Annotated in this window: 55 protein-coding genes (1 of these 55 cut by a window edge); 28 read left to right on the forward strand and 27 right to left on the reverse strand. The window is 63.4% G+C overall.

Features of this window, described 5'->3' with window-relative positions:
* The first annotated feature begins 6 nt into the window (after positions 1-6).
* From AC0KW6_RS18820 to AC0KW6_RS18845, 6 genes are all read left to right on the forward strand, one after another.
* A complete protein-coding gene (locus AC0KW6_RS18820; RefSeq protein ID WP_323776287.1) occupies positions 7-1,740 on the forward strand; it encodes a type I secretion system permease/ATPase in 1,734 nt (577 codons plus the stop codon).
* Positions 1,737-3,041, forward strand: coding sequence for an HlyD family type I secretion periplasmic adaptor subunit (locus tag AC0KW6_RS18825; RefSeq protein WP_323776285.1), 1,305 nt, complete (start codon positions 1,737-1,739; stop codon positions 3,039-3,041). Before AC0KW6_RS18820 ends, AC0KW6_RS18825 begins: the two co-directional genes overlap by 4 nt.
* Before the next feature lie 208 nt (positions 3,042-3,249).
* The gene (locus AC0KW6_RS18830; RefSeq protein ID WP_474035683.1) at positions 3,250-3,708 is read left to right on the forward strand and encodes a RidA family protein; all 459 of its coding nucleotides are present in this window, start codon (positions 3,250-3,252) and stop codon (positions 3,706-3,708) included.
* Positions 3,705-4,478, forward strand: coding sequence for a glycerophosphodiester phosphodiesterase family protein (locus tag AC0KW6_RS18835; RefSeq protein ID WP_474035684.1), 774 nt, complete (start codon positions 3,705-3,707; stop codon positions 4,476-4,478). Before AC0KW6_RS18830 ends, AC0KW6_RS18835 begins: the two co-directional genes overlap by 4 nt.
* Before the next feature lie 48 nt (positions 4,479-4,526).
* A complete protein-coding gene (locus tag AC0KW6_RS18840) occupies positions 4,527-5,714 on the forward strand; it encodes a GNAT family N-acetyltransferase (RefSeq protein WP_474035685.1) in 1,188 nt (395 codons plus the stop codon).
* On the forward strand, positions 5,711-6,019 hold the full coding sequence (locus AC0KW6_RS18845) for a 4a-hydroxytetrahydrobiopterin dehydratase (protein WP_024091219.1): 309 nt from the start codon (positions 5,711-5,713) through the stop codon (positions 6,017-6,019). The genes AC0KW6_RS18840 and AC0KW6_RS18845 overlap by 4 nt, the downstream gene beginning before the upstream one ends.
* 144 nt (positions 6,020-6,163) lie before the next feature.
* On the opposite strand, the gene AC0KW6_RS18850 is transcribed toward AC0KW6_RS18845, so the two are convergent.
* Positions 6,164-6,652, reverse strand: coding sequence for a peroxiredoxin (locus AC0KW6_RS18850; RefSeq protein WP_323778635.1), 489 nt, complete (start codon positions 6,650-6,652; stop codon positions 6,164-6,166).
* A gap of 95 nt (positions 6,653-6,747) precedes the next feature.
* Here AC0KW6_RS18850 and AC0KW6_RS18855 point away from each other — a divergent pair, with 95 nt between their 5' ends.
* The 3 genes from AC0KW6_RS18855 (at position 6,748) to AC0KW6_RS18865 (ending at position 9,649) form a co-directional block, all read left to right on the forward strand.
* Complete coding sequence (locus tag AC0KW6_RS18855; protein WP_323778637.1) at positions 6,748-7,959, forward strand: NAD(P)/FAD-dependent oxidoreductase; 1,212 nt, start codon at positions 6,748-6,750, stop codon at positions 7,957-7,959.
* On the forward strand, positions 7,956-8,510 hold the full coding sequence (rsmD, locus tag AC0KW6_RS18860) for a 16S rRNA (guanine(966)-N(2))-methyltransferase RsmD (protein ID WP_323778638.1): 555 nt from the start codon (positions 7,956-7,958) through the stop codon (positions 8,508-8,510). The genes AC0KW6_RS18855 and rsmD overlap by 4 nt, the downstream gene beginning before the upstream one ends.
* A gap of 227 nt (positions 8,511-8,737) precedes the next feature.
* Positions 8,738-9,649, forward strand: coding sequence for a LysR family transcriptional regulator (locus AC0KW6_RS18865; protein WP_323778640.1), 912 nt, complete (start codon positions 8,738-8,740; stop codon positions 9,647-9,649).
* Positions 9,650-10,062: 413 nt separating this feature from the next.
* Here the strand turns inward: AC0KW6_RS18865 and AC0KW6_RS18870 are convergent, their stop codons facing one another.
* The 4 genes from AC0KW6_RS18870 to AC0KW6_RS18885 are packed head-to-tail and all read right to left on the reverse strand — an operon-like array spanning position 10,063 to position 12,997.
* The gene (locus AC0KW6_RS18870) at positions 10,063-10,950 is read right to left on the reverse strand and encodes an OmpA family protein (RefSeq protein ID WP_323778642.1); all 888 of its coding nucleotides are present in this window, start codon (positions 10,948-10,950) and stop codon (positions 10,063-10,065) included.
* 26 nt (positions 10,951-10,976) lie between these two features.
* The gene (locus tag AC0KW6_RS18875; protein ID WP_323778644.1) at positions 10,977-11,549 is read right to left on the reverse strand and encodes a peroxidase-related enzyme; all 573 of its coding nucleotides are present in this window, start codon (positions 11,547-11,549) and stop codon (positions 10,977-10,979) included.
* 3 nt (positions 11,550-11,552) lie between these two features.
* Positions 11,553-12,278 (reverse strand): GNAT family N-acetyltransferase, encoded by a 726-nt coding sequence (locus AC0KW6_RS18880; protein WP_323778646.1) that lies wholly within the window; start codon positions 12,276-12,278, stop codon positions 11,553-11,555.
* Complete coding sequence (locus AC0KW6_RS18885; RefSeq protein WP_323778648.1) at positions 12,275-12,997, reverse strand: competence/damage-inducible protein A; 723 nt, start codon at positions 12,995-12,997, stop codon at positions 12,275-12,277. Before AC0KW6_RS18885 ends, AC0KW6_RS18880 begins: the two co-directional genes overlap by 4 nt.
* A gap of 48 nt (positions 12,998-13,045) precedes the next feature.
* Between AC0KW6_RS18885 and sfsA the strand changes: the two genes are divergently transcribed.
* Entirely contained in the window at positions 13,046-13,750 is a 705-nt protein-coding gene (sfsA, locus tag AC0KW6_RS18890) for a DNA/RNA nuclease SfsA (RefSeq protein ID WP_323778650.1), read from the forward strand.
* Positions 13,751-13,767: 17 nt separating this feature from the next.
* Here the strand turns inward: sfsA and AC0KW6_RS18895 are convergent, their stop codons facing one another.
* On the reverse strand, positions 13,768-14,655 hold the full coding sequence (locus AC0KW6_RS18895) for a mechanosensitive ion channel family protein (protein ID WP_323778652.1): 888 nt from the start codon (positions 14,653-14,655) through the stop codon (positions 13,768-13,770).
* Positions 14,656-14,810: 155 nt separating this feature from the next.
* Here AC0KW6_RS18895 and map point away from each other — a divergent pair, with 155 nt between their 5' ends.
* Positions 14,811-15,620 (forward strand): type I methionyl aminopeptidase, encoded by an 810-nt coding sequence (map, locus tag AC0KW6_RS18900; RefSeq protein ID WP_024091207.1) that lies wholly within the window; start codon positions 14,811-14,813, stop codon positions 15,618-15,620.
* Positions 15,621-15,702: 82 nt separating this feature from the next.
* Here the strand turns inward: map and AC0KW6_RS18905 are convergent, their stop codons facing one another.
* The gene (locus AC0KW6_RS18905) at positions 15,703-15,885 is read right to left on the reverse strand and encodes a hypothetical protein (protein WP_323778654.1); all 183 of its coding nucleotides are present in this window, start codon (positions 15,883-15,885) and stop codon (positions 15,703-15,705) included.
* Positions 15,886-15,909: 24 nt separating this feature from the next.
* Positions 15,910-16,572: an HAD family hydrolase gene (locus AC0KW6_RS18910; RefSeq protein WP_323778656.1), complete on the reverse strand. Its 663-nt coding sequence runs from the start codon at positions 16,570-16,572 to the stop codon at positions 15,910-15,912.
* A gap of 322 nt (positions 16,573-16,894) precedes the next feature.
* On the opposite strand from AC0KW6_RS18910, the gene AC0KW6_RS18915 reads away from it, so the two are divergent.
* From AC0KW6_RS18915 to AC0KW6_RS18925, 3 genes are all read left to right on the forward strand, one after another.
* Complete coding sequence (locus tag AC0KW6_RS18915; RefSeq protein ID WP_474035687.1) at positions 16,895-17,347, forward strand: DUF4399 domain-containing protein; 453 nt, start codon at positions 16,895-16,897, stop codon at positions 17,345-17,347.
* Positions 17,348-17,423: 76 nt separating this feature from the next.
* Entirely contained in the window at positions 17,424-17,744 is a 321-nt protein-coding gene (locus AC0KW6_RS18920) for an NIPSNAP family protein (protein ID WP_323778659.1), read from the forward strand.
* Between the two features lie 10 nt (positions 17,745-17,754).
* Positions 17,755-18,099: an antibiotic biosynthesis monooxygenase family protein gene (locus AC0KW6_RS18925; protein WP_323778661.1), complete on the forward strand. Its 345-nt coding sequence runs from the start codon at positions 17,755-17,757 to the stop codon at positions 18,097-18,099.
* Between the two features lie 24 nt (positions 18,100-18,123).
* Here AC0KW6_RS18925 and AC0KW6_RS18930 read toward each other — a convergent pair whose 3' ends face one another.
* Positions 18,124-19,065 (reverse strand): CorA family divalent cation transporter, encoded by a 942-nt coding sequence (locus tag AC0KW6_RS18930; RefSeq protein WP_323778663.1) that lies wholly within the window; start codon positions 19,063-19,065, stop codon positions 18,124-18,126.
* A 106-nt stretch (positions 19,066-19,171) separates the two neighbouring features.
* Positions 19,172-21,199: a 2,4-dienoyl-CoA reductase FMN-binding domain-containing protein gene (locus AC0KW6_RS18935; protein ID WP_474035688.1), complete on the reverse strand. Its 2,028-nt coding sequence runs from the start codon at positions 21,197-21,199 to the stop codon at positions 19,172-19,174.
* Between the two features lie 137 nt (positions 21,200-21,336).
* On the opposite strand from AC0KW6_RS18935, the gene AC0KW6_RS18940 reads away from it, so the two are divergent.
* The gene (locus tag AC0KW6_RS18940) at positions 21,337-21,819 is read left to right on the forward strand and encodes an RNA pyrophosphohydrolase (RefSeq protein WP_323778667.1); all 483 of its coding nucleotides are present in this window, start codon (positions 21,337-21,339) and stop codon (positions 21,817-21,819) included.
* 127 nt (positions 21,820-21,946) lie between these two features.
* On the forward strand, positions 21,947-22,408 hold the full coding sequence (locus AC0KW6_RS18945) for a hypothetical protein (RefSeq protein WP_323778669.1): 462 nt from the start codon (positions 21,947-21,949) through the stop codon (positions 22,406-22,408).
* A 6-nt stretch (positions 22,409-22,414) separates the two neighbouring features.
* Here the strand turns inward: AC0KW6_RS18945 and AC0KW6_RS18950 are convergent, their stop codons facing one another.
* Entirely contained in the window at positions 22,415-23,290 is an 876-nt protein-coding gene (locus AC0KW6_RS18950) for an EamA family transporter (RefSeq protein ID WP_474035689.1), read from the reverse strand.
* A 75-nt stretch (positions 23,291-23,365) separates the two neighbouring features.
* Here AC0KW6_RS18950 and AC0KW6_RS18955 point away from each other — a divergent pair, with 75 nt between their 5' ends.
* On the forward strand, positions 23,366-23,851 hold the full coding sequence (locus AC0KW6_RS18955) for a MarR family winged helix-turn-helix transcriptional regulator (RefSeq protein ID WP_323778672.1): 486 nt from the start codon (positions 23,366-23,368) through the stop codon (positions 23,849-23,851).
* A gap of 286 nt (positions 23,852-24,137) precedes the next feature.
* On the opposite strand, the gene AC0KW6_RS18960 is transcribed toward AC0KW6_RS18955, so the two are convergent.
* Positions 24,138-25,130 (reverse strand): adenosine kinase, encoded by a 993-nt coding sequence (locus AC0KW6_RS18960; protein ID WP_323778628.1) that lies wholly within the window; start codon positions 25,128-25,130, stop codon positions 24,138-24,140.
* Between the two features lie 145 nt (positions 25,131-25,275).
* The gene (gene nth, locus AC0KW6_RS18965) at positions 25,276-25,920 is read right to left on the reverse strand and encodes an endonuclease III (RefSeq protein WP_474035691.1); all 645 of its coding nucleotides are present in this window, start codon (positions 25,918-25,920) and stop codon (positions 25,276-25,278) included.
* Between the two features lie 159 nt (positions 25,921-26,079).
* On the opposite strand from nth, the gene AC0KW6_RS18970 reads away from it, so the two are divergent.
* The 4 genes from AC0KW6_RS18970 to AC0KW6_RS18985 all read left to right on the forward strand — a co-directional run bounded on the left by AC0KW6_RS18970 (position 26,080) and on the right by AC0KW6_RS18985 (position 29,424).
* Positions 26,080-26,949 (forward strand): bifunctional helix-turn-helix domain-containing protein/methylated-DNA--[protein]-cysteine S-methyltransferase, encoded by an 870-nt coding sequence (locus AC0KW6_RS18970; RefSeq protein ID WP_323778625.1) that lies wholly within the window; start codon positions 26,080-26,082, stop codon positions 26,947-26,949.
* 272 nt (positions 26,950-27,221) lie between these two features.
* Positions 27,222-27,911: a helix-turn-helix transcriptional regulator gene (locus tag AC0KW6_RS18975; protein WP_474035692.1), complete on the forward strand. Its 690-nt coding sequence runs from the start codon at positions 27,222-27,224 to the stop codon at positions 27,909-27,911.
* A gap of 136 nt (positions 27,912-28,047) precedes the next feature.
* Positions 28,048-28,707, forward strand: coding sequence for a YiaD family glycine zipper/OmpA-like lipoprotein (locus tag AC0KW6_RS18980; RefSeq protein ID WP_024091193.1), 660 nt, complete (start codon positions 28,048-28,050; stop codon positions 28,705-28,707).
* 174 nt (positions 28,708-28,881) lie between these two features.
* Positions 28,882-29,424: an NADPH-dependent FMN reductase gene (locus AC0KW6_RS18985; RefSeq protein WP_474035693.1), complete on the forward strand. Its 543-nt coding sequence runs from the start codon at positions 28,882-28,884 to the stop codon at positions 29,422-29,424.
* A 110-nt stretch (positions 29,425-29,534) separates the two neighbouring features.
* Here AC0KW6_RS18985 and AC0KW6_RS18990 read toward each other — a convergent pair whose 3' ends face one another.
* Complete coding sequence (locus AC0KW6_RS18990) at positions 29,535-30,575, reverse strand: NAD(P)/FAD-dependent oxidoreductase (RefSeq protein ID WP_323778622.1); 1,041 nt, start codon at positions 30,573-30,575, stop codon at positions 29,535-29,537.
* A 58-nt stretch (positions 30,576-30,633) separates the two neighbouring features.
* On the opposite strand from AC0KW6_RS18990, the gene mnmC2 reads away from it, so the two are divergent.
* On the forward strand, positions 30,634-31,302 hold the full coding sequence (gene mnmC2 / locus AC0KW6_RS18995; RefSeq protein WP_323778620.1) for a tRNA (5-methylaminomethyl-2-thiouridine)(34)-methyltransferase MnmC2: 669 nt from the start codon (positions 30,634-30,636) through the stop codon (positions 31,300-31,302).
* Positions 31,299-32,189: a DMT family transporter gene (locus AC0KW6_RS19000; RefSeq protein WP_323778618.1), complete on the forward strand. Its 891-nt coding sequence runs from the start codon at positions 31,299-31,301 to the stop codon at positions 32,187-32,189. The genes mnmC2 and AC0KW6_RS19000 overlap by 4 nt, the downstream gene beginning before the upstream one ends.
* Here the strand turns inward: AC0KW6_RS19000 and AC0KW6_RS19005 are convergent.
* Positions 32,163-34,121, reverse strand: coding sequence for a lytic transglycosylase domain-containing protein (locus AC0KW6_RS19005; RefSeq protein WP_323778616.1), 1,959 nt, complete (start codon positions 34,119-34,121; stop codon positions 32,163-32,165). The two genes, AC0KW6_RS19000 and AC0KW6_RS19005, sit on opposite strands and share 27 nt — an antisense overlap.
* Positions 34,122-34,260: 139 nt before the next feature.
* Between AC0KW6_RS19005 and dapA the strand changes: the two genes are divergently transcribed.
* On the forward strand, positions 34,261-35,133 hold the full coding sequence (gene dapA, locus AC0KW6_RS19010) for a 4-hydroxy-tetrahydrodipicolinate synthase (protein ID WP_323778615.1): 873 nt from the start codon (positions 34,261-34,263) through the stop codon (positions 35,131-35,133).
* Between the two features lie 72 nt (positions 35,134-35,205).
* On the opposite strand, the gene sigJ is transcribed toward dapA, so the two are convergent.
* The 9 genes from sigJ to pdxR all read right to left on the reverse strand — a co-directional run bounded on the left by sigJ (position 35,206) and on the right by pdxR (position 46,764).
* Positions 35,206-36,147: an RNA polymerase sigma factor SigJ gene (gene sigJ, locus AC0KW6_RS19015; protein WP_323778613.1), complete on the reverse strand. Its 942-nt coding sequence runs from the start codon at positions 36,145-36,147 to the stop codon at positions 35,206-35,208.
* On the reverse strand, positions 36,144-36,605 hold the full coding sequence (locus AC0KW6_RS19020; RefSeq protein ID WP_323778612.1) for a carboxymuconolactone decarboxylase family protein: 462 nt from the start codon (positions 36,603-36,605) through the stop codon (positions 36,144-36,146). Before AC0KW6_RS19020 ends, sigJ begins: the two co-directional genes overlap by 4 nt.
* Before the next feature lie 120 nt (positions 36,606-36,725).
* Positions 36,726-37,613 carry a dimethyl sulfoxide reductase anchor subunit family protein gene (locus tag AC0KW6_RS19025; protein WP_474035695.1) on the reverse strand — a complete coding sequence of 296 codons (888 nt, stop codon included), beginning with the start codon at positions 37,611-37,613 and terminating at the stop codon, positions 36,726-36,728.
* Positions 37,613-38,431, reverse strand: coding sequence for a 4Fe-4S dicluster domain-containing protein (locus tag AC0KW6_RS19030; protein ID WP_323778608.1), 819 nt, complete (start codon positions 38,429-38,431; stop codon positions 37,613-37,615). Before AC0KW6_RS19030 ends, AC0KW6_RS19025 begins: the two co-directional genes overlap by 1 nt.
* Before the next feature lie 79 nt (positions 38,432-38,510).
* On the reverse strand, positions 38,511-41,333 hold the full coding sequence (locus tag AC0KW6_RS19035; RefSeq protein ID WP_474035696.1) for a molybdopterin oxidoreductase family protein: 2,823 nt from the start codon (positions 41,331-41,333) through the stop codon (positions 38,511-38,513).
* 84 nt (positions 41,334-41,417) lie between these two features.
* Positions 41,418-42,506, reverse strand: a complete 1,089-nt coding sequence (locus tag AC0KW6_RS19040) for an acetate/propionate family kinase (RefSeq protein WP_474035697.1) — start codon at positions 42,504-42,506, stop codon at positions 41,418-41,420.
* 12 nt (positions 42,507-42,518) lie between these two features.
* A complete protein-coding gene (locus AC0KW6_RS19045) occupies positions 42,519-43,265 on the reverse strand; it encodes a TSUP family transporter (RefSeq protein ID WP_474035698.1) in 747 nt (248 codons plus the stop codon).
* A 5-nt stretch (positions 43,266-43,270) separates the two neighbouring features.
* Positions 43,271-45,043, reverse strand: coding sequence for a sulfoacetaldehyde acetyltransferase (gene xsc / locus AC0KW6_RS19050; RefSeq protein ID WP_474035699.1), 1,773 nt, complete (start codon positions 45,041-45,043; stop codon positions 43,271-43,273).
* Positions 45,044-45,303: 260 nt separating this feature from the next.
* Positions 45,304-46,764: a MocR-like pyridoxine biosynthesis transcription factor PdxR gene (pdxR, locus tag AC0KW6_RS19055; protein WP_323778417.1), complete on the reverse strand. Its 1,461-nt coding sequence runs from the start codon at positions 46,762-46,764 to the stop codon at positions 45,304-45,306.
* Positions 46,765-46,981: 217 nt separating this feature from the next.
* On the opposite strand from pdxR, the gene AC0KW6_RS19060 reads away from it, so the two are divergent.
* Positions 46,982-47,737, forward strand: coding sequence for an SDR family oxidoreductase (locus AC0KW6_RS19060; RefSeq protein ID WP_474035701.1), 756 nt, complete (start codon positions 46,982-46,984; stop codon positions 47,735-47,737).
* 86 nt (positions 47,738-47,823) lie between these two features.
* On the opposite strand, the gene AC0KW6_RS19065 is transcribed toward AC0KW6_RS19060, so the two are convergent.
* A complete protein-coding gene (locus AC0KW6_RS19065; RefSeq protein WP_474035702.1) occupies positions 47,824-49,221 on the reverse strand; it encodes an aminotransferase family protein in 1,398 nt (465 codons plus the stop codon).
* A gap of 294 nt (positions 49,222-49,515) precedes the next feature.
* Between AC0KW6_RS19065 and AC0KW6_RS19070 the strand changes: the two genes are divergently transcribed.
* The 3 genes from AC0KW6_RS19070 to AC0KW6_RS19080 all read left to right on the forward strand — a co-directional run bounded on the left by AC0KW6_RS19070 (position 49,516) and on the right by AC0KW6_RS19080 (position 52,588).
* Positions 49,516-50,292, forward strand: a complete 777-nt coding sequence (locus AC0KW6_RS19070; protein WP_323778412.1) for a beta-keto acid cleavage family enzyme — start codon at positions 49,516-49,518, stop codon at positions 50,290-50,292.
* 2 nt (positions 50,293-50,294) lie between these two features.
* Complete coding sequence (locus AC0KW6_RS19075; protein ID WP_323778411.1) at positions 50,295-51,623, forward strand: aspartate aminotransferase family protein; 1,329 nt, start codon at positions 50,295-50,297, stop codon at positions 51,621-51,623.
* Positions 51,624-52,246: 623 nt separating this feature from the next.
* The gene (locus AC0KW6_RS19080; RefSeq protein WP_323778409.1) at positions 52,247-52,588 is read left to right on the forward strand and encodes a PALP domain-containing protein; all 342 of its coding nucleotides are present in this window, start codon (positions 52,247-52,249) and stop codon (positions 52,586-52,588) included.
* Between the two features lie 141 nt (positions 52,589-52,729).
* Here the strand turns inward: AC0KW6_RS19080 and eda are convergent, their stop codons facing one another.
* Positions 52,730-53,380 (reverse strand): bifunctional 4-hydroxy-2-oxoglutarate aldolase/2-dehydro-3-deoxy-phosphogluconate aldolase, encoded by a 651-nt coding sequence (gene eda, locus AC0KW6_RS19085; RefSeq protein WP_323778420.1) that lies wholly within the window; start codon positions 53,378-53,380, stop codon positions 52,730-52,732.
* A 4-nt stretch (positions 53,381-53,384) separates the two neighbouring features.
* On the reverse strand, positions 53,385-54,583 hold the 3' portion of the coding sequence (edd, locus tag AC0KW6_RS19090) for a phosphogluconate dehydratase (RefSeq protein ID WP_323778407.1). 610 nt of this gene lie beyond the right edge of the window; 1,199 of the gene's 1,809 nt are visible here — the last part of the coding sequence; the start codon falls outside the window, past its right edge; the stop codon is at positions 53,385-53,387.

Here is a 54,583-nt window from a genome sequence, read left to right on the forward strand (position 1 = left end):
CTGACCATGAATAAAAGCATTTATAAGAGCGGCTACGATGAGCTTCGTTCTGTGCGGCGGCAGAGCCGGGGGCTGTACTGGTTCACCGGGGTCTTCAGCTTTTTTGTGAACCTGCTGATGCTGACCGGGCCTCTGTATATGATGCAGGTCTATGACCGGGTGCTGGGCAGCCGGTCGGAGGCGACGCTGCTGGCGCTGTCCTTGCTGGTGGTGTTCCTCTACGGCATGATGGGGCTGCTGGACTACGCCCGCGGCCGGATCATGGCACGGGTCGGGGCGCGGCTGCAGGCGGCGCTGGACCACCGGGTGTTCGATGCGATGATCCGCCGCTCGGCGGTGGCGCCGGATCCGGCGGCGCAGACCGGGCTGCAGGATCTGGAAGCGGTGCAGCGGCTGATCTCCTCGCCGGTGCTGACCGCCGCCTTCGACCTGCCCTGGACCCCGGTGTTTCTGGCCGGCATCGCCCTGTTCCACCCCTGGCTGGGCCTGCTGGCGCTGGCGGGCGGCGCGGTGCTGGTGGGGATTGCCATCCTCAACCAGCTGTTCACCAGGGCGCCGCAGCAAAAGGCCGGCATGACCGGCCACAAGGCCAATCTGATGTCCGAGGAGATCCGCAACGAGGCTGAGATGATCCAGTCGATGGGCATGCGCGGCGCCTCGTTCCAGCGCTGGAAGCTGGCCCGCGATGCCGCCCTCGCGGACAGTGTGACGGCCAATGACACCGGCGGCGGCTTCACCACGCTGACGAAGACGCTGCGGCTGTTCCTGCAGTCGGCGATGCTGGGCCTGGGCGCCTATCTGGTGCTGCAGGGCGAGGTGACGCCGGGGGCGATGATTGCCGGGTCGATCCTGATGGGCCGGGCGCTGGCGCCGATCGAGCTGGGCCTGGGCCAATGGGCGATGGTGCAGCGGGCGCTGAAGGGCTGGCACAGCCTGGCCGAGCTGCTGAGCAAGGTGCCGGAGGAGGACGCGCGCACGGCGCTGCCGAAACCCAAGGCGCTGCTGGAGGTGCAGGGGATGGCGGTGGTGCCGCCGGGCAGCAAGACGCCGCTCCTGCGCAACGTCAGCTTCCGGGTGCAGCCGGGCCAGGCGATCGGGGTGATCGGGCCGTCGGGCTCGGGCAAATCGACCCTGGCGCGGGCGCTGACCGGGGTCTGGACGCCGGCGGCCGGCTCGGTGCGGCTGGACGGGGCGGCGCTGGATCAATACGCGCCGGATGTGCTGGGCGGCCACATCGGCTATCTGCCGCAGCGGGTGCAGGTGTTTGACGGCACCATTGCCCAGAACATCGCCCGGCTGCAGCAGCAGCCGGATGCCGAAAAAGTGGTGGAAGCGGCGCGCAAGGCCGCCGCCCATGAGATGATCCTGAAGCTGCCCGACGGCTATGACACCAAGGTCACCGCCACCGGCGGGCGGCTGTCGGGCGGCCAGTTGCAGCGGGTCGGGCTGGCCCGCGCGCTCTATGCCGATCCGGTGATCGTGATCCTCGACGAGCCGAACTCCAACCTCGACAACGAGGGCTCGATTGCCTTGAACCGGGCGATCAAGCAGATCAAGGCCGAGGGCCGCTCGGTGCTGATCATGGCGCACCGCCCGGCGGCGATCCAGGAATGCGACATGCTGCTGGTGATCGACAAGGGCACCCAGACCGCCTTCGGCCCCAAGGACAAGGTGCTGCAGGAAATGGTCGCCAACCATCAGACCATCCGCCAGGCCACTGGCACAGGAGGCGTGCGATGAACGGGCACAGCAACTGGCCGGCCCGGCGGCCGCTGATCATCGGCCTCCTGGCGCTGCTGGTGCTGGTCGGCGGCTTCGGCTCCTGGTCGGTGCTGTCGTCGATTTCCGGCGCAGTGGTGGCGACGGGCCGGATCGAGGTCGACCGCAACCGCCAGATCGTGCAGCATCTGGATGGCGGCATCGTTGCCGAGATCCTGGTCGAGGAGGGCGATACGGTGGCCGAAGGCGACACGCTGATCCGGCTGGATGCCAATGAGCTGACCTCGCAGCTGGTGATCACCGAGGGCCAGCTGTTCGAGCTGATGGCGCGCCGCGGCCGGCTGGAAGCCGAGCGCGACACCGCTGCCGCGATCCGCTTTGAGCCGGAACTGCTGGCGGCGGCGGAGCGTCTGCCGGATGTCAGCGATCTGGTGCAGGGCCAGCGCCGCCTGTTCGAGGCCCGCAACGACACCACCGCGCGCGAGATCGAGCAGCTGGAGAAGCGCCGCACCCAGATCCAGGAGCAGATCCGCGGCGTCAAGGCGCAGCAGACCTCGATGAATGTGCAGCTGGAGCTGATCGGCGAGGAGCTGGAGAACCAGCAGTCGCTCTTGGACCGCGGCCTGGCGCAGGCGGCGACGGTGCTGAACCTGCGCCGGACGCAGGCCGATCTGCAGGGGCGGCTGGGCGAGCTGGTGGCCTCGGAAGCGCAGTCCGAGGGGCGTATCACCGAGATCGACATCGAGATCCTGAAGCTGGCCACCAGCCGCCGCGAAGAGGCGATCAGCCGGTTGCGCGACCTGCGCTACCAGGAACTGGAGCTGGCCGAAAACCGCCGCTCGCTGCAAGGGCGGCTGGCGCGGCTGGAGATCACCGCGCCGGTCTCCGGCATTGTCTACGGGCTGCAGGTGCAGACGCCGCGCTCGGTGATCCGGCCGGCCGATCCGGTTTTGTACCTGGTGCCGCAGGACCGGCCGCTGGTGATTGCGGCGCAGGTGGCGCCGACCGATATCGACCAGCTCTACACCGGCCAGCAGGTGACCCTGCGGTTCTCGGCGCTGGACCAGCGCTCGACGCCGGAGCTGTTCGGCCATGTCACCCAGGTCTCGGCGGATGCCTTCGAGGATCAGGGCAGCGGGGTTTCCTATTACCGGGCAAGGATCGAGCTCAATCCCGGCGAGCGCGGCCGCCTGCCTGCGGGCACGGTGCTGATTCCGGGGATGCCGGTGGAAAGCTACATCCGCACCGCCGACCGCTCGCCGCTGGCCTATCTGGTCAAGCCGCTGGCCGATTATTTCAACAAGGCCTTCCGCGAAAGCTGAGCGAAGCCGGGAACCGGCCCGGTTTTCGGATCTGAGCATGCGATTTTTCCTGACCGTTTCCCTTACTGGGAAACGGTCTCTCCCGGCGGTGCCGCTGGGGTTGTGCCGGGGTGGCGTAAAGCCGCGCCAGCGCTGCGCATTTTCTCTTTCCGAATTCCGCCGCTCCGGGTAGCGTCCCGGCCAGCAAAGACTTGGAAGGAAACCGGCCATGAGCATTGAAGCAAAACTGAAAGAACTGGGCGTGACCCTGCCCGACGCACCGGCCCCGGTGGCCAACTATGTGCCTTATGTCGTCGCAGGCGACATGGTCTATATCTCGGGCCAGGTTTCCGCCGATGAAAACGGTGTGATCGCTGGCAAGCTGGGCCTTGATATGGACGTTGAGGCGGGCCAGGCCGCAGCAAGACGTTCGGCGATTGCGCTGTTGGCCCAGCTCAAAGCGGCCTGCGGCGGCGATCTGGACCGGCTTGTTCGCGTGGTCAAACTGGGCGCCTTTGTGAATTCGGCACCTGATTTCACCGGTCAGCCGTTTGTGGTGAACGGAGCTTCCGACTTTATGGTCGAAGTTCTTGGGGATGCGGGCCGCCATGCCCGGGCGGCTGTTGGGTCGGTATCCCTGCCGCTTGGCGCTGCAGTTGAAATCGACGGGGTCTTCCAGATCAAATGAAGCCTGCCCTGCCTGCCGCCCTCCTGACTGTGCCGCTGGCCCATCGAGCGTTGCATGACGCGGCCGGCGGGCGTCCGGAGAACAGCCGCGCGGCCATCCGTGCGGCGATAGCGGCGGGCTATGGGATTGAGATCGACCTGCAGCTGTCCAGCGACGGCTGTGCGATGGTCTTTCATGACAATGATCTGGACCGGCTGGCGGATGCCTCCGGTCCGGTCCGCGCACGCACCCGCGGCGGCCTGCAGGCAATCCCGCTGAAAGACGGTGATGGCGAAGGTATTCCGGATCTGCCCGAAGTGCTGGATCTGGTTGCAGGAAAGGTGCCGCTGCTGATTGAATTGAAGGACCAGCACGGGCATATGGGCCGCACCGATGGCGCGCTGGAGCGGGCCACGGCCGCGGCGCTGAAGGGCTACGGCGGTCCGGTGGCAGTGATGTCTTTCAACCCCAATTCAGTCGCGGAGCTGGCCCAGCTGGCGCCGGATATTGCCCGCGGCATCACCACCAGCGCCTATGATCCGTCGGAATGGCCGGAGCTGCCGAAAGCGGTTTGCGACGATCTGCGCGGCATCCCGGATTTCGCGCGTACAGGTGCAAGCTTTATCAGCCACGAAGCCGCCGATCTGCCCCGGCCGCGGGTGCAGGCGCTGCGCAACGACGGGGTGCCTGTGCTGTGCTGGACTGTGACCTCTGCGGCAGAGGAAACCGCGGCGCGCGTCTTTGCCGACAATGTGACGTTTGAACAGTACCTCTCGCCGCTAACACCTTGATCAGGCAAGCGCAGACCCCACATCTTTGATGCGGTGCGGAGGAATTGCATGACGCAGGCTAAAATCGAAATCCGGGTGCTGGCCTCACTGTCGCAGATCGCGGCTGAGGACTGGGATGCCTGTGCCTGCCCCGAGGCGGCAGACGGCACCCGTCCGCTGGACCCTTTCACCACCCACCGGTTCCTGAGCGCGCTGGAGGCGAGCGGCTCGGTCGGGCCGGGCACAGGCTGGCAACCGCAGTATCTGACGGCGTTTCAGGATGGGCGGCTGATCGCCTGCGCGCCGCTTTATGCCAAGGGGCACAGCCAGGGCGAGTATATCTTTGACCACAATTGGGCGCAGGCCTATGAGCAGGCAGGCGGGCATTATTATCCCAAGCTGCAGATCGCGGTGCCCTTTACGCCGGCCACCGGGCGGCGGTTTCTGGTGCGCCCCGGCTTTGACGGTATCGGCCATTCGGCACTGGTGCAGGGCGCGGTGCAGCTGGCGGCCGACAATAACCTGTCCTCGCTGCATGTGACCTTCTGCACCCAGGACGAGGCGCGGATGGGCGAAGAGATGGGGCTGATGCGCCGCTTCACCCAGCAGTTTCACTGGCGCAACCACGGCTACGGCGATTTCGAAGCCTTCATGCGGGCGCTGTCCTCGCGCAAGCGCAAGAACATCCGCAAGGAGCGGATGCAGGCGCAATGTTTCGGCGGCGATATCCGGGTTTACCAGGGCGACAGCCTGCGGCCTGAGCATTGGGATGCCTTCTGGGAGTTTTATCAGGACACCGGCGCGCGCAAATGGGGCGCACCTTACCTGACGCGGCAATTCTTTGATATCGCCCATGACACAATGGCGCAGGACATCGCGCTGATTCTCGCGGAGCGCAACGGGCGCTATGTTGCGGGTGCCTTGAATTTCATTGGCCGTGAAACGCTTTACGGGCGCTATTGGGGCTGTGTCGAGCATCACCCCTGCCTGCATTTTGAGCTGTGCTATTATCAGGCCATAGAGCTGGCCATTGCCCTGGGGCTTGACCGGGCCGAGGCCGGCGCGCAGGGTGAACACAAGCTGGCACGCGGCTATCTGCCGTGCGAGACGCACAGCTTGCACTGGATCGGCGATCCCGGGTTTGCCGGGGCCGTTGGACGCTACCTCGAGGCTGAACGGGCCGCCACCGAGGAAGAAATCGAAATCCTGACCGATTACGGCCCGTTCCGCAAAGCACATGTGGAGGAGCAAGAATGACGGAAAAACTGTCCGATGCCACCCGCGGCCCGCTGCTGGAGCCGCTGTTTGCCACCGGCTGGGAAATGGTCGAGGGCCGGGATGCCATCACCAAGACCTTCAAGTTCAGCAATTTCGCCGATGCTTTCGGCTGGATGACCCGCGCCGCGATCTGGGCCGAGAAATGGAACCATCACCCCGAGTGGAGCAATGTCTACAACCGGGTGACAGTGGTGCTGACCACCCATGATGTGGACGGGATCAGCGCATTGGATGCCAAGCTGGCGCGCAAGATGGACGGGCTGTTTGGCGAACCGCAGACTTGATCCGGCTCCCTTACAGAAAGGTCAGCAATTCTGTCCAAATGTTTCGCGCGCGAAACATTCCGGCAGCTATGCTGACCTTATTTTTTACCGTTTATTAAGGGGGGCTGCGGCCACCGGGTCAGGCAGCCGCAGCCGGGCCTGGGTTCAGCCCATTGACTCCAGCAAGCCCTCGCCGGCGGAAAGCTCGCACTGGCCGGGGTTTTCTTCCTTGTTGAGAACTTTCACTTCACCGTCCTCCACCAGCATCGCATAGCGCAGCGAACGGCCGATCAGACCGGCCGAAGGCACGTCCAGGCGCATGCCGATAGCCTCGGTCAGGGTGCATTCGGCATCCGACAGCATGGTGATCCCGGCCTCGGCCGCACCGGTGTTTTCGCCCCAGATTTTCATCACAAACGGATCATTTCCTGCCAGGCAGATGATTTCCTCGACACCCTTGGCAGCGAACTGATCCTTGGTGCGGATGAAACTGGGCACATGGGCCGAATGGCAGGTGCTGGTAAAGGCTCCGGGCACCGCGAACAGCACGACTTTCCGCCCCTTCAGCTTGTCTGACAGCTGCACCTGCTCGGGGCCGTTGTCTCCGATGAGCGTCAGTGTCGCGTCCGGCAGTTGGTCTCCAACAGAAATCATCGCACGTTCCTCTTTCTCATGATTGCGTTTTGGGGCCCCGGGTATATAGGGTCCGGTGAAAGCGTGACGGGAACTATTGCGGGAGGCAAGCAGAGATGTCCCACATCGTCGTGATTGGAGCTGGGCAGGCGGGATCTTCGCTGGTTGCAAAGCTGCGCAAGGACGGGTTTGACGGTGAAATTACCCTGATCGGAGCCGAGGAGTCGCTGCCGTATCAGCGCCCGCCATTGTCCAAGGCCTATCTGCTGGGCGAGATGGAGCTTGAACGGCTGTTCCTGCGCCCGGAAAGCTTTTACGCGGAAAACAACATCACTCTGAAGCTGGGGCGGCGGGTGACGGCAATCGATCCGGCGGCCAGGACGGTGAGCTTGGGCGATGAGGTGATCCGCTACGACCAGCTGGCGCTGACCACCGGATCCGACCCGCGCCGCCTGCCGGCCGCGATCGGCGGTGATCTGGACGGCGTTTATGTGGTGCGCGGATTGACCGACGTGGACGCGATGGCACCGCATGTGACCGAGGGCAAGCGCGCGCTGATCGTGGGCGGCGGCTACATCGGGCTGGAGGCGGCTGCGGTCTGCGCCAAGCGGGGCGTGCAAGTGACGCTGGTCGAGATGGCCGACCGCATCCTGCAGCGTGTTGCGGCGCCTGAGACCTCTGATTTCTTCCGCCGCCTGCATGCCTCCCACGGCGTGGACATCCGCGAAGGCGTTGGCCTGGAGCGGCTGGAAGGCGAGGGCGGCAAGGTGACCCGCGCAGTGCTGAGCGGCGGCGAAACCGTTGAGGTGGACTTTGTGGTGGTCGGCGTCGGCATCACTCCGTCGTCGCAGCTGGCGGAAATGGCCGGGCTGGAGCTGGAGAACGGCATCAAGGCAGACGCCAAGGGCCGCACTTCGGACGCCGCGATCTGGTCGGCGGGCGATTGCGCCTCTTTCCCGTTTCAGGGCAAGCGCATCCGCCTGGAAAGTGTGCCGAACGCCATCGACCAGGCCGAAGTGGTGGCGCAGAACATGCTGGGTGCGGACAAAGAGTATATTGCCACCCCCTGGTTCTGGTCCGATCAGTATGACGTCAAACTGCAGATTGCGGGCCTGAACACCGGCTATGACAATGTGGTCACCCGCCAGGGCGAGGGGGGGCAGGTTTCGTTCTGGTACTACAAAAGCGATCAGCTGGTGGCGGTCGACGCGATGAACGACCCGCGCGCCTATATGGTGGGCAAACGCCTGATCGACATGGGCAAAACAGCGGACAAAGCGGTGGCCGCTGACCCGGCTGCCGATCTGAAACCGCTGCTGAAAGCGTGAGGATCATCGCAGGAGACTTCCGCGGCCGCGCCTTGGCCGCGGTGGGCAAGGGCGATGCAGGCGCCCATCTGCGCCCCACCACCGACCGGGTGCGGGAAAGCCTGTTCAACGTGCTGATGCACACCGGCGCCGTCTCCGGCGCCCGGGTCCTGGACCTGTTTGCGGGCACCGGCGCATTGGGGCTGGAGGCGCTGTCACGCGGTGCGGCCGAGGCCGTGTTCGTGGATGACGGGCGCGTGTCCAGCGGTTTGATCCGCAAGAACATCACCATCTGCCGCGCCGAAGACCGCTGCAGCCTGATCCGCCGCGACGTGCTGAAGCTGGGGGCGAACCCGGCCGCGCCGTTTGATCTGATCTTTCTTGATCCGCCCTATGGCAAGGGGCTGGGGGAAAAAGCTATGGCGGCCGCTGTCGCCGGCGGATGGGTGGCGGAAGACGCGCTGGTGGTCTGGGAAGAAAGCGCGCCGGTCGCCGCGCCGGAAGGGTTCGTTCTGCAGGACAGCCGCAAATACGGCGACACCCATATTTCGCTGATGTGGAAAGCCGCCTGAGGCATTTTGATCCAAAGCCTTAAAAGATACTTGAAAATAATGGTTCTTTCACGCGGTCCTTAGGCGCATCACAGCCGCAGGCCGCCGGCGAGTTTGCCAGACCTCCAGCCGTTTCCACAGCGCATACGATCCCCGCAAAACCTCGCAATTATCCCACCCTTGCCCCGATCTTGCCCGATTTCACCCGCAACACTAGGGGTGACACGGATACACGAGGATGGGTGAACATGGACCGACTGACCGAGATGGAGGCCTTTGCCAATGTGGTGGACCAGGGCGGCTTCACCGACGCGGCACGCAAGATGGGGATCTCGAAGTCCGCAGTCTCCAAACATGTTTCAAGTCTGGAAACCCGGCTTGGCGCGCGGCTTTTGAACCGCACCACCCGCCGGGTGTCCCCGACCGAGATCGGCCTTGCCTATTACGACCGCGCCCGCCGGGTGCTGAATGATGCAGGGGAAGCGGATGCGCTGGTCACCTCGATGCAATCCGCCCCCTCAGGTCTGCTCAGGATTTCGGTCGCCACTGATTTTGGCGTCAATCACCTGTCACCGGTGCTGTCGGAGTTTCTGCAGGACTTCCCGGACATCACCGTCAACATGGTGCTGAACAACCGCTATGTGGAGCTGATCTCCGAAGGGTTCGACATGGCGGTGCGGATCGGCGAGCTGGAAGACAGCTCTCTGCGCGCCCGCAAGCTGACCGAGACGTCCAAACGGATGATCGCCTCGCCCGCCTATCTGGAGAAATTCGGCCGCCCGCAGAAGATTGATGAATTGAACACCCACAAGCTGCTGCACTACTCCAGCCAGTCCAGCGGCAATGTCTGGAAGATCACCGCGCCGTCGGGGGAGAAACGCCAAGTGCGCACCTCGGGCTGGCTGTCGGTGAATGACGGGCAATCGCTGCTGAACGCGGCGATCTCGGGTCTCGGTATCGCCTACTTGCCCAGCTACCTCTACTCCGAGGCATTGGAAGAAGGGCTGGTCGAAGACGTCATGCCCAGCCTGCCAGTGGAAACCCAGGGCATCTATGCCGTCTACCCGCCCGGGAAATTCACTCAGCCGAAAGTCCGGGCATTCATCGATTTCCTGGTCCAGGCATTTGCCGACCGCGACCCGTCAGAATGGAAAGCCTGAACCGGCGCTACGGAAAACCGGACCAAGACATCCCTCGAAGACCTGCCCCCGCACCGGATGCGGGGGCTCTTTTTGGGGGTGTGAAAACCGGCCGGGCGCGCAGATACCCATGCCAAGCATCGCGAGGGTTTGGTCAGAGTGAAAAGCCGAGCGGGACGATTGAGCCGCCCCCGACGCACGCACAGGTCAATTCACACCTGCCGATGACATGCCAATCCCCCAAGTCTTGTGCGTCTGTGTTCCGGGGCCGGCCGGCACCTGATCCCGGAGGATGCACAGCCGTTGATCCAGACTAACGCGTTCCATCCCGTCTGGATTGTAACGTGCATGCCGGCCCCAAGGTTCCCAGCCGCGGGGAATGCGGGCGGTTTGTGGCGGATTGGGCCGGGCAGGGGTCATACGCTGGTCCGGCGTCAATCGCCCAGCAACACTGCCTCAACCCTCCGGTTGGCCTCGCGCCCTTCGGGTATCAGATTGCTGGCAAGCGGGGCTAGAAAGCCGGCGCCGGCGACCGCGATCTGTGCCGCATCCGCGCCCAGTTCCCCGACCAGACGGTCCTTCACCGACTGCGCCCGGCGTTCGGAGATGCCGGTGTTCTGCTCCAGCGAGCCCACAGTGTCGGTATGGCCCACCAGCAGCAGCCGGTTTTGCGGATTGGCGGCCAGATATTCCGCAAGTTCGCGCAGGCTGGCATAGGTGCCGTCCTGCAGCCGGGTGGAGCCGCTTTGAAACACCAGATCCGTCAGAACGGCGTGGCCGCGCACCTCCAGCAGCTTGGCCAGTTCCACCGGCCGCACTATGCTAGGCGTCCCGGCGGCAGGCTTTACCACTGCTGTTGCCGTTGCTGCCGACCCCGGCGGATGCACTGTGATCATCTGCACAAAGGCCGCGCCGCCTGCGCGCGACACCAGCAGCGAGACCGCTTCGTCTGCTTTGGCGGCGGACAGGAAGTGATAGCTGGAGATATCTACCATCATGTCCGGCGACGGCACCACTTCGATCCCGAAGCGGAATCCGAATCCGCCGCAATCGCGTGCGGCACAGTCCAGCAGCACCTCAAAACCGGCGGCCTGCAACTGGTCCCGCAACGGCGCCAGGATCTGCAGCACGGTGCTGTTTTCCTCGACCCGCCAGGTGCGGCGCAAAATCCGTCCCTCGAACCGGCGCGAGGGCACTTTGTCCGCCTCTTCGGGCCCGATCGGCAGTTGGTAGACACCAAGCGCCGTGATCCGTTCAGAAACAGCAGACGCGCCGGCTGGCAGGGTGATTTCAGCCGCAACAGGTAGAGCCGGAAGCAGCATCACCGCGGCTGCGGAAATCAAACGTCTTAGCGGCACTGGCTGTGGTATTCCGGGTTGGGAACCATGGCAGTGGCGCTGGCCACCCGGTTGGACATGTTGAAAAAGCCCGCGACATTGGCAATGTCCCAAATGTCCCGGTCGCTGAAGCCTGCATCCCGCAAGCCCTGACGGTCCGTCTCGGCGATCTCTGCGCTGGCAGTGGTCATTTTGGCTGCAAAATCCAGCATCGCGCGCTGGCGCGCCTCCAAAGGGGCGACCCGGTAGTTCATCACCAGCATTTCACCCAGAGCCGGATCGCCCGACAATTGCCGCACTGCTGCGCCATGCGCCACCAGGCAGTAGAAACACCGATTGATCGCCGAGACCACAACCGCGATCATCTCCCGCTCCAGCTTGCTGAGGCCGCTGTCCGCCAGCATCAGGTCATTGTACATGGCGGTAAAGGCATTCAGCTTTTCGATATCAAAGGCATTGGCCTTGAGCACGTTGGGCACAAATCCCAGCTTCTCGGCACAGATATCGAAATACTTCTGCGTCTCGGGCGGCAGCGGGTCCGCCATCGGCAGATCCAGGGCTGTGGGCAGGGTCTGATCCGTCATTGTTCAATGACCTTCCTGTAAAATCCGGTAGTGGTACTGTCCGGTGCATTCCATGCCAAGGGAAGCATAAAGCCCGTTGGCGCCCTCGTTGCGTTTGGTGCAAAGAACTGCCAGCTCAGCTGCACCGTTTTCAATAGCCCAAAACGCTGCCTGGCGCATCATCCAGGCGCCCATGCCACAGCGGCGCTGCTGCGGCAGGATTTCAAGTGCGTGGATCATCGCTGCACCGTCGTGAATGGCAACAAACCCGGCACCGGCAGGTTTGTCCTTGTGACGCGCCAAAAGCCCTGTTTTCGGCCCTCGCACCCTTTGCATCACCGCCAAACGCGCCGGCCCTATGCCGCCCTGCTGCCAGATCTCGCGCTGGATCGCCAGCGGCTCCCAGACGCAAAAGGCGGTGACCCGCGGCACCGGGATGTCTGTCAAATGCTTGGCCGGGCAGGTCCACAGGTTGACCGGATCCTTGACCGCATAGCCGCGCGCCTCCAGCTGTGCGTCCAGATCCGCCTCGCCGTCGCGGATCATGAACAGGCAGTCCTGGCCCATCGCACGCATTGTATCTTCGGCTGCGGCAATCTCCGCCTCCGAGACAGTGCCATGCACCGTCGCCGCCGACACCCGGCTACCGCCGCCCTGGCCGTCGCGCAGGGTCACGGGGCCCAGGCTGCGGGTGGAGGCAGGCGGCCATGTCGCCTCGGTCAGGGCATAGTAACGGGGATCGGTGGTCACTGCTCCAGCTCCTTTGCCAGTTCTGTCATCGCGGCATCAATTTGCGCACCATCGGTGCCGCGGATCACGATATTGGCGCCAAAGGCACCGTCTTTTTGAAACGGGTAACAGCCCACCGACAAATCCGCATAGGCTTCTGCCAGCAAACGCAGCGGCCCGGCAATCTCGCCCTCGCCGCGGAACACCCGCAGGGTTTGCGACAGCACCGGCTGGCCGCCGGTCAGCGTTGGCATAACGCTGGCCACCATCGCCTGAAAGATCAGCGGCACCCCGGCCATCACATGCACATTGCCAAGGGTGAAGCCCGGTGCGGCCGAGACCGGATTTTCGATCAGTGCGGCGCCCTCCGGGATGCGTGCCATCCGCAGGCGGGCCTCGTTCATTTCCAGCCCTTGGGTGTCGTAATGCGCCTGCAGGATCGCGCGGGCGTCATCGCGGACCCCCAGATGCGCGTCAAACGCCTTGGCGATGCAGTCTGCAGTGATGTCGTCATGCGTCGGCCCGATACCGCCGCTGGTGAAAACATGGTCGTATGCGGCCGATAGCAGCTGCACCGAGCCGATGATTGCGGCCTCGTCATCGCTGACGATGCGGACTTCGCGCAGGTCGATGCCGTGTTTGGCAAGCTCACCCGCCAGATAGTACATATTGGCATCGCGGGTCCGGCCCGACAGGATTTCATCCCCGATAACCAGCATGGCAGCCGTTGGATTCGCCATGATCTTCCTCCCTTGATACCTCACTCAGGCAGATATAGGCCTAAGCCCATGCGCTTTGAAACCCCTCTGATCCCCGCCGTGCTGATCCGCCGCTACAAACGGTTCCTTGCCGATTGCAAACTGGAGGACGGGCGGGAGGTCACCGCCCATTGCGCCAACCCCGGCAGTATGATGGGCCTGGCGGAGCCGGGTATGAGGATATGGCTGGAGCCGAACGACGACCCGAAGAAAAAGCTGAAGTACGGCTGGCGGCTGGTTGAGCACGCAGACGGGCATTTCACCGGCGTTGATACCTCGGTCCCCAACCGCGCCCTGCGGGCCGCGCTGGAGGCGGGTGAGGTTGCCGGTCTCGCAGCCTACACAACCGTGCGGCCGGAGGTGAAATACGGCGTAAAAAGCCGCGTCGACTTTCTGTTGCAGCAAGACGGCCTGCCGGATTGCTATGTTGAAGTGAAAAGCGTGACACTGTCGCGGGAACCGGGCCTGGCGGAATTCCCCGACAGCGTCACAGCCCGCGGCACCAAGCATCTTGGGGAGCTGGCAAATATGGTGGCCCAGGGCCACCGGGCGGTGATGCTCTACCTGGTGCAGCGCACGGACTGCGACCGGTTTCGTCTGGCCGGAGATATCGACCCGGCCTATGCAGCTGCCTTTGCCAGTGCATCGGCCGCGGGGGTGGAGCGGCTGGTGCTGGGCACCAGAATCACGCCGCAGGGGGTCGTGGCCGGCGCTGCCATTGCCGAAGTGGAATAGCGGCGCCGGTAAGGATGTCAGGCGGCCTTGCCGACCTCGTCTTCCTGGCTGGCAGGATCGGTGTGAACCAGCGTGCGGGTCGGGAAGGGAATATCGACACCTGCCGCATCCAGCGCCTCTTTGACCTTGCGCTTGATGTCGGCCTGATACTGAAAATATTCCGCCGCATCGACCCAGACGCGCACCAGAAAATCCACCGAACTGCTGTTGAGCGCATTGACCTGCACAAAGGGTTCCGGGTCGCTGTGCGAACGGCTGTCGGCCATGATGGTGTCGCGGATCACCCTTTCGGCAGTGGCCAGATTGGCGCCATAGCCGACCCCGAAGGTCCATTCCGCCCGGCGGCTGTCGAAGGCTGAGTAATTGGTGATGGTGTTGCCCCAAACCTCGGAATTGGGAACGATCACCTTCAGATTGCTGAGGCTGGCAATCACCGTGTTGTTCAGATTGATGTCCTTGACTGTGCCCATCTCGCCGTTCACCTTGATGAAATCGCCCAGTTTGAACGGGCGGAACAGGATGAGCATCACCCCCGCCGCAACATTCGAAAGCGCGCCTTGCATGGCCAGGCCGATCGCCAGGCCGGCAGCACCGATGGCCGCCACGATTGACGTGGTCTTGACCCCGAAGGTATTCAGCACAAACAGCACCGCAAAGGCGAGAATGACATAGCGCGCAAAGTTGCCGAGGAAATGAAACAGGGTCGGGTCAAGCTTGGCATGGCTATCGCCCAGTGTTACGATCCGGCGCTTGACCCAGCGCGCAACTATGAAACCTGCCAGCAGAATGACTGTCGCGGCCAGAACGCTTCCCAAAGCTTGCGCCAGAAATTCCAGCGTCACCAAATCGGCCAATGACTTTCCACCGTAAATCTCAGCCTTCATTAAATCGCTGATATTATCCATTTTGCTGCGTCCCTCCTGGCTTGTGCTGTTGCTGCACACCCGACCCAACGCAGCACGGTTGAAAAAGTTCCAACAGGCCTCCGCTGCCGGCTCTGGCCCTTTTGGCCAAGACGTTTTAGATAGCTACGGGACAACACCCGATGGAGCTCCGCCTGATGAGATCGAAAGACGGCCGCACAACCAAGGACGGCATCCGCATTCATGAAGCCGGCGATTTTGCCGGCATGCACAAGGCGGGTGCCTTGGCGGCGCGTATTCTGGATGAGATTGCCGCACATGTGTTTCCGGGCCAGACAACCGGCGAAATCGACCGCCTGATCACCCAAAAGGTCGAGGATGCCGGCGCTAAGTCCGCAACCATCGGCTACAAGGGCTATCAGCACGCCAGCTGCATCTCGGTCAACCATGTGGTTTGCCATGGCATCCCCGGCGACAAGAAGCTGAAGGACGGCGACATCCTGAATATCGACGTGACTGTGATCGTCGATGGCTGGTTCGGCGACACCTCGCGGATGTTTGTGGCAGGAAAGCTGCCGCGCAAGGCCGAGCGGCTGATTCAGGTCACTCATGATTCGCTGATGGTGGGGATTGAGGCGGCGAAGCCCGGCAATACCTTTGGCGACATCGGCCATGCGATTCAGGTTTATGCCGAAAGCCAGCGGATGAGCGTGGTGCGCGATTTCTGCGGCCATGGCCTTGGCCAGGTGTTTCACGCACCGCCGAACGTGCTGCACTACGGCCGGCCCGGAACCGGCCCGGTGCTGGAAGAAGGCATGTTCTTCACCATTGAGCCGATGATCAACCTGGGCCGCCCGGAGACCAAGATTCTGGCCGACGAATGGACTGCCGTCACCCGCGACAAGTCTCTGTCGGCGCAGTTTGAGCATTCGATCGGGGTCACTGCAGACGGGGCCGATATCTTCACCCTGTCGCCGGCCGGGAAATTTCACCCGACCTACGGGTAATCCGTCAGGGCGGCGGCGGGGGCCGGCCCCCGAACCCCCTGGAGTACTTTCAACCGGAAAGAAGCAGCAGCGGGCTTGGGCACTAGCTGCCGCGGTCCGCGATTTCCTGCAGCCGCCACAGGGTTAGCAGCATGGTGCTGCCCGCCCATGGGGTTACCGCGTCCTGAATGAACAGCGGCGCCCGCTGCGGTTCCGGCTTCGGCTTAGTCCCGGCTTCAGCCTCGGCAAAAGGCGCCACAAACGGGGTGTTCAATGTCTGCTCCATGCGGGCGTCAATACCACAACGTGCTTAGATCGACAAAAGGGCCGGCACCTCTGCCATGCCGCTGAACACTTCCGCTCCCAGCGCGGCGAGCCTGCTGCCGCTGCCAAGGGGAGCAAATCCCAGGCAGCGCATGCCCGCGCGCACTGCGGCGGTGACGCCGCTGCCGCTGTCCTCGATCACCAGGCAATCGCGCGCCTGCATACCGAAATGGCTGGCGGCGGCCAGAAACAATCCCGGTTCCGGCTTGGCCACGCCCAGGGATTGGGCTGAGAACATTGCATGAGGGTGGAACCGTTCCCACAGCCCGTTCTGGCCCAAAGTGATGCGCATCTTTTGCTCGCTGCCGTTGGAGGCCACGCAAACAGGGACGCCATGTGCGTCAAGCCGTGCCAGCAGATCAGGGATGCCCGCTGTGAGCGGCACGCCCCGTTCAAGCCGTGTATAGGTCTCGGCATGGATTTCCGCGATCCAGTTTTCCGGCAGGTCTGCACCCAGGCAGCGGGCCTTGGCCATCACACTCGCCATGGTGCCGCCGACGAAATGCGCCATCGACTGCTCCACCGTCAGCACCAGCCCGTGGCGTGCGAGGTTGTCTGCCAACGCCTGGTTGGCGGCCGGCTCACTGTCCACCAGCACGCCGTCGCAGTCGAAAATCACCAGTTTCGGTGTGGGGCAGGTCTTCGGCATACTTCCATCGCATTCGAAGATTGAACATCTAAATCAGATGATAACCCGGCACGGGCGGCCGCACCAAGTGCCCCTGTTGCCGCGCCCGTGTCTGCTGGCCGTTGGCACATATTTCCGGAGGAGGAGCCAGTGACTGCCGGGCCGCCACCGCAAAGCTGTCAGTCAAGACTATCTCCCTTGCCCCGCGCTGCAAACAAGCGGGCGGCGGCCATAGACGGTGCTGAGAGGTTTTTGCGCGGTTGTTCCCGGCAACGGGATTGCCGCAGGGCGGCGCGCCGCTAGCTATAGTTTGTTGGCCAAGTGTTCTGTTGGAGGACCGAAAATGAAACTGCTGATTGCGGCTGCGCTGTCTTTCTTTCTGGCGGCCCTGGCTTGGGGTCCGGTCAGGGCCGGAGGTGGGACGCCTTCGAAGCCGGAGGCCAAAGTCTATTTTGCGAATATCCAAGATGGGGATTCAGTGTCGTCTCCGCTCACGCTGGTTTTTGGCCTCTCGGGCATGGGGGTGGCCCCGTCCGGAGTTGAGAAGGAGTTCACCGGGCACCATCATCTGCTGATCGACCGGCCGCCGCTGGGTGAAGGCGAAGATGGCGCTGATGAGCTGAACTTCGGCCTGCCGTCGGACGACAACCATCTGCATTTCGGCGGCGGCCAGACCGAGGTGACGCTGGAGCTGTCGCCGGGCCGTCATACGCTGCAACTGGTGCTTGGGGATGCAGGCCATGTACCGCATGTTGCTCCGGTTGTTTCAGAATTGATCACTATCACCGTGGAGTAACGTTTCGATCTGCATCGAAGCATCCAGGTGATGGAGCGGGCTAGGCAGGAGGTCCTGAACAAACTGAGGACTTCCCATGCTGACCTGCATTATCCGTTACCGCATCGACCCTGCCAAGAAGGCGCAGTTCGAACACTACGCCCGCAACTGGGGCCAGGCGATCCCGCGCTGCGGAGCCGGCCTGGTCGGCTACTATGCGCCGCATGAAGGGTCGTCGACACTGGCGTATGGTATTTACAATGTGGAAAGCCTTGCTGAGTATGAGGCTTATCGTGCCCGGCTGGCGGCGGATCCCTTGGGGCGGGAGAATTATGAGTTTGCGCAAAAGGAACGGTTCTTGCTGGGCGAGGACCGGACCTGGCTGAAGCTGGCTTCGGCGCCGCATGGGGCGGTTTAAGGGGGTGGGTATGATAGCCGTGATATTCGAAGTGCAGATTGCCCCGGGGCAGAAGGAAGCCTATCTGGACACCGCGGCCGCGCTGAGGGAGCTGCTGGAACAGGTGGACGGGTTCATATCGGTTGAGCGGTTCCAAAGCCTGAGCGCGCCGGAGAAGCTGTTGTCACTGTCCTTCTGGCGGGATGAGGCCGCGGTGCAGCGCTGGCGCGAGGTTGCAGAGCACCGCTCGGCGCAGGGCAGGGGCCGGAGCGGGATCTTTGCGGACTACCGGCTGCGGGTGGCGGGGGTGATCCGCGACTACGGCATGGAGGACCGCGGGCAGGCACCGGCTGGCAGCCGCAAACTGCACGGATAGGCAGCGGGGGCGGGCATGCAGCGGTCAGAGCAGCCTGAGCCAGCGCATCACCAGCAGCATGCCAGCACCGAGCCCCAGCAGGCTGAGGCAGAGAATGGGAAAGGCCAGCGGCGACTCTGCGCCGGGGATGCCGGCAAGATTCACGCCGAACAGGCCGGTCAGGAATCCCAGCGGCAGGAACAGCGCCGCCACCACCGACAGCGCATAGCTGTTGCGGCCCATTTGCCGGGCCAGCTCGGCGTCGGTGTGGTCGCGCAGCACCGCCAGCCGCCCGGTCAGCGATTCCAGCGTTTCCGCCGCCAAGGTGAACAGGTTCACCGCCTCGCGCAGGTGCAGCTGCTCGCCCTCCGAAAACAGCGCACCCCCGGATTCCTGCAAGTTCAGCAGCGCTTCGCGCTGCGGTTCCAGGTAGCGGTGCAGCTTCAGCACGTTGCGGCGCGGTGCCTTGAGTGCTTCGGCAGCGGGCAGGGTGCCGTCCTCGGTCATCTCCTCCAGCGCCTCGGTCGCGGCGCTTAGCTCAAGCACCACGTCGCGGGTGTGCAGGGCCAGCCCGTTGATCAGGCGGTAAAGGAAATGACCTGGCGAATTGGGACCGCGGCCGGTGCTGCATTCGGCACGGAACGCATCAAGCGCGAAGGTCTTGCGCAGCCGTACGGTGACAATGGTTCGGCTGGTGACCCAGATCCTGAGCGACAGCATCTCCGCGGCTTCGGCGCCGGGATTGCGGTTCACCGTGCGCAGGTTCAGGATCAGACCGTCCTCGAACACATCGCAGCGGGGCCGGGTTTCGCTTTGCAGCAGCGCCTGGCCCGGGATGCCGGGGAGCTGAGTCTTGCACCATTCGGCCAGCTCCGGGTCAGCCAGGTCGAAGTGCAGCCAGCGGTAGCGGCCCGGCCCGGTCGCGGCCAGATCAGCGGCGGGGCGGGCGGTGCCATCGGCCCAGAGGTCGTAAGCAGAAATCGGCATGGGGCGGCCTCATTTGCAACCGTTTCCCCATGGTTAGCGCGGTTGCGGCCATGCCGCCAGATTCATTGGAGAAATCTGCGCCAGACCGGAGCTGGCCATGGCGCGGTTATAGCGCCGCGGCCAGCCGGGTGCCCTGGTTGATGGCGCGTTTGGCGTCCAGTTCCGCGGCCACATCGGCACCGCCGATCACATGCGCAGTGATGCCGTGTTCTGCCAGATCATCCGCCAATCGGCGTTCGGAGATTTGTCCGGAGCATAGAACGATGGTGTCCGCGGCAACCAAGGTGGGGTTCTCCCGCGCCTCGCCAAAGGAGACGTGCAGGCCGTCCGCATCGATGCGTTCGTAGTTCACGCCGCCCAGAAACTCGACATCCTTCATCTTGAGCGTGGCGCGGTGAATCCAGCCGGTGGTCTTGCCCAGCCGTTTGCCGTGACGCTCGGCCTTGCGCTGCAGGAGTGTCACGCGGCGCGCAGGGGCGGCAGGCTGCGGGCCTTCGGGAGCAAGGCCCGCGCGGTGTTCTGCCGGGTCGCTGACGCCCCATTCCTTCATCCAGGCGGGCAGATCGGTGGCGGGGCTGTGGCCCTCTTCCAACAGGAATTCGGAGACATCAAAGCCGATGCCGCCAGCGCCGATCACCGCGACCCGCTGTCCAACAGGCTTTTTGTGGCGCAGTACGTCGATGTAGCTGAGAACATTGTCGCCGTCCTGGCCCGGAATGGCGGGATCGCGCGGGATGACGCCGGTAGCGACAACGATCTCGTCAAACCCGGTCAGATCCTGCACCGCCACCCGGTGCCCCAGTGCGAGGGTGACGCCGGCATCGGCGATCATGGTCCGGTACCAGTCCACCAACCCCCAGAATTCTTCCTTGCCCGGAACCTGCTTCGCCATGTTGAGCTGGCCGCCGATCTCATCGGCCTGGTCGAACAGGGTCACCTTGTGGCCGCGCTGCGCTGCCGTCAGCGCGGTGGCCAGCCCGGCAGGGCCGGCGCCCACAATCGCCACGGTTTTGGCCGCGGCGGCGGGTTCGATCACCAGTTCCGTTTCATGACAGGCGCGCGGGTTGACCAGGCAGGAAGTGAGTTTGCCGCTGAAGGTGTGGTCGAGACAGGCCTGATTGCAGGCGATGCAGGGGGCGATATGGCTGGCCTGGCCGGCTTCGGCCTTGGCGACGAAATCCGCATCCGCCAGCATCGGCCGCGCCATCGACACCATGTCGGCGCAGCCCTCCGCTAGAACCTGTTCGGCCACCTCAGGCGAGTTAATGCGGTTGGAGGTGATGATTGGAATCGAGACCTTGCCCATCAGCTTTTGCGTGACCCAGGCAAAGGCCGCCCGCGGCACCGAGGTGGCGATGGTCGGGATGCGCGCCTCGTGCCAGCCGATGCCGGTGTTGAAGATGGTCGCGCCGGCCTTCTCGATTTCCTGCGCCAGCTGCACGACCTCGTCGTGGGTGGAGCCTTCAGGCACCAGGTCGATCATTGACAGGCGGTAGATGATGATGAATTTGCGGCCCACAGCCTCGCGGGTGCGGCGCACGACCTCGATCGGCAGCCGCATCCGGTTTTCGTAAGAGCCGCCCCAGCGGTCGGTGCGCTTGTTGGTGCGGGTGACCAGGAACTGGTTGAGGAAATAGCCCTCGGACCCCATGATCTCGACCCCGTCGTAGCCTGCTTCCTGCGCGAGGCAAGCGGCGTTCACGATGTCGGCGATCTGCTTTTCGATGCCGTCCTCGTCCAGCTCATGTGGCGGGAAGGGCGAGATCGGCGATTTCACCGGACTGGGGCCGACGCATTTCGGCCCATAGGCATAGCGGCCCGCGTGCAGGATCTGCATGGCGATCCTGCCGCCCGCTTCATGCACCCGGTCCGTGATCACCCGGTGGTTCTCGACGTCCTTGGCGGAGGTCATCATCGAGGCGCCGGGCAGAACTGAACCTTCCAGGTTCGGGCCGATGCCGCCGGTCACCATCAGCGCCACACCGCCGCGGGCACGGGCGGCATAGAATTCCGCCACCCGGTTCCAATCACCGGTTTCCTCCAGCCCGGTGTGCATCGAGCCCATCAGCACCCGGTTCTTCAGCGTGGTAAAGCCCAGGTCCAGCGGGGCAAGCATGTTGGGGTACGCAGTCATCTGAAACTCTCCCTGGCAGTTGCCCCTAGGATCAGGGGCGAAGGGGGGCTTGTCACGTGCAAACGCCGCGTCACCCCCTTGCATGCCCCTGCGGCAAGCGGTCTAAGGTTTAAGCAAAGCATTTCGAGGAGAGCCGGATGACGCCGGAAGAGATTGCCAAGCTGCCCTACCGTCCGAATGTCGGAGTAATGCTGATCAATGGTGAGGGCGCGGTTTTTGTCGGCCAGCGCAAGGACCGCTACAAGGACGCCTGGCAGATGCCGCAGGGCGGAATCGATGCGGGCGAGGACCCGCGTGCAGCTGCCCTGCGCGAGCTGGAGGAAGAAACCGGCGTGGCGGCGGAGCTAGTGGAGATCATTGCGGAATCCGACGGCTGGCTGCCCTATGACCTGCCGTATGACGTGGTGCCGAAGTTCTGGGGCGGCAAGTACCGGGGGCAGGAGCAGAAATGGTATCTGATGCGCTTTCTGGGGACGGATGAACAGGTCAATATCGAGACGGATCATCCGGAATTCTCGGCCTGGTGCTGGCAGCCTGTTGCGCAGCTGGTGGAAAAGATCGTGCCGTTCAAGCGCGAGGTTTATGCGCGGGTGGTGGGTGAGTTCCGGGAGTATTTGTGAGATGGGATTGCCACGGTTTCTATCCGAATGTTTCGGCCCGCCGACAGGCCGGGCAGCGCCTGACCTTCCCCCTGGGAAGGCGCATTGCACCTCCCCAAGGTCAGGCGCCGCCCTTCTCGCTTGTTTCTTGTCCGTTTCCGCAAGCCCCGCCGCCGCTCTCAGCTGCCTGCCCTGGGGACCTGCAGACGCCTATCTGCAGGCCGCGAAATCGGACAGCGTTTACAACATCATCGCGGGCGAGCTGCGGTTTGACGAAAGCCTGTTGCCGCGGTCCCATGCAGACAATCCCAATGACATGCCGCCGCTGACCCGCATTCCGGCGCAGCTTTCGGGCAAGGTGCTGGACGGAGAATATTTTTCCAGCCGTGTCAACGTGCAGGCAGTGCTTGAGGTGGAGTGCCTCGGCCCCTGGTGCGGCGGCATGGCCCCGGGCGCGGACCAGGTGTTCTTTGCTGAACAGCGCGGGCAGGAGCTGGTGATCCGGGCCGGGGCTTGCGGCGGGTTTGTGTTTGCCGACACATCTGAAGTGCGGCGGCAGGTGCTGGAATGCCACCGCGGCGGGGCCTGTGAGCCTGCAATGCCGCGGTGACCCGGGTTACTCCGCCGAAGTTGCGTGCCGTTTGGTGCGCAGGCGCAGCCGGGACTGGCCGAGCCACAGGCTGAATAGGGCCAGCACCGCGCCCAGCATTTGGTTCGGTGTCAGGGTTTCACCCAGCAGGAGCCAACCGAGGATCACCGCTGACAAGGGGCTGAGGACACCCAGCAGCGACACTTGCGAGGGCTCGATCCGGGCCAGTCCGCGGAACCACAGAATATAGGTCAGCGCGCCGCCGATCAGGCTCATATAGGCGAGGCCCGCGATATTGGCGGCGGTGAAAACGGGCAGCTCAGGCACCATCCAGAGTGTAACGGGCAGCAGCAGCAGCCCGCCCGCTGTCAGCTGCCAGGCGGTGAAGGTCAGCGGCGGAACCGGCGGCTGCCACTTGCGGGTCAGCACCACACCTGCGGCCATCGACAGCGCGCCACCAAGCCCGGCCAGCACGCCAATCGTGTCGAGCTTGGCCGCGGGGGTCAGCACCAAAAGGGCCACGCCTGCGATGCTTAGCAGAGCGGCGGCAATAGCGGCGGTTCGGATCTGTGTCTTCAGCACCAGGGATGCCAGGAACACCACGATCAGCGGCTGCACCGCGCCGAGCGTGGCGGCGACGCCGCCGGGCAAGCGGTAGGCGGAGGCAAACAGCAGCACCCAGAACAGCGAGAAATTCAGCGCGCCCAGCACCGCCAGGCGCGGCAGCCAGTCGAGCGGCGGCAGCCGGCGCACCAGCAGCAGCAGCAAGAGCCCTGCAGGCAGCGCCCGCAGCAAGGCCACCACCAGCGGTGAATGGCCGGGCAGCAGAGAGGTCGTCACGATATAGCTGCTGCCCCAGATGGCAGGCGCCAGCGCCGTCAGCAGAAGGGTCCGGATGGGCATGTGTCTCTCCTTGTCTTGATGCCGAGATAATGAATTTTATCTTGACGTCAAGGTATAATCTATTAAACCGGGGATATGGATCATGTGGATTTTATCACCCAGCAATGGGCACGGGAGCGGCCGGACCTTGATGTCACGGCCATGGGCGTAATTGGCCGGGTGGCGCGGCTGTACCTGATGTATCAGCGCGGGATGCAGGCAACTTTTGCAGAGTTTGGGCTGAACGCGGCCAAGTTTGATGTGCTGGCCACGCTGCGCCGCTCAGGCAATCCTTACACCTTGTCGCCGGGCGATTTGCTGAAGGCAACGATGGTGGCCTCGGGCACGATGACCAACAGGATCGACCGGCTGGAAGCGGACGGGCTGGTCAAGCGCGAAGTGAACCCCGAGGATAGCCGCAGCTTTCTGGTGGGTCTGACCAAGGAAGGCCTTGCCCTGATTGACCGCGCGGTAACCGCGCATGTGCAGACGCAGGCGCGGCTGCTGGAGGGGATGGAGGCGCAGGAGGTTGAAACCTTCAAGGCGCTTTTGAGCAAAGCCCAGGCGGCGGCTGACAGCTGACGCCAAGAGGCTGACTAACCTAAGAAAAAGGTGCTGAAGCTGGCGTGTTGCGCAGGCTGGCGCCCTTGCGTCCTGCTGACGGCGGGGCGGGGTGGCGCGGGGCGGCTTTGCCGATCCGCGCCAAAAAAGGGGTGCGGGGTGTGGTTTGTGGCGGGGGTTGTCTCTTTTGTTTTTGGGGGGGGGGGGGGGGGGGGGGGGGGGGTCGTTTTCCCCCCCCCCCCCCACCCCCAACGGGAGACATTGCACCGTCAGGTGCTGCTGCACGGGCGGGAATGCCCGGCCAGAATTATGCCAGCCCGGCTTCCTTGAGCAGGTGCAGAACATTGGTTTCCGGGCGCGGGCCGATATGGCGGATCACTTCGCCTGCACAGATGCAGCCCATCCGCGCGCAGGTTTCCATGCTGCGCCCGGTCGCCATGCCGAACAGGAAGCCGGCGGCGAACTGGTCGCCCGCGCCGGTGGCATCGACGGGTACGATGGCTTCGACCGGGACATCGATGCGCACACCGTCGTTCAGCACGGTGACCCCGTCGCCGGAACGTGTGCAGACCACCAGCGGGCAGATCGCTGCGGTCTTGGCCATTGCTTCTTCCAGGTCGCCGGTTTTGAACAGGGCGCGGATTTCATCCTGGTTGCCGATCACGAAATCCAGCTCTTCGCCGATCAGGTTCAGGAAATCAGCCCGGTGCCGCTCGACGCAGAATGGGTCGGAGATAGAAATGCCAACTTTGCCGCCGCCTTCACGGCAGTCGCGGGCAGCTTCCAGAAAGGCAGTCTTGCCCTTGTCCTTGTCGAACAGGTAGCCCTCCAGAAACATGATCTGCGCATTGCCGGCGACGTCCTGCGGCACGTCGTCCGACGCCAGCTCAGACGAGACGCCCAGATAGGTGTTCATCGACCGCTCGCCGTCGGGAGAGACAAAAATCATCGAGCGCGAGGTTGGCAGTTCGTCATCCGCAACCGGCGGGTTCACAAAGTCAACGCTTTCGTTGTTCATCGCGTCGGCATAGAATTTCCCCAGAGCATCGTCACGGACCCGGCCGATGAAGGCGGCCTGGAGCCCCAGCGCGCCGGCGCCGGCGATGGTATTGGCGACCGAGCCGCCCGGAGTCAGCACCCGGTTGCCCATCGCAGCATAGAGATCCTCGCAGCGGTCGCGCTCGATCAGCTGCATGATGCCTTTTTCGATGCCTTGGTCAGCCAGGAAGCTGTCTTCGCACTGCGCGATCACATCAACAACGGCATTGCCGATGCCGACAAGCTGATAGGTTTTGGTCATATACTGTCCTCCTCGGGGGAAGTTGCGCCGGGCCAGTGTCCGGCGGGCTTGTCTGAATGAAGGGCCCGGCCTGCCATCCCTAAGGGGAAGACCGGATGGGTAGCGCCAGCCGCTGCAATATCGCCGGACGGAATGCCGCTGCCGGTCACAGGTTCTTGTCCTCGAACATACACAGATCGCGAATCAGGCAGCTGCCGCACATCGGCTTGCGCGCCTTGCAGTGATAGCGGCCGTGCAGGATCAGCCAGTGATGGGCGTGCTGCTGGAAATCCGCCGGAATATTGTCTTCGACCGCGCGTTCCACGGCGTCCACATCCTTGCCCGGGGCAATGCCGGAGCGGTTGCCGACCCGGAAAATATGGGTGTCCACCGCCTGCGCTGGCTGTTTCCACCACATGTTGAGGACCACATTGGCGGTTTTGCGGCCCACACCCGGCAGCGATTGCAGGGCTGCGCGGGAATTCGGGACCTCGCCGCCGTAGTTCTCCACCAGGATCTTCGACAGTTTGATCACGTTCTTGGCTTTGTTGCGGTAAAGGCCGATCGTCTTGATATGCTCGATCAGTTGTTCCTCGCCCAGATCCAGCATTTTCTGCGGAGTGTCGGCGATCTTGAACAGCGCGCGGGTGGCCTTGTTCACACCGGCATCAGTTGCCTGCGCCGACAGCGCCACCGCCACCACCAGCGTGTAGGCGTTGACATGCTCCAGTTCGCCCTTGGGTTCGGGCTCAGCTGCCTGGAACCGCGTAAAGATCTCGCGGAGCGTATGATAGTCGAGTTGCTTTGCCATGGCAGCGCTTATGTACAGGTCAGACCTTAAAGAGCAATTGAAATTGCACCTGCTATCTTGCCGGCCCCTGACCCGCTCAGGAATGAAACCCGCAAGTTTCGGGTCGCTTACCAGAGGCGCGCGCCTTACTTTGGTACTAAGTCAGAACGGGTTGGGCCGATGAATATCGAAACGCGGGAAAATACCTATCATTACGGCGTCATGCGCCGGGCGATTGAGTTGATCGACGATGGCGGCGAGGATCTGACGCTGGAGCAGCTGGCCGCCCGCATGGATATGAGCCCGGCACATTTCCAGCGGCTGTTTTCCGCGTGGGTCGGTGTCTCGCCGAAGCGCTACCAGCAGTATCTGCGGCTGGGCCATGCCAAGGCGTTGCTGCGCGAACGGTTCACCACGCTGGAAGCCTCGCATGCGGTGGGGCTCTCGGGCTCCGGCCGGCTGCATGACCTGTTCCTGCGCTGGGAGGCAATGAGCCCCGGCGAATATGCCCGCAAGGGGGATGGCCTGCGGATCTTCTGGGGCTGGTTTGACAGCCCGTTTGGCCTGGCGCTGGTGATGGGCACGGAAAAAGGCATTTGCGGGCTGGGGTTCGCCGCCGAAACCGGGGCGGAACCGGCTATGGCAGATATGCGCGCGCGGTGGCCGCAGGCGGAATTCGTGGAGGATCCTTCAGCCCTGCGCCCGCTGGCTGAGGCGGTTTTTGCGCAAAAAGGCGAGGCCGCGCTGCACATGATCGGCGCGCCCTTGCAGATCAAGGTCTGGGAGGCACTGCTGCGCATCCCGTCCGGCCATGTCACAACCTATTCCGAGCTGGCGCAGGCGATTGGCTCGCCTAAAGCGGTGCGTGCTGTCGGAACGGCAGTGGGGCGCAACCCGGTGAGCTGGCTGATCCCCTGCCACCGTGCCTTGCGCAAGTCCGGGGCCTTGGGCGGATACCATTGGGGGCTGCCGGTCAAACGCGCGATGCTTGCTTATGAGGCGGCACGGGACGAGGAGGCTGCGGCAGATGATATGCGCACTGCCGGCTGAACAGGCGCTGCAGCAGACCGGGGGGGCCTGACGGCTTGGCCGCGTCCCGGTCTGCGTGCCGCTGGCGGGCGGTTTCGCGTTCCGCCTCATAAGGTTTTGGCTGGTCCTGTTGCGTATTCCAGCGGTCCTTGCCCAGGGTGATCATGGAAATCCATTCATAGGTCAGCATGGTGTGTCTCCTTTTCGGAGACCCAGAAAAACAGACCACTGCTGACAGCCTGTTGTCAGCGGATTGTGCTAGGGTGTCAGCAGACTGTCACTGGAGCCTGACCATGCCGCGCACCGGCCGCTTGTTTGAAATCATCCAGATCCTGCGATCCTCCGCAGCCCCGGTACGGGCCGAGGACCTGGCAGAGAAGCTGGAGGTTTCCAAACGCACAATCTACCGCGATATCTCTGCCTTGCAGGCGATGCGCACCCCGGTCGAGGGAGAGGCCGGGATCGGTTATATGCTGCGAAAGGGCTATGACCTGCCGCCGCTGAATTTCGACGAAGAGGAGCTGGAGGCACTGCATGTCGGCCTGGCGATGCTGATCCGCACGGGGGACGGTTCTTTGCAAAAGGCCGCGGAAAGGGTCAGCCACAAGATCAAGGACGTGCATGCTACCGCCGACTGGTTGCAGGTGGCGCCTTGGGGCGCGCCGCTGGATGATCCGGAGCTGGGCTGTGTGTCCAAAGCGCTGCTGCGCAAGGCGGTTCGCGACAGCCGCAAGCTGCGGATCACCTATGTCAGCCCGGAACGCGGCGAGACCAGCCGCATCCTGCGTCCGCTGGCGCTGATCTATCACATTGAATGCACGATGCTGGCCGCCTGGTGCGAGCTGCGCGGCGGTTTCCGCCATTTCCGCACCGACCGGATGTTCGCGGCAGAGATGCTGGACGGCGGGTTCGCCCCGCAAGCCGGCACCCTTCGCAAACTGTGGATGGAGCAGGAAGGCTGGGACTTTGCTTTTGCACCTTGAAGGGGGAGTTCAGGCGGTTTTTGCGCGGTATTTCGCGCATTCAGGGTGATCCTGCCTTGAGATGGCGGCGCGGCATCCCGATATTCGTGCAGAATGCCGGGCGTTGCCCGGGGCTGAGAAAACAGAAGGCAATTTGATGATGCAGATGAAACTCACCACGGCAGGTATTGTTGCCGCAGCACTGGGTCTTGGCGCCTGCACCGATCCGGCTACCATCGGTACGCCGGGCAGCAAAACCCAGAAAGGCGCGGTCCTTGGCGGCATTATCGGCGCTGGCGTCGGCGCCATCGCCAATGACTCGGACCGTGGCCTGGGGGCGGTGACTGGCGCGCTGGTCGGGGCAACTGCCGGCGGGGTGATCGGCAACCAGCTGGACGCGCAGGAGCGCGAGCTGCGCCAGACCCTGGCTAATGACGGCATTACCATCGTCAATACCGGTGACCGGCTGATCCTGTCCTTTCCGAACGATCTGACCTTTGCCACCGACAGTGCCGCAGTGGCGCCGGCCGTGCAGGGCGACCTGCGCCGTGTCGCCGACAGCCTGGTGCGCTATCCCAACAGCACTATCCAGGTGATCGGCCATACCGACAGCGATGGCGATGCCGGCTATAACCAGGGCCTGTCCGAGCGCCGCGCCAATGCGGTGGCCAGTCAGATCCAGGCCGGCGGTGTGCCCTATCACCGCATGCGCATCATCGGCCGCGGCGAGGCGCAGCCGGTGGCCTCGAACCTGACCCCGGAGGGCAAGGCCCGCAACCGGCGGGTTGAGGTGGTGGTGATCCCGCAGGCCGCCTGATCCGGCACTTGACAGCAGAATGTGCAGCCCGTCCCCCGGTGGGGCGGGCTGTTTTGTGCCCGCGGCGGGCACCATGCCGCCGCACATCGCCTGCGCGGCAATCGCTGTTTCCCGGCACGGGCCGCTTCATACATGATGGGCGCAACAGAGATGCAAACAGAAGGAAAACCCCCAATGGCCGACCCCGTATTGATCACCATTTCCGGCTCGCTTCGCCGCGAGGCCACCAACCGCAAGCTGCTGGCAGAGGCGGTCCGGGTGTTCGGGCCTGCGTCGGTCGTTGAGGCGGATCTGAACCTGCCGCTTTACGACGGCGATGCGGAGGTGTCAGAGGGCATCCCGCCTGCAGTCCAAAAGTTGTCAGATCAGATTGCTGCGGCGGATGCGGTGGCGATCTCTACCCCGGAATACAACAAAGGCCCGTCCGGCGTTCTTAAAAACGCGCTCGACTGGGTGAGCCGCACCGAAGGCAACCCCTGGGCGGACAAGCCGGTGGCGGTGATGTCGGCCGCGGCCGGCCGGGCGGGGGGCGAGCAGGCGCAGGCGTTGCTGCGCGGCTTTCTGGTGCCGTTCCAGCCGCGGGTGTTGTCCGGTCCGGGGGTGCATCTGGCAGGGTCCAGCAAGGAGTTCGATGAAGCCGGCCGTCTGATCAGCGCGCAATACGAGGCGGCGCTGACGAAGCTGATGCAGAAATTGCGGGCCGCACTCAGCTGCTGAGGCCTGCCTCGCGCCGTAAGTTGCCCGACGAGGGCAGGTCAGGCGCTTGAGCGCGCCGCGCGGCAGCTGGCGCCGTACTTGACCGGCCAACTGGCGGCTCGGTGCGTGGTTCAGAGGTTGTCTTCTACGCGGAACCCTTCGGGGATGCTGTCCATGCCGTCAAGCAGCAGGTCTGCCATCACATGGGCTGCCTTTGGGGCCATGCCAAAGCCGATCTTGAAACCGCCGTTGGCGATGAAATGGCCGTCACGGCCTGGCCAGGCTCCCAGCATCGGGGCGCGGGATTTGGCGCGGGGGCGCACGCCGGCCCAGCGTTCGATCACTTCGGCACCGTGCAGCACGGGTACCGCAATGCGGGCGCGGTCAACGATATCGTCAAGCTGTGGGTCGGTGGTCTTGCCATCCTCGAATTCGCGCTCGCTGGTGGAGCCGATCGCCAAGGTGCCGTCTGCGTGCGGGATGATATGCAGGCTATCGGCATAAAGCTGCGGCACCGCGCCCTCGTGAAAACGCAGAAGCGCGGCCTGGCCCTTGACGCCGCCGCCCACAGTTTTGCCAAATGCCGCGTTCAGTTCCAACAGACCGGCGTAGCCTTTGGCATGGACCACTTTGCCCTGATCGGGGGCCTCCAACTGCACTTTGATCCCCATGACTGCCAGGGCAGAGACCAGCGCCGCGCAAGCCCGGCGGGGATGCATCCGGGCACTGAGAGTGTCGTGAATGATATAGCCCGTTGCGCTGGGCGGCACCCAAGGCCCCAGGCTGTCCGCCTTGCAGACAGTCCATTCGGCTGCGTCATTCCATAACTCGCGGGCCGTCACTTCGCGCTGCCGGGCAAGCTCCAGCGCGCGCGCGTCATTAATGGGCTGCAGCCGCCCTGTACGGCCATAGCCAGGGGAAACGCCGCCGGTGGCCTCGACCCCGGCCCAGAAACTTCCGGCCATCAGCAGGCTTTCAAGCTGGAACTGTTTCTTGGGGTTCCAGTTCTCCGGCACATGCGGGGCGAGCGCGCCGACCAGGCCGCCGCTGGAGCCGGCACCGGCGCCGAACGGGTCCACAACCTGGACTCTTGCGCCGCGCCGCGCGCATATCCAGGCGATTGACAGGCCGAAAATTCCAGCCCCGCGCACCGTTACATCTGCCATTGCCATTTGAGGATCCTTTCGCCAGTGTCGCGCCGTTCCGGACAACCACTTAGGGGATTATAGCATGGCAGACCAGCAGGCCCGCCTCAGCTGGCGCGATGGCACCGTGCCGGTGTCGGATCAGTTCGATGATCCCTATTTTTCAATCCAGGACGGGCTGGCGGAGACGGAGCATGTGTTTCTGGCCGGCAATGATCTGCCCGCGCGGTTTTCGTCCGGATTCCGTATCGCCGAGCTGGGCTTTGGCACCGGCTTGAACATGCTGGCCGCCTGGCGCGCCTGGGAGGCAGCAGGGCAGGCGGGGCCATTGCGGTTCACCAGTTTCGAGGCCTTTCCAATGGCACCTACCGATATGGCCAAGGCGCTGGAGGCTTTCCCCGCGGTTGCCCCTTGGGCAGAACGGTTTCTAAAGAAATGGCAAGGCAGCGGCACCTGCGATCTGGGCGGCTTGCAACTGGAGGTGATTGCCGGCGACGCGCGCGTGTCGCTGCCGGAGTGGACAGGGCAGGCGGATGCTTGGTTTCTGGACGGGTTCTCTCCGGCCAAGAACCCCGAGTTGTGGGAGGAAGCATTGATGTCTCAGGTTGCGGTGCATACTGCGCCGGGCGGTTCAGCGGCGACCTACACAGCGGCAGGTTTTGTGCGCCGCGGGCTGGAGGCAGCAGGATTTGAGGTAACCCGCATCCCCGGCTACGGGCGCAAGCGGCATATGACAAAGGCAGTGAAGCCATGACACAGGCAGCCCCGGCCCGGGCCCAGATCAACAATGTTCCGCTGGGCATTCTTCTGATGATTGCCGCGACGGTTGTCTTTGCATTGCAGGATGGTATCTCGCGCCATCTGGCGGGCACCTACAACACCTACATGGTGGTGATGGTGCGCTACTGGTTCTTTGCCGCCTTTGTGATGTTCCTGGCGGCGCGCGCACCGGGCGGCATCCGGGCTGCCGCGGGGACCGATCAGCTATGGCTGCAGATATTCCGCGGTGTGCTGCTGGTTGGTGAAATCTGCGTGGCGGTTTACGGCTTCACCGTGCTGGGCCTGATCGAGAGCCAGGCGGTGTTCATCTGTTATCCGCTGCTGGTGGCGGCCCTCAGCGGGCCGGTGCTGGGCGAAAGCGTCGGCTGGCGGCGCTGGGCGGCTATCGGCGTCGGCTTGATCGGCGTGCTGATCATCCTGCAGCCGGGCATGGGCGTGTTCAACCCGGCAGCAATCATCCCGTTTGTCTCGGCGCTGATGTTTGCCGTCTACGGGCTGGTCACCCGCTATGCGGCGCGTCAGGACAGCACCGCCACCAGCTTCTTCTGGACCGGGGTTGCCGGCATGGTTTTCATGACTGCCATTGGCATCTGGTACTGGGAACCGATGAGCCAGACCGACTGGTTCTGGATGGCGCTGTTGTGCGTGTCCGGCGTGACCGGCCATTGGCTGCTGATCAAGTGCTACGAGATGGCCGAGGCCAGCGCCGTGCAGCCTTTTGCCTATTTCCATCTGATCTGGACGGCGATGCTGGGCCTGGCGGTGTTCGGCGAGGTGGTCCGCACCAATGTCGCCATCGGCGCCGGCATCATCATAGCGGCCGGCCTGTTCACCCTATGGCGCGAACGCGTGAAGGGTTGAGCCGCGCAACTCTTGCGAGAACGGGACGGGCAGGGGAGACTTACCCAGCCGCGCCCGGTAGACCGGCAGGCTCTCGGTGACCCGCATCACGTAGTTGCGGGTCTCGTTGAACGGGATGTGCTCGATCCAGTCGATGATGTCCGGGCTGCCGTCGCGCGGATCGCCGTAGCGTTGCATCCAGGCTGTGGGCCGGTGCGGCCCGGCATTGTAGCCTGCCGCCATCATCACCACATTGCCGCGGAATCTGCCGGCCAGCCCGGCCAGGTAATTGGCTCCCAGCTTGGCGTTATAGTCCCATTCTGCGGTCAGGCGGGAGGTCTTGTGGCCGGCCAGAATGCCCAGTTCGGTCGCGACCAGTTCGGCTGTGGCAGGCATCACCTGCATCAGCCCGCGCGCGCCGGCATGGCTGATCACCGCCGGGTCGAACTCGCTTTCGCGCCGGGCGATGGCCAGGGTCATTTCCTCGGCCATCGGTAATTGCCGTTGTGCCACCGGGTGCAAGGGGTAATAGGCCCCTTCCAGCTCCACCCCGCCGCGGGCGGCGCGTTTGGAGATCATCACTGCCAGATGCGGTTCGTTCAGCTCTACCGCCATCTGCCCCAGCTGGCGCGCCTGCACCGGCGGCAGAGTTTCAACCAGATGCGTCAGGAACCGCTCGGCCAGTGCAAGATCACCGGCCTTGAGCAGCAGCAGACCGGCCTCGGTGACCGAGGATTTGGCGAAGGCGGCCTGGCGCCAATCTGGCAAATCAGCCGGTTTTACCAGCGCCGGATCAAACGGGCGGCCCAGCTGTTCGGCCGCCAGCAGCCCATAGAAAGACGTTTGATATTCCGCGCCCCTGGCATAGGCCCCATGCGCCTTGTCCGGCTGACCCATCGCCGCATAGGCGCGGCCCAGCCAATAGCCGCCGCGGCCGATCGAAATCGGGGTTTCGACCGAGGCCAGGAAGCGCTGGAAATGCACCGCCGCCAGCTCCGGGTCGTGCAGCTTTTGCAGCGCGATATAGCCAGCCAGCCATTCGCAGTCGGAATAGCCATACCCGTCTTCGGGCGAGGAGAAATGATAAGCGGCCAGCTGATAGGCGCGTTCGTAGTCCTGGTCCCGCATGACCTGCCGTGCAAAATCGCTGCGGCGGCGCAGCCACTTGGCGGGTTCGCCCAGTTTTTCGGCACTGGTGCTGCGCTCCAGCAGCATCTGAATGGCACCATCCTGCAGCCGCTTGCCGTCACGCCAGGCAAACCGGTCATAGGCAAGGCCAGCGGATCCTTTCAGCCGCTCCGGCACGGCTTCGATCCTGGCATCGACTCCGGGCGCGCGTTCCTGCAGGGCGATGCGTGCCTCCGCCAGTTTGCGTTCTCCATCGGGTACCAGCGCCAGCATCCGTTTGGAGCTGACCAGATGATTGTCCCACAACAGCCGGTCCAGCCGTGCCGTGTGATGCGGTTTCAGCAGTTTGGCGAAATCGCGCAGGAACGCGCTCTGGATGGTGCTGCCCATGGCCTTGGTGCGCCAGGCGAGCACGATTTCCGCCTCGCCGTCACCGCGCCGCCCGGTCGCAATCAGCGCCTTGCCCAGGCTCAGCGCGCCTTCGGCGGTCTGCGGGCGTTCATCCGCATAAAAGGCCAGAATGGTATCGCCGCCGGCTGCGGCAATGGCATCCTCGTTCCGGCGCCGCAGATAGGCGAGGCCGGGCCAATCCCCCCGCCGTTCAAGAAACGCCACCACGTCGCGGGCAGAGCCCAGACCGGCCCGCAGCCGGTGCCATTCGATGATATCGCGGGCGGTGCTATGCCGCTGCCCGGCCTCGCGGACGGCCAGATCCCATTTCTCTGCCCGCATCAGATCCAGGGCGGACCCGAGGCCGCGCGCCAAGGCAGGCGACCCGGGCAGGGCCGCCGAGATAAGCAGAATAAGGGCCAGGATGCGTGTCATCTCTTGCATTTTCCAGCAGTCCGGGGATAGAGGCTTGAACGTTACTCATTGGCGTGCCGGTAGCAACTTAAATCCCCGGCATTCTATATCTTGACGGCGGCGGATTGCCGCCTGCACCTGCAGCAAAGGGAGCGTGCCCATGTTCAAAGGCTCTATGCCAGCACTCGTCACCCCGTTTTCGAACGGCGAGCTGGATCTGGATGCGCTCAAACGCTTGGTGGAATGGCAGATTGCCGAAGGTTCCACTGGCCTGGTGCCGGTCGGCACCACCGGCGAAAGCCCGACGCTCAGCCATGAGGAACACGAGCTGGTCATCGCGGAAACGGTCAAGGCGGCAGCCGGCCGGGTGCCGGTGATTGCCGGTGCGGGCTCCAATAACACCGTCGAGATGATTCGTTTTGTCGAGTATGCCAAGAAGGTCGGTGCCGATGCGGCGCTGGTTGTGACCCCCTATTACAACAAACCGACTCAGCGCGGGATGCTGCAGCATTTTATTGCAGCCCATGACTGCGCGGATCTGCCGATCATCATCTACAACATCCCGGGCCGCTCGGTGGTCGACATGACCCCGGCCACCATGGGCGAGCTGGCCAAGCTGCCGCGCATTGTCGGTGTCAAGGATGCCACCGGCGATCTGGCCCGTGTCAGCCAGCAGCGTGCCTCCTGCGGTGCGGACTTCCTGCAGCTGTCCGGTGAAGACGCCACTGCGCTGGGTTTCAACGCCCATGGCGGGGTTGGCTGCATCTCGGTAACAGCCAACGTGGCACCGAAGCTTTGCGCCGAATTCCAGGCCGCGACCCTCGCAGGCGATTATGCTTCGGCGCTCGCCTATCAGGATAAACTGATGCCGCTGCATGAGGCAATCTTCATCGAGCCGGGCCTGGCCGGTGCCAAGTATGGCCTGTCGAAACTCGGCATGTGCAGTGAAGAGGTCCGCTCGCCGCTGACGACGCTGGAAGACAGCACCAAGGCTGCCATCGACGCCGCCATGGGGCACGCCGGCCTGCTGTAAGCCTCAAAACACTTTTGCAAGTTCTAGGGCGGCCTCCGATGGAGTGCCGTCCTGTTTGCTACATTCTGGCCTTCAATGCTCCGGGGTGAATTGCCCCTTAGGGCAAGAGGGGCTGGCCCCTCCCGGCCCGTTTCCATCCAGTGCGCCCGCCAGATGCCGCGTCTTGTCGGGATTGCGGGTCACGTACACGCGAGCAATCCGGCCCTCCCTGATTTCCAGGGATGTGGCCTGCAGGATTCCGTCCTTTGCCCGATGCAGGATGGCAGGCAGGCCGTTTAACTGGCAAAGCCGCCAGCGGTCAGGAGTAGCCTGATCGAACTTGCGAGCAATGCCCTCAATAAGGCGCAGCACCTTCTCCCGACCGTAGATCGGGTTGAGCGCGGCCATGGCCTTGCCGCCGCCATCAGAGATCAGCTGAACGTCCTGCGTCAGCATCCGGGTTAAGGAGGCCATGTCCCCGGTGCGGGAGGCGCGGAAGAAGGCCTCGGCCAGTTCCTGGCCCTGTTCCGGTCGTTCCGGTTCCTTTGGCGGCAGCTGCTGCACCTTGCGCCGCGCCCGTGCGGCCAATTGACGGCAGGCCTCGGGGGAGCGGTTCAGGGCGGCGGCGATGTCTTCATAGGCGCCCTCAAAAATGTCGTGCAGCAAGAATGCTGCACGTTCCAGCGGCGACAAAAGTTCCAGTGCCAGCAGCAGGGCAACGGTGACATCGTGATCCAAAAGCTCGGTCGCGTCTTCTGTCAGAATGGGTTCGGGCAGCCATTCGCCGGGGTAGGATTCGCGCCGGACGCGAGCTGATTTCAGCTGGTCCAGGCACAGACGGGTGGTGATCCGCATCAGATAGCCGACCGGATCCTGCACCTGTGCAGGCGCGGCTGCCTGCCAGCGCAGATAGGCGTCCTGCAGGATGTCCTCGGCGTCGCTTACGCTGCCCAGCATCCGGTAAGCGGCCGCGAACAATCGCGGCCGCGCCTTCAGAAACGCATCGGCGTCATCTGATTTTGGGTTTGCAATCACGCGGCACTTGCCTCCTGCGCGGCAGGATGCGGGGTGCGGAATCCGATTGCAATCCGGTTCCAGGCGTTGATGGTCGAGATCACCAATGTCAGTGCCGCTTGTTCCCGCGGGGAAAACTGCTGTGCGATCAAATCAAAATCCGAGTCCGGCGCGGCGGTGGCCTCAATCCTGGTGAGAGCCTCTGTCCAGGCCAGCGCGGCCTGTTCCCGTGCGGAATAGAGCGAGGACTCCCGCCAGGCATTCAGGAGATGCATCCGGTCTTCGCTCTCACCCTTCGCGCGCATTTCATGCGTGTGCATGTGAATGCAGTACGCACAGCCGTTGATTTGCGAGGACCGAAGTTTCACCAATTCAATCAGGCTGTGTTCCAGCCCGCTGTCTTTGAGCGTGGCTTCCAGGGCCAGCATCGGCTGAAACAAGTCCGGGGCAGTGGCGAAGTAGTCGAGGCGCTGGGTCATCTTTCTGTTCCTTTACAGATGGCTTCAGAAACAGGACGAGGCAGCAGGGGTGTTTGTGACATGGCGTTGGAAAAAGACCCAAAATAAACCGGGGCGCCGCAATGGGCACCTCGGAACTTGTCAGCGTTTACCGTAGTAAAGGCCGACAACATGTTCGGCCTGTGCAAAGAACAGCCAGCGCGATGCGGCGGTGCCTGCGATGTGCGAAAGGACCGCAAGGGCTGCAAAAAGATGTTTGATCACAACGCCCTGAACCGGGGTCAGGATCAGCAGCAGCGGCAGGGCAAACCCCAGCACAAACGCAATCATCCGCAGCTTTTGGGCGTGTTTGCGGCCCACAACATGCACAAATTCGCGCAACAGGTAGTTCGACCCGGTATGCGGTGGTTCAAAGGCACGTACCGCGCTGCGATCACCTAGGCCGGTGGCGGTGCCGATGTCGGTGCCGGAGGCCTCCAACGCGCGGTCGCCCTTGGCCCAATAGGCCAACTGCACAACACCTGCGATGGCCAGCAGCCAGGGCGCCACAGCCTCGGCCCCGGCCAGCAGAGCGCCGCCTGCCAGGCTGAAGGACAGGAACATCGCCGGGGTCAGCTCCATATTCCAGCGCGGGATGGTTTTAAGCTGGGTGTAGATCATCGAGGTGGTGAAGACGGTTGCAAGGCTGAGAGCGGCGCCGATCCAGCCCAGCAACGTCCAGTGGCTGTCCATGAACACGGCGCCAAACGCATAAAGACCCATCACATTCAGGGCGCCAACGGCGCAGACGCCCTCGCGGCTAAGCCAGCTGGTCTTCCACTGAGAGAAAGCGCGCCAGGCGCGTTCCGGGCGGCCCAGGTGAAAGGTCGAGGCCAGAAGGCCGCCGCAGGCCAGGCCAAAGGCAATGGCATAGAAGGCAAAGGCAATGGTGCCGCTCACCGCGGGCTGGCCGAGGCCGAGGAATGTCAGCAGGCCAAAGCCAAGACCCGACAGGGTGGTGAAGATGATGACGGATGGTGCAGGATGCATCAGTTCGCCCCCCCTGATGATTGGCCTGATGATTGGCCTGACGATTGGCTTGGAATTTTGTCGAGTGCCTTGTCGAGCCAGGCCAGGAAACCCAGGGGTTCTTCAGCGACCGGCACCAGTAGCGGGGCGAGGATGTCGATCTCGTCTTCAATCGTGTCCTTGGGCCGGGGCGGCAGGTATTTGTTCACTGGCTTGGTGCCCATCTCCGGCATCAGGTCGATGCCGCCGCGCTCCGCCACCAGCTTGGAGACATCGCTGTCCGGGTCGCCCAGATCACCGAAATGGCGCGCGCCCGCCGGACAGGTCCGCACGCAGGACGGGACGCGGTCCACCTCCGGCAGGTTTTCGTTATAAATCCGGTCCACACAGAGCGTGCATTTCTTCATCACGCCTGCTGCCAGGTCCAGCTCGCGTGCACCGTAAGGGCAGGACCAGGCACACAAGCCGCAACCGATGCAGTGATCCTCGTTCACCAGCACGATGCCGTCCTCGACCCGTTTGTAGCTTGCGCCGGTCGGGCAGACGGTGACGCAGGGCGCGTCCTCGCAGTGCAGGCAGGACTTGGGGAAATGGATCAGCTGCGCCGCCGGGTCCGGTTGGCTGCTGCAGGGTGTTGGCTTCACCTCATAGGAATGCACCCGGTTCAGGAAAGTGCCCGAAGGGTCGCTGCCATAAGGATCCTGGTCCGACAGGGGGGCACCATAGTTTTCGGTGTTCCAGCCTTTGCAGGAAATCACACAGGCATGGCAGCCGACGCAGGTGTCCAGGTCGATGACCAGACCCATCTTGCGGTCGGTCTTGGCGGGAAGCTCAGTCATTGCGTACTCCGTCTGCGGCTTGCGGAGCCAGGAAAATTCGAATTTTCCTGGCAATTTTCTTCGAAGAAAATTGCGCCCGTCATTTGCCTACTTTCCACTTCAGTTCTTTCGGGCCAGTACCAACGGGCGACTCCTGAGCGGGGAAGGCCGGCTGGCTTTCCTGCAGGTCTGCCGGGGCGGCGGCTTTTTCGATTTTGACTTTCAGATCGAACCAGGCCGCCTGGCCGGTGATCGGATCCGAGTTGGCCCACCGCATACCGTCTCCCTTGGGCGGCAAGAGCTCGTGGATCAGGTGATTGAGCAGGAAGCCTTTGGTGGCCTCTGGCGCGTCTACTTCCAGCGCCCAGGCGCCCTTGCGCTTGCCGATCGCGTTCCAGGTCCAGACGGTATTTTCATTGAGCGCTGCCATTTCCATCACCGGCACAGTGATTTCACCATGCGGAGAGGAGACCTTGGCCCAGTCGCCGTCCTGCAGCCCGTTCTCTTGCATCAGCTTGGTCGGAACATACAGCGGGTTGCGGCCGTGCAGCTGGCGCAGCCAGGCGTTCTGAGTGCCCCAGGAGTGATACATCGCCATCGGGCGCTGGGTCAGCGCGTTGACGGTGAAGCCCTCGTTGCCCTGCTGGTCAGTCTCGTACCAGATCGGCAGCGGGTCCATCACGTTTTTTACCCGCTGGCGCAGATGCTCCGGCGGCTGGCGGTCGCCATGGCCTTCGGCGGCCAGCTGGAACTTGCGCATCGGCTCCACATACAGCTGGAACAGATAGGGCTGCGGGCTGTCATAGATCCCCATGCCCACCGCCCAGTCCTGATAGGCGGTGTTCCAGGGTTTGTAATATCCTGCCTCCTCGGGGATGTGGGCCACATGGAAGCCGCCGTTTTTGATGTACTGTTTCAGCTGCTCGGGGTTCACTTCGCCGCGGCCGGTTTTGCTGCCGTCTTCACCGCGGAAACCGGACAGCGGGCCGATGCCCGGTTTGCGCTCATGGTTGACGATATAGTCGGCGTAATCCTTCCATTTGGCAGTGCGGTCCTCGTTGGTGAAGTTCGGCAGCTTCATCCGGTTGGCGAGCTGGATCAGCACTGTCTGGAAGCCGCGCACGTCGCGGTCCGGCTCAATCACCGGCCAGCGGATCGCATCCGCCGCCGCATCCGCCTCGCAGATCGGACGGTCCAAGAGAGAGATGCAGTCGTGGCGCTCCAGATAGGTGGTGTCCGGCAGGATCAGGTCGGCAAAGGCCACCATCTCCGACGAATAGGCGTCCGAATAGATGATATGCGGGATCTTGTAAGCGCCGTTCTCATCCTTGTCGGTCAGCATCTCCATCACACCTTTGGTGTTCATGGAGGAGTTCCACGACATGTTGGCCATATACATGAACAGCGTGTCGATCTTGTAAGGGTCGCCCGCATGCGCGTTGGAGATCACCATATGCATGAGACCATGCGCTGACATCGGGTTTTCCCAGGTGAACGCCTTGTCGATCCGAGCCGGGCTGCCGTCCCCTTTCAGCGCCAGGTGCTCGGGGCCGCGCACAAATCCCAGGTGCGGGCCGTCAAGCGGGGTGTCGGGGCTTGCCTTGCAATGCGGGGTCGGGTGTGCCTCGACTGGCTTGGGGTAGGGCGGCTTGAAGCGGAAGCCGCCAGGGACTTCGACGGTGCCCAGCAGGATCTGCAGCACATGCAGCGCACGGCAGGTCTGAAAGCCGTTGGCATGCGCCGACACACCGCGCATCGAGTGCATCGAGACCGGGCGGCCGGTCATCTTGCTGTGCTTTTCACCGCGGAAGTCGGTCCATTCGACGTTTAGCTCAAAGGCCTCGTCAAAGGCGACGCGGGCCAGCTCGCCGGCAATGGCGCGGATCCGCCTGGCCGGGATACCGCATTTGTCTGCGATGGCTTCGGGCGCGTATTCATCGGCCAGATAGCGCTCCGCCATCTGGTGGAATACCGGGCGGTGGGTGACGCCGTCTTTCTCATAGACCGCCGAAAGGTCGGGCCGCACACCGGGCTGGTCGAACGGGGTCAGCTTGCCGGTGGTGCGGTCGATGACCAGCATCTTGCCGTCCTCATCGCGCAGGAACAGGCCGTTGTCCGGTCCTTCGGAGGCGTTCACCAGCACTGGCGCGTTGGTGTAGCGGCTGAGGTAATCGAGGTCGATCTTGCCGGCCTTCATCAGCACATGGATCAACGACAGAATGAACAGCCCGTCGGTGCCCGGTGTGATGCCGACCCAGTCATCCGCAATTGCATTATAGCCGGATCGGATCGGGTTCACGCCGATCACCCGGGCGCCGCGCTTCTTGATCTTGCCCAGACCCATCTTGATCGGGTTAGAGTCATGGTCCTCGGCCACGCCGAACAGCATGAACAGCTTGGTATGGTCCCAGTCGGGCTGGCCGAATTCCCAAAACGCGCCGCCCATGGTGTAGATGCCCGCCGTCGCCATGTTGACCGAGCAAAACCCGCCGTGCGCGGCGTAGTTCGGGGTTCCGAAGCTTTGCGCCCAGAAGCTGGTGAAGCTTTGCGACTGGTCGCGGCCGGTGAAAAACGCCAGCTGTTCGGGGGCCTCGTGGCGGACCGGCTCCAGCCAGCCCACAGCAATCGCCAGCGCCTCGTCCCAGGAGATTTCCTTGTACTGCCCCGAGCCGCGCGGGCCGGTGCGGATCATCGGCGCCTTCAGCCGCGACGGCGCGTTGACCTGCATGATGCCGGCCGACCCTTTGGCGCAGAGCACACCCTTGTTCACCGGGTGGTCACGATTGCCCTCGATATAGGCAACCTTGCCGTCTTTCATATGCACATTGATGCCGCAGCGGCAGGCGCACATGTAACAGGTGGTCTGCCGGATCTCGTCCGAGACCTTGGGCGACGTGTTCAGGATTGGCTGCTGATGGGTCATGGGCGGGTCCAGTTGCGGTTCGGGGCAGTTTTTTGGATAGTGAGGACTTTGTTCCGTATTTTCACCGGATATGATAATTATTTTTCATTTTACCTGCAGTTTTGCCTGTGTATGCAAAGCGATCTGGCGTTCTTCGTCGGCCGGGATGACATGAACTGCACTGTCCGGCAGGCCGGTCCAGGCCAGCCGCCGGAGGATTTTGCCGCGGACAGGGGCAGAGTGCGCACCGATGCCGCCGGTAAAGGCGATGGCGTCGATGCCTTCCATTGCTGCGATCATTGAGCCTGCATGGCGCGCGGCCCAATAGCAGAAATGATCGATTGCAAAACTGGCTGCTTTAGTTCCAGCATCCTGCAGCGCGCGCATGTCGGGGCTGAGGCCGGACAGGCCCAGCAGGCCGGAGCGGTGCAGAAGATCTTTGCGCACTGCGGTGATGCTGGTCTGTTCGGCGCGGTCGAGCACCGCACCGGCATCAATGCCGCCCGCACGGGTGCCCATCGTCAGCCCTTCCAGCGGGGAATAGCCCATGGTGGTGGCCACGCTTTGTCCATCGGCAATAGCGCAAAGGCTGGCACCGTTGCCCAGGTGGCAGGCGAGAAGCCGCCGTGGCAGCGCCTCAGAGCCTGTTTCACGAAGGCATCGCACCAGCGCTTCGTAGCTCAGCCCGTGAAACCCGTAGCGGCGGATGCCGCTGCGCCGCCAGTCTTCGGGTACGGCATACCGTATAGCCACATCCGGATTTCCGGCGTGAAAGGCGGTGTCAAAACAGGCGACTTGCGGGGTGCCGGGCATCAGGTCTGACAGGGTGCGGATCGCCGAGGCATGATGCGGGTTGTGCAGCGGCGCCAGATGGCTGCACTGGTCGATTTCCGCCAGGATCTGCGGTGTCACCAGTGCCGGGCGGGTCAGTGCCGCCCCGCCATGCACGACGCGGTGCCCGGCAGCAGCAAAGCTGGAAGTACCAAGCCCCTGTGAATCAAGGCGGCTCATCAGCAGTTCAAAAGCCCTCGCATGATCTGTCAGGCTGGCAGCAGCCGTCTCATCTCCCACCCGCAGCATGCCGGAGCCGCCGATGCCGGAGGCCTCGGCTGTCAGCAGCGCATTCAGCGTTTCACCGAATACTGCCAGCTTGATGGATGAGGAACCGGCATTGACGACGAGAATGTTTTGCATGGTGAGTTTCTTTCAGACCGCAAGCTTGGCGATATTGATCAGCGAAAAGGCAGTTAGCATCAGCACCACCGCACGGCGGAACAGCCTGTGCGGGACCGCCTTGAAACTGCGGGACCCGGCCCAGATGCCGAGGCCCAGAATGGGAAAGGCCAGCAGGATGCCGGTCAGCGTTTGCGGACCCACCAATCCATTTGCGGCCATCACCGGCAGCGCCATCAGGTCGATACCGGTCAGAAACACGATCATCGTGGCGCGGAATACTGCAGGCGGAACCGGCTGTGCCGTCAGGAAGGCTGCGACAGGCAGGCCGCCGACACCGGCGCTGTTGGCGATGCCCGCAATGGCACCGACGCCTACAGTTCCGTTGCGCCCGACCGGGCGTTCCAGCTGCCAGCCGCTCAGCAGAACCAGGCTCACGGCCAGGATCAGGCATGAGATCGCCAGCCTCGCCTCATACTCTCCCAGCCGGGCCATGATGGCGATGGCGGGAACCGTGGCAACCGCGGCACCTGCCAGCAGGGCAAAGGCGCGGCGCCAGTCGATATGCGGGCGGATGCCGTGCGCCTGAAAGGCAGTCATGACGATTTCGCAGGAAAACACTACCGGAATCAGCGGCAGCGGATTGGTGGTTAGCGCGGCCAGAATGATGAAGATCGCAGAAAACCCGAAGCCGGAAAAGCCGCGGATCAAGGCCGCCGCGAATAACGCGGCGGCCAAATAGGCTCCCTGGCCCATTGAAAGGTCAAAGGGCAGGGGCATCAGGTTCAGACCTGCTGCGGACGCATGTCGTTTTTGCTGATTCCAGCAACGGCGACAGGTTTCTTCATTGCGTCACGGCGGAAGGGCTCACCCAGTTCCTGGTTGATCATCGCTTCGATCAGGGTGGTAATGCCTTTCTTCTGATCTTCACAGGCATGGCGCAGCGCCTCGGTCAGCTCGTCCATGGTGCGGGCTACAACGCCTTTCAGGCCGCAGGCGTTGGCGATACCGGCATATGACACTTGAGTGTCCAGCTCGGTGCCGACGAAGTTGTCGTCGAACCATAAGGTGGAGTTGCGCTTTTCCGCGCCCCACTGGTAGTTGCGGAACACAACCTGGGTCACTGCGGGCCATTCTTCGCGGCCGATTGCGGTCAGTTCGGTCACTGCGATACCAAAGGCGCCGTCGCCGGAAAAGCCGACAACCGGAACGTCCGGGCAGCCGATTTTCGCGCCGACTACCGCCGGCAGGCCGTAACCGCAGGGGCCGAATAGGCCGGGGGCCAGGTATTTGCGGCCGTCCTCGAACGACGGGTAGGCGTTGCCGATGGCGCAGTTGTTGCCGATGTCCGAGGAGATGATCGCATCTTTCGGCAGGCCGGCCTGGATCGCACGCCATGCGCGGCGCGGCGACAGCCAGTCAGGCTTGGCAGCGCGGGCACGTTCGTTCCAGGTGGTGCCGGGATCGTCCTGCTCGCTGTCCATCGAGGACAGTTCCTGGGCCCAGGCAGATTTGGTGTGCGAGATCAGGGCTTTGCGCTCTTCGCGGCCTGCGTCGCCTGCGGTGTCCGCCAGTTGTCCGAGGATGGTGTTTGCAACCGATTTTGCATCGCCGACGATGCCCACGGTGACTTTCTTGGTCAGACCGATGCGGTCCGGGTTGATGTCAACCTGGATGATTTTCGCGTCGGTCGGCCAGTAGTCGATACCGTAGCCGGGCAGGGTCGAGAACGGGTTCAGGCGGGTACCGAGGGCCAGCACAACGTCCGCTTTGGAGATCAGCTCCATACCGGCCTTGGAACCGTTGTAGCCCAGCGGGCCTGCAAACAGCGGGTGCGAGCCGGGGAAGGCGTCGTTGTGCTGGTAGCCAACACAAACCGGGGCGTCGAGACGCTCGGCCAGGGCCATGGACGCGGGGATTGCCCCGCCGATGACAACGCCGGCACCGTTCAGGATGACCGGGAATTTTGCGTTCGACAGCAGTTCAGCCGCCTGGCTCACCGCCTCTGCGCCGCCGGCGGGCAGTTCAAAGTCGACAATTGCGGGCAGGTCGATGTCGATCACTTGGGTGAAGTAATCGCGCGGCACGTTGATCTGGGCCGGAGCAGAGTTGCGCTTGGCCTGCATGATCACGCGGTTCAGGACTTCGGCCATGCGGGACGGGTCTCGCACTTCTTCCTGATAGCAGACGCAGTCGGCAAACATGCGCATCTGCTCCATTTCCTGGAAGCCGCCCTGACCCATGGTCTTGTTCGCGGCCTGCGGGGTGACCAGCAGCAGCGGGGTGTGGTTCCAATAGGCGGTTTTCACAGCAGTGACGAAGTTGGTGATGCCGGGACCGTTCTGGGCAATCATCATCGACATCTTGCCGGTGGCGCGGGTGTAGCCGTCCGCCATCATGCCGCCCGAGCCTTCGTGGGCGCAGTCCCAGAAGGTGATGCCTGCCGGCTCGAAGATATCGGAAATCGGCATCATGGCCGAGCCGATGATGCCAAAGGCGTGTTCGATGCCGTGCATTTGCAGGGTTTTGACGAAGGCTTCTTCGGTGGTCATTTTCATGGCGGGTTCTCCTGGGTGAGACGCGGAATTCCCCCGTGCGCAGTGCCGGGAATTGTCTCTGGTTTAGGGGGAGGCGGGAGGCCGGGTTAGGGCCAGTTATCAAACCCGGATAGGTCCAAAACTGGATCTATGAAAACAACCGGGCAGTATTTTCACATTCGCTTCAGCCGGTCACGCGATACGGGCACAGGAATGCAGACGTGAAGGCAAATGATACGCTTGGTATCATTTGCCGCGCAGTCCGCTGCAACATCCTGGCTTCAGTCCTGCTTCAGCGCCTTGGCAATCAACGCCAGGCCGGACTCGATCCTTGTGGCGGGAATCGAGGAATAGCCGAGCCGGTAATAATTCTTCTGGCGGTGCTCGGCGCAAAAGAACGGTGCACCGGGCTCGATGATGACGCTTTTCTCTTTCAGCTGTTCCGCAACCGCAGTGGCATCCACGCCGTCCGGAGCCCGCATCCACAGAGCCGAGCCGCCGAAACTGCCGACGCCGGCGATGGTGAGGCCGTGTTTGCGGATGGCATCCTCGATCACGGCGCGGCGGTCATGCAGCACCTTGGCGGTACGGCGGATCTGGGCATCGTAGTGTCCCAGCGACAGGAAATAGGCGACTGTGCGCTGGACATGGCCCGGCGGGTGCCGCAGCACGCTGGCGCGCAGCGCCCTGGCCTGGCGGATAAACGGTTCCGAACCGACCAGATACCCCAGCCGCAGTCCGGGAAACAGCGATTTTGAGAAACTGCCTGCGTAGATCACACGCCCCTCGGTATCGAGCGATTTAAGAGATGGCGAGGGCGCACCGAGAAATGACATTTCGAATTCATAGTCATCCTCGACGATGACCGCATCGATTTCATTGGCCCGCCTTAGCAGTTGTTTGCGCCGCTCCATCGGCATAGTGAAGGTCGTCGGGCTTTGGTGGCTGGGGGTGCAAAAGATCACATCGGTGTCTTCCGAAATCTGTTCTGGCGGCAGACCGCCCTCATCGACTGGAATGCAGTCCACCTGGCAGCGGGTCTGCACCACCTGGTCGCGCAGAGTATAATAGGCCGGATCCTCCACCGCCGCCCGCCGCCTTCGGTTCAACACTAGCTGGCAGGTGATCCACAGAGCATTCTGGGCACCCAGCGTGATCAGGATTTCCTCCGGCCGGGCAGTGATCCCGCGGCGCGGCAGCGTGTGGCGGGCGATGTATTCGATCAGCAGCGGATCATCCTGGTCGAAGTAATCATTCGCCAGTGCGGCAAACTCCTTTTGCCCCAGCGCCCGCAGCGCGCACAGCCGCCAATTGGCATGGTCAAACAAAGAGGCATCGGCCTGCCCGTAGATGAACGGATAGCGGTACTCGCGCCAGTCCTGGGGTTTTCGAGGGGTGTCGCCGCCGGTAAAGTTGCGCGCCAGAACTTTGCCCCAATCCATCGCATCGCCGGACTTCTGCTGCGGCGTGTAAGAAGGCGGCACCGGCGCGTTGTCGGAAACAAAATAGCCGGACCGTCCGCGCGAGGTGAGGTAGTCATTGGCCAGCAGTTCGGTATAGGCCAGCGTCACGGTAATCCTGCTGATCCCCAGATGCGCCGCCAGTTTGCGCGATGAGGGCAGTTTTTCCCCGACTCTGAAGCGGCCGGACAAAATACCCTCGGCAATCATTTCCTGGATCTGCGCCTGCAGTGTGCCCTGGGCGCCCGGGTTGAGGAAAAAGGTGTCGACGGAAATGGCCATGCGCGCCACATTAGGGTGGACTTAAAGGCGGTGCAATCTGGACTTAGGGCCAGTTTCGGAAAATCTGCGGCTTGCTTTGGTTTGGCACCCAGTCTGGCAGCAGTTTAACCCGTTTCTTGCGGTTTCAAACAAGGCGCAACGGCAGGCGCAAGAAACGGGTCGCCCTTGGTCCTTCCAGTTTTCTAGTCGTGTCCGCATAGCCATTAAGGAGATGATCATGGAACTGAAAAACAAGACACTCATCATTACCGGCGCCAGCAGCGGTATTGGCGCCGCTGCAGCGCTGCTGTTTGCGGCAGAGGGGGCCAATGTCGTGCTGGGCGCCCGGCGGCAGGCTGAACTGCAGACCCTAGCCGGGCAGATCAATCAAAGCGGCGGCAAAGCGGCCAGTCTTGCCGGTGATGTCACCAGCGAAACTTATTCGGCTAATCTGGTGGCGCTTGCCATGGAAGAATTCGGCGGGCTGGACGGGGCATTCAACAACGCGGGCATCATGGGCGGCATGGGGCCGGTGGAGCAGATGGACGCCGCCAGTTGGAACGCGGTGATTGCTGCCAACCTGACCGGTGCATTTTTCTCGGCCAAGGCGCAGATTCCGGTGCTGAGGGCGCGGGGCAGCGGATCGATAGTCTTTACCGGATCCTTTGTCGGCGTCAGCAACGGCGGCATGCCCGGCATGGGGGCTTATGCCGCGTCAAAGGCCGGGTTGATCGGCCTGGTCCAGTCGCTGGCCTCTGATTATGCGGCAGAAGGCATCCGGGTGAATGCCCTGCTGCCGGGCGGAACCAAGACCGCGATGGCCGGTGATGATCCGGAGGCGCACAGCTTTATCGCCGGGCTGCACCCGATGAAGCGGATGGCCGCCCCGTCTGAAATTGCCCAAGCCGCGGTGTTCCTGTTGTCGGACCGGTCCAGCTTTGTGACTGGAACGCCAATGGCTGTTGACGGAGGGGTTGCCGTGCGGCTGGTTTAAGTTCCGGGTCACCGGTCTTTGGCCCGAAAACGAAAGAGCGCCCCGGGTATTCCGGGGCGCAGTTGATCGTCCGGCAGGGAGAGATGTCAGCCGAATACTTTGGTCAGAGTCTTGTCGACCGCATCGCAGATCTGGTCGATGTCTTCTGCGGTGGCGATCAGCGCCGGGCTGAAACACAGGGTGTTGTTGCGGCCCGGCAGAGACCGGTTGGTGACACCGATGATCACGCCCTGCGCGCCGCATTCCGCGACAACCTGCTGGGCCAGTTTCTCGTCCACCGGCTCCTTGGTGTCGCGGTCCTGCACCAGCTCGGCGCCCAGGAACAGGCCCTTGCCGCGCACATCGCCAATGACGGTGTGCTTTTCCTGCAATGCGCGCAGGTTGTTCAGCATCCGCTCGCCCATGGCGTTGCAGTTGTCCAACAGGTTCTCGTTTTCGATGATGCGCATGTTTTCCAGCGCCGCCGCGGGGCCCGCGGTGCAGCCGCCGAAGGTAGAGATGTCGCGGAAGTAGTTCAGCGGATCGCCGGCGTCGTCCTTGAACATGTTGAACACCTCCTCGGTGGTCACCATGCAGGCAATCGCCGCATAGCCGGAGGCGACGCCTTTGGCCATGGTTACAAAGTCCGGTTTGATACCGTACTGCTGGTAGCCGAACCATTTGCCGGTCCGGCCGACGCCGCAGACCACTTCGTCGATGTGCAGCAGCACGTCGTGCTTCTTGCAGATCTCCTGCACCCGCTCCCAGTAGCCCTCCGGCGCCTCGATCACGCCGCCGCCTGCGGTCACCGGCTCCAGGCACAGGGCGCCGACTGTTTCCGGGCCTTCGCGCAGGATCACTTCCTCGATCGCGTCTGCTGCGGCAATGCCGAATTCACGGCCGGACAGGTGCTCCAGGCCCAGCTCATGCTTGCGGTATTCCATGCAGTGGGGGACGCGGACAAAGTCTGGCGCAAACGGGCCGTACTGCGCATTGCGCTCGTCCTGGCCGCCTGCCGACATGGCCGCCAGGGTGGAGCCGTGATAGTCACGGTCGCGGTACAGGATCTTGGTTTTCTTGCCGCCGTATTTCTTGTGGGCGATCTGGCGGATCATCTTAAAGGCCTTCTCGTTGGCCTCGGACCCGGAGTTGGTGTAATAGACGCGGGTCATGCCCGGCATCTTCTCAATCAGCTTTTCAGCAAACAGCGCACCGGGGATGGAGCCGGCGGAGTTGGCGAAATAGCAGATCTTCATCATCTGGTCGTAGACGGCTTTGCAAACGCTTTCGCGGCCATAGCCGACGTTGACGGTCCACACGCCGCCAGATACCGCATCCAGGAACTCCTTGCCGTTCTGATCCCAGACGCGCATGCCCTTGCCCTCGACAATGATGCGAGGGTCAGTGGTTTCCAGCACCTTGTGCTGGAACAGGTGATGCCACATGTGGGCCTTGTCGGCCTCGACCACACGGGAGAGATCGTTTTCGTTGAACGTGCCGTCCATGACATGTCCTTTCGGCGTTAGAAGTGAAACAGGCTGCCCGGAACCCTACAGGGCTTCTGAGGCGTATCATGTACCAGAAACGTCAGTTTCCGGGAATTCGTTAGGTCCAGAGCGTCAGCTTTCTTAGGTCCAGAAATGCCTGGCTTAAGCGGTTCATTGGCGGGGCGTCGGGCACCGGAACGCCTGGAACAAATGTTCTGAGCTTTCCGGCTTGAGAGCGGGTGTCCCGAAAGGCCAAGCTGCAGGCATCCTGAGAGCGTGTCGAGGCAGGGCAGGCCGCAAAGGAGGGGACCGGTGGCAGAATACAGATTGATGGTGGCCCCGAACGGCGCCCGGCGCGGGCGCGGTGACCACCCGCAGCTGCCGGTGACACCGCAGCAGACGGCCCGGACTGCAGCCGTCTGCTTTGCTGCAGGTGCCCAGGCGCTGCATCTGTATCTGCGCGACGACAAAGGACGGCACTCGCTGGATGCGGGCCGCTACCGCGAAGCCCTTGACGCAGTGCGGGAAAGCGCAACGGGCATGGCCGTGCAGATCACAACCGAAAGCGCCGGGATCTATGATGCGGCCGCCCAGCTCGCCTGCCTGAAGGCGCTGCGCTCCGCCGCGGCCTCAGTCCCGGTGCGGGAAGTGGCGCGGGATCCGCTGCTTGCTGCGCGGGCCTATGCGCTGAGTGCCGAGGCTGGCGGTGAGGTGCAGCATATCCTCTACGGTCCCGATTGCATCGCCCGGCTGCGCGCTTGGTATAACGACGGCACCGTGCCGGGTGCCATGCGCGATGCGATTTTTGTTCTGGGCAGATACACCCCGCCGGCGCTGGCGCAGCCCGACGGGCTGGCTGTTTTCCGCGACGCCACGGCAGATTTGCGCCTGAACTGGACCGTCTGCACCTTTGGCCGTCACGAACACGCCTGCCTGCTGGCCGCCGTGGCTGCGGGCGGGGATGCGCGAATCGGATTTGAGAATAACATCGAAACACCGGAAGGCGGGCTGCTGGCAGACAATGCAGCCTCGGTTGCCGCCTTCGTTCAGGCCGCGCGGGATGCGGGCCATAGCCTCAAGGAGTGCTGATCATGTCTCACGTCTTCCCCCGCCACACCAAGGCTGATCTGCCCACCGCCGTCTCCGGCGACGGCTGCTATCTGATCGACGCGGACGGCAAACGCTACTTCGACGGCTCCGGCGGCGCCGCGGTTTCCTGCCTCGGCCATTCGGATGCCGAGGTGATCAAAGCGGTGCAGGATCAGGTGGGCAAGCTGGCCTTTGCCCATACCGGCTTCCTCACCTCCAAACCGGCCGAAGAACTGGCGAATTTGCTGGTGGCCAATGCGCCGGGCGATATCGACCGGGTATATTTCGTCTCTGGCGGTTCCGAGGCCACCGAGGCCGCGATCAAACTCGCCCGGCAGTACCATCTGGAACGCGGCGACCCGCAGCGCCGCCGCGTCATCGCCCGCAAGCAAAGCTACCATGGCAATACCCTTGGGGCGCTGGCTGCGGGTGGTAACGAATGGCGCCGGGCTCAGTTTGCACCGCTGCTGATCGACATTTCGCACATCTCAGCTTGCTACGAATATGTGGGAAAGGCAAAGGGCGAGAGCAGCTTTGACTACGGCCAGCGGGTGGCGAATGAGCTGGAGGCCGAAATCCAGCGCCTCGGCCCCGAGACCGTGATGGCCTTCATGGCGGAACCGGTGGTGGGCGCCACCTCCGGCGCGGTGCCGGCGGTGGCGGGCTATTTTAAACGCATCCGCGAGATCTGCGACCAATACGGCGTGCTGCTGATCCTTGATGAAGTTATGTGCGGCATGGGCCGCACCGGCCATCTGTTTGCCTGCGAGGCGGATGGGGTGGCGCCGGATATCCTCTGTATCGCCAAGGGGCTGGGGGCCGGCTACCAGCCGATTGGTGCGATGCTCTGCACCCGTCAGATCTATGAGGCGATTGAGCACGGTTCCGGCTTCTTCCAGCACGGCCACACGTATATCGGCCACCCGGTGGCCACCGCCGCGGGGCTTGCGGTCGTCAAGGCACTGTTGGAGCGCGGGCTGGTGCAGCGTAGTGCCGAAATGGGAGAGAAGCTGCAGACCGCACTGCACGATCGTTTCGGCCAGCATCCCAACATCGGCGACATCCGCGGCCGCGGGTTGTTCCGCGGGGTCGAGCTGGTTGCTGACCGCGAAACCAAGGAGCCCTTCGATCCGGCGCTGGAACTGGCCAAGAATATCAAGAAGGCGGCGTTTCAGGCCGGTTTGATCTGCTACCCGATGCAAGGCACCCGCGACGGCCGGAACGGCGACCACATCCTGCTGGCGCCGCCCTTCATCATCACCGAAGACCAGATTGCAGAAGTGATGGACAAACTGGAAACCGCCGTCACCCAGTGCTTGCTGCAGGGGTAAGCTGTTCGAAGAAATTATTAGCCGCCTTCCAGAACCATGTCCGGGTTCAATTCGAACGGCTGCCAGTGAATGTCGAGCGGAACTCCGGCGTGGTGAGCGGCACATGCCAGCTAATGATAGCCGACTGCGTACCAGGGGCAGACTACATCCGAAATGATATCCACCCTGAGGCCGGGGCGGTCAGCGGTCTCTGCCATGCTGACGGCCCTTTGTTTATTGAAGTCTTGCAGTGCGAATGGGGGGGGGGAGTGGCAGGGAAACAACAGTTTCAGCAGGGCTTACCCGCGGCGCGCCTAAATCCCGGCGCAGTCCGCACCATCTGATGCAGCCAAAGGAGACCGCCATGCCCCGGACCGAAACGCTCCTAACGGCCTTTCCCCCTGCCAGCCTGCTGGCACAGCCGACACCTCTGGAACGCCTTACCGGTTGCCGGCTGACCTGGGCATCGACCTTTGGATCAACCGCGATGGCCTCACGGGCCTCACGGGCCTCAGCATTGGCGGCAACAAGACACGCCGGTTGGAATATTGCATCGGTGCCGCACGAGCCGGGGTCCTTACCGGTGTGCGCCTCGCAAGCATCACCGCGCTGGTCTTGGCAGCTGCCTGGGCCGTTATGCTGCGTTGCAGAAACCGCGGCTGTCGAAAGTGGCGGAAGCGCTGGCAGAGCTGATAGGCATCCCGCGTCCAACAGGCCGCGATGACATTCTCACTTGGGACGGTGCGCTCGTCCCGGGTGGCCGCGCAGGCCCGGCCACCCGGGCTGCCCTTCAACGCATGGCCAGGGCAGAAGGGATCCTGCTGGACCCAGTCTATTCTGCCAATACCTTCGCAGGGCTGCTTGGCCTTGCAAAAGAGGGCAGCATCCGCAAAGGCTGGAAAGTGCTGCTGCTGCACACCGGCGGGCTGTCAGCGCTGTTTGCCTATCAAAACGACCTTGGATTTGGTGGTACGGAGGCGCCATGACCGGCTGTCAACGGATAGCGCGCAGGCGCCAGGGGATCTTTACAACGCTGTCCCCGCGGGGACAGCGCGGAAAAATTGCGGGCCGTCAAGAGACCGCCGGCTATGGCAGGGGCAGAGCCGGCCGGTTGATTTTGCGCTGGCTCAACTCTTTCCGAGCTGGCTCGCATCCTGGGCAATGGCTTCGATTGCAGCCCAGTTGCCAGCCTCAACCAGATCGCCAGGCGCCACCCAGCTGCCGCCCGCGCAGACCACATTGGGCAGGCTCAGGTAGGTTTCCGCATTGGCGGGGCTGATGCCGCCGGTGGGGCAGAAGGAAATCTGCGGCAAGGGTGCGCCGATCGCTTTCAGCGCGGGCGCACCGCCTGAGGCTTCAGCTGGAAAGAACTTCAGCATCCCATAGCCGCGCGCCAGCAGCCGCATCGCTTCGGTTGCGGTGGCGGCGCCGGGCAAGAGCGGCAGTCCGATGGACTCGCAGGCATCCAGCAAGTCATCCGTCGCACCGGGGGAAACCCCGAATTGCGCGCCGGCTTCCTTGGCGGCTTCGGCGTCTTTGGGGGTGATCAGCGTGCCGGCCCCGACCACGCCGCCCTTCACCTGCGCCATTTCGCGGATCACTTCCAGCGCCGCACCTGTGCGCAGGGTGACTTCCAGCGCAGGCAAGCCACCCGCCACCAGCGCTTCGGCCAGGGGGCGGGCATGGGCCGTATCCTTCACCACCAGCACCGGCATCACCGGGGCCAGGGTGCAGATCCCGCACGTGCGCAGGCTGGCGTCCTGAGGGGTTATCCGCATCATGCTAAACTCCAAACACGCTGGCGCCTTCGTCTGCCGAGGCAACCGAGCGGCGGAACAGGGTAAACAGCTCGCGCCCCGTGCCATGCTGATAGGCGCTGAGGTCGGCAGTGGCAGCGCTGCGCTCCAGCACGCCGCCGGTGAGGACTTCCAGCGTGCCGCGCACCGCGTCCAGCCGCAGCATGTCACCGTCCTGGAGTTTGGCAATCGGGCCGCCGTCCAGTGCTTCGGGCACCACATGGATCGCGGCTGGGATCTTGCCGGAGGCCCCGGACATCCGCCCGTCGGTGACCAGCGCCACTTTCTGCCCCTTGCCCTGCATGATGCCCAGCATCGGAGTCAGGCCGTGCAGTTCCGGCATACCGTTCGCCTTGGGCCCCTGGAAGCGCACCACAATGATCATGTCGCCCGTCAGCGCGCCTGCCTTGAAGGCGGTCTTGGCCGCCTCCTGGTCATGAAAGACACGGGCGGGGGCCTCGATCACCTGGTGTTCCTTGGCCACTGCCGAGACCTTGATCACCGACGTTCCCAGATTGCCTGTCAGCCGCTTCAACCCGCCGGTCGCCTGGAACGGTGCGTCCGCCGGGCGCAGCACGGCATCGTTCAGGCTTTGCCCCGGACCGGCGCGGAAGGTCAGGCCGTCTTCGGACAGGAACGGCTCCATCACGTAGTTCTTCAGCCCGTCGCCCGCCACGGTTTTGGTGTCGGGATGCAGGCACCCGGCTTGCAGAAGTTCGCCGATCATGTAGCCAAGGCCGCCGGCCGCGTGGAAATGGTTCACATCGGCGAGGCCATTTGGATAGACCCGCGCCAGCAGCGGGATCACGTCAGACAGGTCTGAGAAGTCCTGCCAGTCCAGCAGGATGCCGCCGGCACGGGCCATGGCGATCAGATGGATCAAGAGGTTGGTGGAGCCGCCGGTGGCCATCAGCCCGACAATGCCGTTAGCATAGGCTTTCTCGTCCAGCACGTCGCAGACCGGGGTATAATTGTTCCCCAGCGCGCTGAGCGACAGCGCCCGTTTGGCGCCCTCGACGGTGAGTGCTTCGCGCAGCGGCGTGCCGGGGGTGACAAAGGAGGAGCCGGGCAAGTGCAGCCCCATGAATTCCATCAGCATCTGGTTGGTGTTGGCGGTGCCGTAAAAGGTACAGGTTCCGGGGCCGTGATAGGCGGCCATTTCGGCCTTCAGCAGGTCCTCGCGCC

This window comes from Leisingera sp. SA215, assembly GCF_055902035.1.

Bases quoted from the DNA above. Each gene is read 5' to 3' on its own strand.
- AC0KW6_RS18820 (WP_323776287.1), top strand. From the start codon at position 7: ATGAATAAAAGCATTTATAAGAGCGGCTACGATGAGCTTCGTTCTGTG.
- AC0KW6_RS18825 (WP_323776285.1), top strand. From the start codon at position 1,737: ATGAACGGGCACAGCAACTGGCCGGCCCGGCGGCCGCTGATCATCGGC.
- AC0KW6_RS18830 (WP_474035683.1), top strand. From the start codon at position 3,250: ATGAGCATTGAAGCAAAACTGAAAGAACTGGGCGTGACCCTGCCCGAC.
- AC0KW6_RS18835 (WP_474035684.1), top strand. From the start codon at position 3,705: ATGAAGCCTGCCCTGCCTGCCGCCCTCCTGACTGTGCCGCTGGCCCAT.
- AC0KW6_RS18840 (WP_474035685.1), top strand. From the start codon at position 4,527: ATGACGCAGGCTAAAATCGAAATCCGGGTGCTGGCCTCACTGTCGCAG.
- AC0KW6_RS18845 (WP_024091219.1), top strand. From the start codon at position 5,711: ATGACGGAAAAACTGTCCGATGCCACCCGCGGCCCGCTGCTGGAGCCG.
- AC0KW6_RS18850 (WP_323778635.1), bottom strand. From the start codon at position 6,652: ATGATTTCTGTTGGAGACCAACTGCCGGACGCGACACTGACGCTCATC.
- AC0KW6_RS18855 (WP_323778637.1), top strand. From the start codon at position 6,748: ATGTCCCACATCGTCGTGATTGGAGCTGGGCAGGCGGGATCTTCGCTG.
- AC0KW6_RS18865 (WP_323778640.1), top strand. From the start codon at position 8,738: ATGGACCGACTGACCGAGATGGAGGCCTTTGCCAATGTGGTGGACCAG.
- AC0KW6_RS18870 (WP_323778642.1), bottom strand. From the start codon at position 10,950: ATGCTGCTTCCGGCTCTACCTGTTGCGGCTGAAATCACCCTGCCAGCC.
- AC0KW6_RS18875 (WP_323778644.1), bottom strand. From the start codon at position 11,549: ATGACGGATCAGACCCTGCCCACAGCCCTGGATCTGCCGATGGCGGAC.
- AC0KW6_RS18885 (WP_323778648.1), bottom strand. From the start codon at position 12,997: ATGGCGAATCCAACGGCTGCCATGCTGGTTATCGGGGATGAAATCCTG.
- sfsA (WP_323778650.1), top strand. From the start codon at position 13,046: ATGCGCTTTGAAACCCCTCTGATCCCCGCCGTGCTGATCCGCCGCTAC.
- AC0KW6_RS18895 (WP_323778652.1), bottom strand. From the start codon at position 14,655: ATGGATAATATCAGCGATTTAATGAAGGCTGAGATTTACGGTGGAAAG.
- map (WP_024091207.1), top strand. From the start codon at position 14,811: ATGAGATCGAAAGACGGCCGCACAACCAAGGACGGCATCCGCATTCAT.
- AC0KW6_RS18905 (WP_323778654.1), bottom strand. From the start codon at position 15,885: ATGGAGCAGACATTGAACACCCCGTTTGTGGCGCCTTTTGCCGAGGCT.
- AC0KW6_RS18910 (WP_323778656.1), bottom strand. From the start codon at position 16,572: ATGCCGAAGACCTGCCCCACACCGAAACTGGTGATTTTCGACTGCGAC.
- AC0KW6_RS18915 (WP_474035687.1), top strand. From the start codon at position 16,895: ATGAAACTGCTGATTGCGGCTGCGCTGTCTTTCTTTCTGGCGGCCCTG.
- AC0KW6_RS18920 (WP_323778659.1), top strand. From the start codon at position 17,424: ATGCTGACCTGCATTATCCGTTACCGCATCGACCCTGCCAAGAAGGCG.
- AC0KW6_RS18925 (WP_323778661.1), top strand. From the start codon at position 17,755: ATGATAGCCGTGATATTCGAAGTGCAGATTGCCCCGGGGCAGAAGGAA.
- AC0KW6_RS18930 (WP_323778663.1), bottom strand. From the start codon at position 19,065: ATGCCGATTTCTGCTTACGACCTCTGGGCCGATGGCACCGCCCGCCCC.
- AC0KW6_RS18935 (WP_474035688.1), bottom strand. From the start codon at position 21,199: ATGACTGCGTACCCCAACATGCTTGCCCCGCTGGACCTGGGCTTTACC.
- AC0KW6_RS18940 (WP_323778667.1), top strand. From the start codon at position 21,337: ATGACGCCGGAAGAGATTGCCAAGCTGCCCTACCGTCCGAATGTCGGA.
- AC0KW6_RS18950 (WP_474035689.1), bottom strand. From the start codon at position 23,290: ATGCCCATCCGGACCCTTCTGCTGACGGCGCTGGCGCCTGCCATCTGG.
- AC0KW6_RS18955 (WP_323778672.1), top strand. From the start codon at position 23,366: ATGGATCATGTGGATTTTATCACCCAGCAATGGGCACGGGAGCGGCCG.
- AC0KW6_RS18960 (WP_323778628.1), bottom strand. From the start codon at position 25,130: ATGACCAAAACCTATCAGCTTGTCGGCATCGGCAATGCCGTTGTTGAT.
- nth (WP_474035691.1), bottom strand. From the start codon at position 25,920: ATGGCAAAGCAACTCGACTATCATACGCTCCGCGAGATCTTTACGCGG.
- AC0KW6_RS18970 (WP_323778625.1), top strand. From the start codon at position 26,080: ATGAATATCGAAACGCGGGAAAATACCTATCATTACGGCGTCATGCGC.
- AC0KW6_RS18975 (WP_474035692.1), top strand. From the start codon at position 27,222: ATGCCGCGCACCGGCCGCTTGTTTGAAATCATCCAGATCCTGCGATCC.
- AC0KW6_RS18980 (WP_024091193.1), top strand. From the start codon at position 28,048: ATGATGCAGATGAAACTCACCACGGCAGGTATTGTTGCCGCAGCACTG.
- AC0KW6_RS18985 (WP_474035693.1), top strand. From the start codon at position 28,882: ATGGCCGACCCCGTATTGATCACCATTTCCGGCTCGCTTCGCCGCGAG.
- AC0KW6_RS18990 (WP_323778622.1), bottom strand. From the start codon at position 30,575: ATGGCAATGGCAGATGTAACGGTGCGCGGGGCTGGAATTTTCGGCCTG.
- mnmC2 (WP_323778620.1), top strand. From the start codon at position 30,634: ATGGCAGACCAGCAGGCCCGCCTCAGCTGGCGCGATGGCACCGTGCCG.
- AC0KW6_RS19000 (WP_323778618.1), top strand. From the start codon at position 31,299: ATGACACAGGCAGCCCCGGCCCGGGCCCAGATCAACAATGTTCCGCTG.
- AC0KW6_RS19005 (WP_323778616.1), bottom strand. From the start codon at position 34,121: ATGACACGCATCCTGGCCCTTATTCTGCTTATCTCGGCGGCCCTGCCC.
- dapA (WP_323778615.1), top strand. From the start codon at position 34,261: ATGTTCAAAGGCTCTATGCCAGCACTCGTCACCCCGTTTTCGAACGGC.
- AC0KW6_RS19020 (WP_323778612.1), bottom strand. From the start codon at position 36,605: ATGACCCAGCGCCTCGACTACTTCGCCACTGCCCCGGACTTGTTTCAG.
- AC0KW6_RS19025 (WP_474035695.1), bottom strand. From the start codon at position 37,613: ATGCATCCTGCACCATCCGTCATCATCTTCACCACCCTGTCGGGTCTT.
- AC0KW6_RS19030 (WP_323778608.1), bottom strand. From the start codon at position 38,431: ATGACTGAGCTTCCCGCCAAGACCGACCGCAAGATGGGTCTGGTCATC.
- AC0KW6_RS19035 (WP_474035696.1), bottom strand. From the start codon at position 41,333: ATGACCCATCAGCAGCCAATCCTGAACACGTCGCCCAAGGTCTCGGAC.
- AC0KW6_RS19040 (WP_474035697.1), bottom strand. From the start codon at position 42,506: ATGCAAAACATTCTCGTCGTCAATGCCGGTTCCTCATCCATCAAGCTG.
- AC0KW6_RS19045 (WP_474035698.1), bottom strand. From the start codon at position 43,265: ATGCCCCTGCCCTTTGACCTTTCAATGGGCCAGGGAGCCTATTTGGCC.
- xsc (WP_474035699.1), bottom strand. From the start codon at position 45,043: ATGAAAATGACCACCGAAGAAGCCTTCGTCAAAACCCTGCAAATGCAC.
- pdxR (WP_323778417.1), bottom strand. From the start codon at position 46,764: ATGGCCATTTCCGTCGACACCTTTTTCCTCAACCCGGGCGCCCAGGGC.
- AC0KW6_RS19060 (WP_474035701.1), top strand. From the start codon at position 46,982: ATGGAACTGAAAAACAAGACACTCATCATTACCGGCGCCAGCAGCGGT.
- AC0KW6_RS19065 (WP_474035702.1), bottom strand. From the start codon at position 49,221: ATGGACGGCACGTTCAACGAAAACGATCTCTCCCGTGTGGTCGAGGCC.
- AC0KW6_RS19075 (WP_323778411.1), top strand. From the start codon at position 50,295: ATGTCTCACGTCTTCCCCCGCCACACCAAGGCTGATCTGCCCACCGCC.
- eda (WP_323778420.1), bottom strand. From the start codon at position 53,380: ATGCGGATAACCCCTCAGGACGCCAGCCTGCGCACGTGCGGGATCTGC.